We start from the raw sequence: 56446 nt of genomic DNA, 5'->3' as shown, positions 1-56446 counted from the left end.
CACGGATCTCGCCTATCGGCTGCCAACGACAGGTTATGCGTTGCGTTTCGACGCGATCGATTTCGCGGCCTACGATTTGTTTGTGCTGAAGCGCGTCAATGCCGAGGCCGGCTATACCCCCGCCCGCATTGCCGAGGCGGAAGCGCGGCTGAAGGAATTGAGCAGCGAAGCGATCGACAGGATCGAGCGCAACCTGATCGCCGGCCTGCCTGCGACCGAGCGCAGCTATGACAGGGACAGTTTTCGCGAGGCCCTGGCGGACTATGATGCGATCGGACCGAAGGAGCTGCGCGACAACCTTGCCTGGTTCCTGCGCGAGATCATTCCGGTGGCCGAAGAGGAGGGGGTGCGCATGTGCATCCATCCCGACGACCCGCCCTTCTCGCTCTATGGCCTGCCGCGCATCGTTTCGACCGCCGAGGATGCGCGTTTCATCCTCAACGCCGTCGACAGCCCCGCCAACGGCCTGACGTTCTGCACCGGCTCCTATGGCACGCGCGCCGACAACGACATCGTCGCCATGGTCAAGGAGTTCGCCGACCGCATCCATTTCGCCCATCTGCGCAACATCACCATCGAGGATGACGGCTCGTTCCACGAGGCCGAGCATCTCGAGGGCGGCACCGACATGGCGCATGTTATCCTGGCTCTGATGCAGGAAGAGGCGCGCCGCCGTCGGGAAGGCCGCGCCGACTGGCGCATTCCTATGCGGCCCGACCATGGCCATCTGCTCGCCGACGATATCGGCAAGACCAGGCTCAATCCTGGCTATTCGCTGATCGGCCGGCTGAAAGGCCTCGCCGAGCTGCGTGGCATCATGCGCGCCATCGAGCGGTTCGAGCTGGCTTGAATGCGCTCCGGCCGGTCGGCTGGCGGATTTACAGGCGATCACGCGCGGTTGCGCTTCCGCTGTGACTTATACGATGTCGCACTGGAAAGTGCGGCCTGCGAGAGGCATGGCGGGTAAAGCACGTGTCGGGAAATTATTTGCCGGCAGTTCACAATATGCAGCGCTGACGTTCTTCCATTCGGGCCAGATTGGACTTCTTGTTGCTTTGATCGGCACGCCTTGCGTGTCACTTTGAGATGCATTCATTCTCGAAGCTCTTGCCGGTGGTCGCTTCTACTTCTCCTAAGCCAAGGCAGAGAAAAGAAGGAATCTGACCATGCCCAGAATTGTGCCGGTGCTCGATCTGAGCCGTCTCGAACAAGGTGCGTCCGAGTATCGTACCTTTCTCCTGGACCTGCGCACGGCGGCTCGGGACGTCGGCTTCTTCTACCTCAGCGGCCACGGAATTTCGACCTCGGAGATCGACGACGTGCTCGATGCCTCACGCCGGTTCTTCGCGCTGCCTCAGGCCGACAAGCTGGCGATCGAAATGGTCAAATCCCAGCAGTTCCGCGGCTACACCCGCGCTGGTGGCGAACTGACCAAGGGCGCGGCCGATTGGCGTGAGCAACTCGACATCGGCGTCGAGCGCCAGCCCATAGCGCAGGGACCTGGAATTGCACCGTGGACAAGGTTGCAAGGACCCAACCAATGGCCGTCGGCATTGCCGGAGCTCAAGCCGGCACTGCTTGCATGGCAGGCCAAGGCGACCGCGGTGGCGATTCGGCTGTTGAAAGCCTTCGCGCTATCGCTCGATCAGCCCGAGGACGCCTTCGACGCGATCTACCGGGACTCGCCCAACCATCGCATGAAGATCGTCCGTTATCCCGGCCGTGACGCGACCGAAGGCGACCAGGGCGTCGGCGCGCACAAGGATGGCGGCTTCCTGACCCTGCTGCTGCAGGACGACAACAAGGGGCTGCAGGTCGAATATGACGGAAGCTGGGTGAATGTGGATCCGCTGCCTGGAACGCTGGTCGTCAACATCGGCGAACTGCTCGAACTCGCATCGAATGGATATCTGCGGGCCACCGTGCACCGCGTCGTGACGCCGCCTGCCGGCGTCGAGCGGATTTCCGTTCCCTTCTTCTTCAGCGCCCGGCTCGATGCGACCATTCCGCTTCTCGGCCTTTCCGAGGAACTGGCGGCGCAGGCACGGGGACCGGCAAGCGATCCCGACAACCCATTGTTCCGCGATGTCGGCACCAATGTGCTCAAAAGCCGGCTGCGTTCCCATCCCGACGTGGCACGCCGCCACTACGCCGATCTTCTCGAGACCGGAGCCGCGGGCTCGTAAGGATTCTACAATATGGCGCACGAATTTTTGCCGTTTTGGGTGTTTTTTGGAATGCCATTCGTCGCCAAGGCTTCGAAATAAGCCCAAACAGGTAAAATCGTTCGGTGGTTTCCTCCCATTCCGCCGAGCGGTGTTCCCCTCTGAAGGTTTTAACCTTCTTTTGGCCGGGCCGTATTCGAGCCCGGCCATTTTTTATCTCGGGTCTCGGGCACAAAACTGAAATGCTGCAAAAGCCCGGCATTGCGGAACAGAATACCTTCCCGAGTTGGGCGGACCGTCCGATCCTGAGGTAAGGATTCGAGCACTGCTGCTCGACTGTATCGATCGCTCGGAACGACTTTCATGACACGGAAACAATTGCGCCTCGGCGCCTTCATGCGCCCCGTCAGCCTGCACACCGGCGCCTGGCGTTACCCGGGCGCTTATCTCGATGCCAATTTCAATTTCGCGCATCTGAAGCGCTTCGCTCAGACCCTGGAGGCGGCGAAGTTCGACGCCTTCTTCATGGCCGACCATCTGGCCGTCCTCAACATGCCGATCGAGGCGCTGCGGCGCAGTCACACGGTCACCTCGTTCGAGCCGTTCACGCTTTTGTCGGCGCTCGCCGCCGTCACCGACCACATCGGTCTGGTCGCCACCGCATCGACCACCTTCGATGCGCCCTATCATATCGCCCGCCGCTTCGCCTCGCTCGATCATATCAGCGGCGGGCGCGCCGGCTGGAACATCGTCACCACGTCCAATCCGGATGCCGCGCTCAACTTCGGCCTCGACGAGCATGTCGAACATGACGAGCGCTACCGGCGGGCGCGGGAATTCTACGATGTCGTCACCGGCTTGTGGGACAGCTTTGCCGACGATGCCTTCATCCGCGATGCCGAAAGCGGGCTCTATTTCGATCCGGCCAGGCTGCATGTGCTCGATCACAAGGGCGAGCATCTCTCGGTGCGCGGTCCTCTCAACATCGCGCGCCCGGTGCAGGGTTGGCCGGTCATCGTCCAGGCCGGCGCCTCGGAGGCAGGCCGCCAGCTGGCGGCCGAAACAGCTGAGGTCATTTTTGCCGCCCATGCCGATCTCGCCTCGGGGCAGCGCTTCTTCGCCGACGTCAAAGGCCGTGCGGAGAGACTTGGCCGGTCACGCGACGACATCAAGATCCTGCCGGGCGCCTTTGTCGTTGTCGGCGACAGCGTCGAGGACGCGCAGGCCAGGCGGGCGAAGCTCGACAGCCTCGTCTATTACGAGAGCGGCATTGCCTCGCTGTCGATCACGATCGGGCATGACGCATCCGGTTTTGACCTGGATGCGCCCTTGCCGGAAATCCCCGAGACCAATGCGAGCAAGAGCAGCCGCGAGCGCGTCATCGAATTGGCGCGCCAAGAAAACCTGACGGTTAGGCAGCTCGCGCAAAGGCTGGGCGGCTATTCCGGCCTTGCCTTTGTCGGCACACCTGAAACAATCGCCGACGAGATGGAGGAATGGCTGGTCGGCGAGGGTTCCGACGGGTTCAACATCATGTTTCCCTATCTGCCCGCCGGGCTCGATGATTTTGCCGAGAAAGTCGTGCCCGAACTGCAGCGGCGAGGGATCTTCCGGCGACAGTATGAGGGATCGACGCTGCGCGAGAATCTCGGCCTGAAGCGGCCGCCCAACCGGTTTTTCGATTAGAGCGTTCTTCGCAGAGAGGTCTCCAATGTCGACCCAGACCAACACCCGCATCGTGCTCGCGGCGCGACCGCAAGGCCGGCCGAAGCCAAGCGATTTCCGCATCGAAACAGTGGACCTTGTCCAGCCGGGAGAGGGCGAACTGCTGTTGCAGATCCTTTATCTGTCGCTCGATCCCTATATGCGCGGTCGTATGAACGCCACCAAATCCTATGCCAAGCCGGTCGATGTCGACGGCGTGATGGAAGGCGGCACCGTCGCGCGTGTGATGATCTCTCGCCATCCGGAATTTGCTGAAGGCGACATCGTCCTGTCCCACTCCGGATGGCAGAGTTTCGCCCTGTCCGACGGTGCCGGGCTGCGCAAGCTCGATCCCGCGGCTGCACCCATAACAACCGCGCTCGGCGTGCTCGGCATGCCGGGCTTCACGGCCTATGCCGGTCTGCTCACCATCGGGCAGCCGAAGCCTGGCGAGACGGTCGTCGTCGCGGCCGCCAGCGGCGCGGTCGGGTCGGCCGTTGGCCAGATCGCGCGCATCAAGGGTGCGCGTGCCGTCGGCATTGCCGGCGGTGCCGAAAAGTGCGCCTTCGTGCGAGAAGAGCCCGGTTTTGACGCGGTCGTCGATCACCGGGCCGACGATTTTGCAGAGCAGTTGAAGGCAGCTTGCCCCGGCGGCATCGACATCTATTTCGAAAATGTCGGCGGTCCTGTCTGGGACGCGGTGTTTCCGCTGCTGAACGAATTTGCGCGTGTGCCGGTCTGCGGGCTGATCGCGCAGTACAACGTCATCGCGGATGCCGGCACCGACCGGTTGCCGACATTGATGCAGCAAGTGCTGCACCGCAGCCTGACGATCAGGGGTTTTATCCAGCGCGAATTTGTCGACCAGCGCCCGGCCTTCTATCGTGAGATGGCCGAATGGATAGCGTCCGGCCGCGTCCGCTACAGGGAAGATATCGTGGATGGCATCGAAAATGCGCCTCAGGCCTTTCTCGGCCTTCTCGAAGGCAGGAATTTCGGCAAGCTGATCGTGCGTATCGCGGAATAATTGTTGCACAACGATGAGCCGGGGCTGCCGAGACAATCGCTGTCGCAGCCCGGCGCGGCGCCTTTTTTGTTCACCACATCATGAAGGAGGCGACGTCCGCATCCGAGACCTTGCCGGCATTCACGTCAGCGATTGCCTGGTCGACGATCGCGACGCCCTCGGTCATCTCGTCTTCCGTCAGCGTCAGCGATGGCATGAACTCCAGCACATTGGCCTTCAACCCGACATAGGTGAAGGCTGCACCCAACTCATAGCCGCGATAGATGATCTTGGCCGTGGTCGCCGCCGCAACCGGCTCACGTGTCGTGCGGTCCTTGACCAGGTCGACGCCGATGGCAAGGCCGCGCCCGCGCACGTCGCCGATGATCTCGTGTCTGGCGGCAAGGGCTCGCAGCGCGTCGGAAAACAGCATGCCGATTCGCGCCGAGCGCTCGACCAGGCCGTCCGTCTCGATCGTCTTCAGCACCGCGTTGCCGGCCGATGTCGCCACCGGATTGCCCGCGGTTGTCTGCAGCGCGAAGGCCGGCGCATGGTCCATGATCTCCTTAGGGCCGATCACGGCCGACAACGGCAAGCCACCGCCGATGCCTTTGCCAAAGACGACGAGGTCGGGCGTCAGTCCTTCATGCTGGAAGCAGTGCATCATGCCGCTGCGGGCGAGCCCGACCTTGACCTCGTCAACGACAATCTTGATGCCGTGCTTGCGGCAACGCTGCTGCAATGCCTTGAGAAAGCCGGGCGGCGGCACGATCAGCCCGCCATCCGACATCAACGGCTCGATGAACACCGCCGCGACCTGATGGGGCGGGCAGGTGGTCTCGAACTGGTAGTCGAGCAGGGCCAGCACGTCCTCGCTGCTGAAATTCGGTCGGAACGGATCGGGATAGGGCAGCAGAAGCACGCCCGGCCGGGGCAGCGTGTGGGTCATGGCGGTATGGCCGCTGATGCCCATCGAGCCGGAGAGATTGCCGTGATAGGAACCGATGAACGAGATGAAGCGCGAGCGGCCAGTGGCTGCCTGCAGCACGCGCACCGCGCAGTCGTTGGCATCCGACCCGGAATGGCCGAACCAGACGCGCCGTTCGCCTTCTCCGGGCGTAATCGCCAGCAGCCGCTCCGCCAGCGATACAGCCGGCTCGTTCGGGTAGAGCAGCAGGCTGGCGCCCGCCATGTCGCGGATCGACGTCTCGACCGCTTCGACGATTGCCGGATGGCCGTAGCCGAGCACCGCCGGACCGGCCGATCCCGACAGGTGGAGCAAGGAGCGGCCGCCTTCCTCGATCAGCCGGTTGCCCCGGCCGCCGATGACGCTGAGCGGGGAGAAACGCAGCTTGCCGATCTGGGCGATGGTCGCGGCATCACGTTCGCGCAGGCTGAGATTGCTCACGACACGGGTTCCGTTTCGAGCGCCGGCAGTGCCGCCGCCAGCCGGTCCGCCCATTCTTCGATGCCGGACCGCGTCGACAGCAAATCCTGCCGGATCTCGACGAGGACGGCGGGGATGCCGCGATCGTCGCCATGAATGGGCACGGCGTAATCGGCGTCGCGGCTGATCACATAGGGCACGTTGGCCGCGACATTGAGCCCGGCGTCGGTGCGCAGGCCCGAAAGGATCGTTTCGGCGAGATCTCTCGCTTGGTCGTGCAACACGCCGGCATGCCAGGGTCTGCTGACACCGAGGAAGACCGGCGTGAAGGAATGGATCGTCACGATCCGCGTCTGCCGGCCTGCTTGCGCCCGGTGGTCAAGATACGCGGTCACCCGGTCATGAAACGGCGAAAAGATGATCTCGGCGCGTCGGGTCCGCTCCGTCGCATCGATGCCGACATTGCCGGGAATGTCGGTATCTTCCGACAGCACCGGAATGCTGCCTGACGTGCCCAGTGGCCGGTTGAGGTCGATCAGCAGCCGCGAGTAACCGCTGAGGAAGGCCGGTGCATCGAGCTTCGACGACAGCAGGCGGGTCACTTCGGCGGCGCCGATATCCCAGGCGATGTGGCGCTGCAGATGGCTGGCATCGAGGCCGAGCTGTCGATACTCGGCCGGCATGTGGTTGGACGCATGCTCGCACAACAGCACGATATCGGAGCGGCCGTGCTCGTTGAGGACCTCGACGGCCTCGGGCCAATCTTTTCCGGCCTGCGCGGTCATCAATAGAGCGTCCGGTAGAGATCGCAGATGGAGGCCGGATCGAGACCGGCAAGACGCTCGGCTTCATGTCGCTTGAGGCCGACGAAGGTTTCGATGAAGACAGGCGCGAACCATCCCGTCACGATGCCGTCGGCCAGCAACGCGTCCAGTGCCGCCGGCAGGGTTTCGGGCAGGCGCACCAGACCGAGACTCGCCCGCTCAGCCTCGCTCATCAGTGTCGGGTCGCCGGTGACCAAAGGCGGCGACGGCAGGCCCGCCTTCAGCCCTTCCAGCCCGGCGCGGATGATCGCCGCCAGCGACAGATAGGGATTGCCGGTGGCGTCAGCGGCCCGGTATTCGATGTTGTATTGCCGCGCCGGATCGCGTCCGCCGATCGTCACAGTCGGGCAGATGCGCAGCGACGCCTCGCGGTCGCGGTCGGCAAGCCAGGTATAGGACGAACTCCAGCTGTGCGGCTTCAGCCGGTAGAAGGACGACACGCTCGACGCCGTCATCGCGGTCATTCCAGGCAGATGGCGCAGCACGCCGGCACAGAAGGCGCCGGCTTTGGCGGAAAGACCTCCGGGCTGCGTTGGATCGTATGTCACCGGCTTGCCGGCCTCGTCGACGAAGCTGAAATGGATGTGGACGCCGTTGCCGACGGCAGTTGGCGCGGTTTTGGGCGCGAAGCTCGCACGCCAGCCGGCATTGCGCGCCAATTCGCGCGTGATTTCGCGGATGGCGACGGCGCGGTCCGCCGCCCTCAGCGCGTCCGCCGGCTCGTGTGTCACCTCGAACTGCTCGTCGCCGAATTCGGCGATGATCACTTCGGGTGCAACGCCGGCCTCCTCCAGCGCCGCCATCAGGTTGGGCGCGAAGGGGTCCGTGCGGCGCAATGCGGCGAAAGACATCGAATGCGCCGGCGCGAAGCCGCCGTCGGCGACATTGAATTCATGCTCGAAGGCGGCGATGACCGACAGGCCGGTTGCGGCTTTCAAATCGGCCAACGCCTCTTTCAGCATCGTGCGGGTGCAGCCGAGCCATGGGCTGCCATCGAGCTCGACGATGTCGCCGGCGACCATGTCGAACGGCGTCGCCGATCCGGTACGTGTCGTGCGAAAGCGCGCCTTGAGATCGGGGATCAGCCGCAGGTCGCCCGACGAGCCCCAGGGGTTGGGATCGACGATCGAGTTGAACGGCGTCAGCGACAGATTGGCCTGCAGCCAACCGACGCCGGTCGTGGCGGTCTTCTGCAACTTGCTTTCGGCAACGAAGCGGCCCCGCGTGACGGCGGAGAGATCCGTGGTGACGACGGCAACCAGAGGCTCGACAGTCGATGTCATGCCGGTTTTCCCAAAGCGTTGAAGCGGCCGACGACCGTGTCGGTATCGGCCACCCAGCAGTAGCCGCCGAAGGCCTTGAGCGCGATGTCGTGGCGTTCCTGCGTAATGGTGGCGCAGGCATCCGATACGCAGGTGACAAGATAGCCGCGGTCGGCGCCGTCGCGCACCGTCATGTCGACGCATTGATCGGTCAGCACGCCGACCACGACGAGATAGCGGATGCCGAGGTTCTTGAGGAGATAGTCGACATTGGTCGAGTTGAAGATGCCCGACGACGTCTTCGGCAGCATGATCTCGTCGCCGACCGGCGCCAGCGCCGGCACCGGCAGACCCTCCGGGAGGCTGGGTGCGACATGGATCGGCGTCAGCTTGTGGTCGAGCGAGCGGTCACGGCCGTCTTCGGTCAGGCTCTGGATGATGGTGTGCAGCACCTCGACGCCATTGGCCCGCGCAGCGGCCAGCAGGCGCTCCTGGTTGGGGATCGTCTGTGACGTTGTCTGCCGGTAGAAATAGTGATCGGGCCCACGCTCCGGATGCGACGGATCTGCGCCCGGCTCCAGCCAGATGCGCTGCATGTCGACGAGCAGCAGGGCCGTTTCGCCGGCACGGAAGGCGTCGTCTCGTTTGGGTAGGGCCTGGGTCATGCTTTGTCGTCCTGCTTTGCTGATTTGGGTCCCGGCGTCTTGCGGGGTCCGGGTATCTTGCGCGCGCCGTTCTCTTGCGGGTCGCTGTCGAGTGTCACGGCATTGGCATGTCGCACCCTTTCGAGCCGCTCGATGCGGGCGCGCGCGTCGTCGCCCAGCGTCGAAACGATATGGGCGACCAGCGCCTCCATCTGGGCGATCGCCGGCGCCAGCGTGTCGTAGGGCGAGGCGACTTCGAGCGGGCTGACGATGGTGACTTCGGCGAGATCTGATATCGGCGACAGCCATTGGTCGGTGAACAGCACGATGCGCACATCGAGCGCTGCCGCTTGGCTCGCATAGGCCATCACATCGAGCTGATAGCGGCGATAGTCGAACACGACGAGCACGTCGCGGCGGTCGAGGTCGGCGAGCGTGTCGAAGGTCTGCGGAGAAAGCACGCCGAGATCGCGAACCCCGGAGCGAAACTGTACGAGATAGCCGGCCAGCATGCCGGCGATGTGACGGCTGAAACGGCCGCCTACCATGACAATCTCGCCCTTGACCTCCATCAGCAGGCGGGCCGCCCGCTCGTATGTCTGGACAGGTGTCGCGGCGGTGGCTTTCTGCAAGGCCGTGGTGACGCTGTCGAGATAGGCCAGCACGGCGCTGTCGTTGGAGCCGCTCTGCCGCTTGGCCTCCATCATCAGCAGCGGCGAGTGCAGTCTTGCCTCGACTTCGGCCAGAAGCTTCGCCTGGAAATCCGGAAACCCTTCATAGCCGAGCTTGACGACCAGTCTCACCACGGTCGGATCGCTGACGCCAGCGCGCCGGGCGAGCGATGAGGCGGTGCCGAGGCCGGAGGTCGGATAGTCCGTCAACAGCAGTCGGACGATCTTCTCTTCCGACGGCGTCAGCGCAAGATCCCCGCGCATCAGAACATCGCGTATCGCCATGGGCCTCCCCGAAATCCGTGTTCTCTTGTTTTGTCGAGTTTATTACAGAGATTTAAATCTTGGTCAACAATGAAGAGATGTTGACATTGCGTGATCGCTGGCCCTACCTTGTCGGAAAGCAGCCAAGAGACTGTGGGGAACAGCCATGCGAAACGGAAGCGACGTCATCGTCGTCGGTGCCGGCATTGTCGGATCGAGCGCCGCCTATCATCTGGCCAAGGCCGGTGTGAAGGTCACATTGGTCGAGCAGACCCATCCCGCCGGCGGCCCGTCGGGAAAATCGTCGGCGCTGCTGCACGCCTTCTACCTGATGCCGGAATTGTCGCAGCTTTCCATACGTGGCCGCGAGATCCTGGTGTCGCTGCCGGAAATCGCGGGCGAAGGCTCTTTCGTCACCGAAATCGGCATGATGTGGGTCTGCGGCAACGACAACAAGGTGAGTTGGACGGCGGCAGCCGAACGCATCCGCGGCGAGGGCGCGCGCATCGAGACATTGTCACCGCAGGCCTTTGCCGACGCGGCACCCGGCTTTGCCTTGGACAATGTCGCAATGGCGCTGTGGGAGCCGGAATATGGCTACGCCGATGCCTTCGGCGCCACCAACGCTATCGCCCGTGCCGCCCGCGCCAACGGTGCCAGGATCATGCAGAACACGTTGGTCGAGAGCCTCCAGCGGCAGGGCGACCGCATCACCGGCGTCACTCTGATTGATGGAACGGTGCTGGAAGCCGGTACCGTCGTCCTGGCCGCCGGGCCGTGGACGCGCCGCCTGCTGGCGACGGTCGGCCTCGATCTGCCGCTGCATGTCGAGCGCCATCCGATGGCCGTGCTCGACGCTGCCGGCAAGGCAAGGCAGGTCATGCCGTTCGCCTGGTGCGACGACATTTACTGCAACTATGCTCGGCCCGACAATGACGGTGTCATCCTGGCCGGCACGTGGGCCGGCGGTGGCACCGGCCTGCGCCACGAACATGCGGGCCGCCCGCGTTTTGTCGAAAATCCCGACAACTACATGGAAGGTGTCGAGGAGCAGGAATCGGTCGAGATTCTGGAGACCTTCGTTGACAGAGTCCCTGCCATGGCCGAGCTTGGCATCCGGCCCGGCTATGCCGGACTCTACGACATGAGCCCCGACGATCTGCCGGTCATCGGCGCCATGCCTGACGTCGAAGGGCTGGTCGTTTCGGCGGGATCCTCCGGCCACGGCTTCAAGACCGGGCCGGCAGTCGGCGAGGCGGTGGCCAGGCTGGTCACCGAAGGCGCGCAACCGATCCTGGCGCCGTTTTCACCCGATCGCTTCAGGGCCGCGTAATGGCGTCGGTGACGATGAGCGAGAGCAAGCCCAGTGGCTTCATGCCGGCCGCGTTTCGCAACGCCACTGCCGATGCCCTGTGCATGGTCGCGGTGCTGCTGCTGGTGGCGCTTGCCGCCTTCATCTTTGGCAGCGCCGCCATGCAACGTGTGGTCACCTATGCCGCGATCATGCTGACGGCGGTGCTCGGCCTGCAGATATTCTCTGGCAACAGCGGCATCGTCTCGTTCGGTCAGGCCGCCTTTGTCGGCCTTGGCGCCTACGCCACCGGCATCCTCACCATGCCGACCGCATTGCAGCGAACGGCGCTGCGCGACCTGCCGCAATTCCTCGCCGGGTATCAACTCTCCTTCTTCGCGGCGCTGGCCGTCGTCCTTGCTCTCGCGGTCATCGTCGGCCTGTTGACCGGCACGCCGCTGCTCAGGCTTTCCGGATCGAGCGCTTCGATCGCAACGCTTGCCATGCTGATCATCGTCTACACGCTGCTGGTGGCCGGGCGCGAGATCACGCGCGGCAGTCAGCCATTCTATGGCGTGCCGCGCGAGGTAGGGCTGTGGACGGCTGCCGCTGTCGCTTCGATGGCGCTGGTGGCGGCGAGGCTGTTTCGCGAAACCTCCTTCGGCCTTGCCGCCCGCGCCGCCGCCAATGACGAGCGCGGTGCCGCCGCCGTCGGCGTCGACCAGCGCACGGCGCGTTTGGCCGCTTGGGTGGCGGGTGTCGTCGCCGCCATGGCCGCCGGCGCCATGATGGCGCAGTTTCTGGGTGCGTTCTCGCCACGCGATTTCTATTTCGACCTCGGCTTCACCATGCTCGCCATGCTGATCGTCGGCGGCATGACCTCGTCGCTCGGCGCTTTCGCCGGCGTCATCGTCACCATCGTTTTGGTCGAAGTGGTGCGCCGCTTCGAAGGCGGCGGCGAGGTGCTCGGCCTGCATCTGCCCGTCCTGTTCGGCCTGACCCAGGGCGTGCTTGCCATCGCCATGATCCTGGTTATCTGGCGGCGGCCGACCGGTCTGTTCGGCGAGCGTGAACTGAACCTGCTGCGCCGACCCGGACGCCAGGCCGTGATGGCTTCAACGGCGCCACCGCGGCATGTCGAGAGTGACCGGCTCACCGCCGTCCATCTGTCGCGCCGCTATGCCGGCGTCGTCGCCGTCGACGACGTCAGCCTGGATTTCGAGACCGACAGCATCACCGGCATCATCGGCCCCAATGGCGCCGGCAAGACGACGCTGCTCAACATGCTGGCTGGTGATATCAAGCCGAGTGCCGGCACCGTGTCGGTGGGTGGCGTGGTCCGGCAGGCTTCGGCCTTCCGCTTCGCCCGCTCCGGCGTTGCCCGCACCTTCCAGAACATCCGCGTCTTCCCGCACATGACCGTGCTCGAAAATGTCGTCGTCGCCGCCCGCCAGGTGGAGCCGGATCTTGGCCATGCCGAGGCGGCGGCAATGGGTGAACTTGCGCGCATGGGGCTGGAGAGATTTGCCGATCAACCGGCCGCCAGGCTTGCCTACGGCCAGCGCCGTCGGCTCGAAGTGGCACGTGCACTGGCGTTGAAGCCGCGCTTCCTGCTGCTCGACGAGCCGGCCGCCGGCATGAACGCCGTCGAGACCGCCGAACTGGTTTCGATCCTCTCGACAGTCCGCACCGAGCGCCGCATCGGCGTCGTCCTGATCGAACACGACATGCGGCTGGTGATGAACCTGTGCGAGCGCATCGTCGTCATCGATCATGGCCGCGTCATCGCCGACGGCACGCCGGGCGATGTCCAGAAGAACCCCGCCGTGATCGCAGCCTATCTCGGCAGCCGCACGTCGCGCGCCAAGACCGCAACGCCTGAAAACCAGACCGCATGACCCGCAACGACAGCCAACCATAAGAAATCCAGAAGGAGAACCGACATGCCAAGCCTCTATCGCCTCCATCGCGCCGCCCTGTGCGCGGCCGTGTTCGGCATCGCCGCCATTTCGACGGCCAGCGCCGAGGAGATCATCATCGGTGCCGCGACCGCGCAGACCGGTGGCCTCGCTCCCTACGACCAGCCGGCACTTGCCGGCTTGCGCATGTCGCTCGACGAGCTCAACGCCAAGGGTGGCCTCGCTGGCAAATACACCGTCAAGCTGCTGATCAAGGACACCCGCTCCGACACCGCGCAGACCGCAACCGTCGCCCAGGAGTTGATCGACGCCGGCGCCAAGATCATGATCACGCCGTGCGATGCCGATCCCTCGATTTCCGCCGGCCAGCTGACCCAGCCGCTTGGTATTCCGACCCTGACGCTGTGCGGCTCCGCCCCCGTGCTCACCGGCGCGGTCGGCGACGTCATGTTCGGCACCTATCCGGCCGACAATGTGCAGGCGACGGCGGTCGCCGACTTCGCCGTCTCGGAAGGCAAGAAGAAGGTGTTCCTGCTGACTTCGCCGGACTCCACCTACACCGCCAATCTGCCGGAATATTTCGGCAAGGTGTTCGAGAAGAAGGGCGGCGCCATTGTCGGCCGCGGCACCTTCAGCATGGGCCAGCCCGACTTTTCCGCCGAGATCACCAACATCAAGGGCCTGGCCGACAAGCCCGACCTGATCATGACGGCGGCCTACGAGCCGGATTTCCCGGCCTTCATCCAGCAATTGCGCGGCGCCGGCGTCACCATCCCGGTCTATGGCGCCGATGCCATCGGCACGCCGACCATCAAGGCGCTCGGCAAATTGGTCGATGGCGTCGTCTACACCGCGGCCGGCTATGCCGAGCCGGGCAGCAAGCTCGAGGCCTTCAACGCAGCCTTCACCAAATATGCCGGCCACGCACCGGAATCGACCTATGAAGTCAATGGCTACGAGATCGGCCTGATCCTCGACCAGGCGGTCAAGACGGCGGGCTCCGACGACCCTAAGGCGATCCGCGACGCCATCGCCGGCCTCAAGGATTTCGAAGGCATCACCGGCAAGATCACCTATGCCGGCACGGACCGCATGCCGCTGCGGCCGGTGGCGCTGATGCGCTACGAGGGCGGCGAGGGCAAGCATGTCCAGACCCTGATCCCCGACGCTGCCGACGTTCCCGCGCCGTGATGTCATGCTGAGCGTCGAAGCCCTGAAAATCCGGTACGGCGAGGTCGAGGCGGTACGCCGCGTTGACCTCACCGTCGGCAGCGGCGAGATCATCGCGCTGGTCGGCGCCAACGGCGCCGGCAAGAGTTCGACGCTCGGCGCCGTCGCCGGGCTGGTGCCGGCGGCATCGGGCAAGGTGGTCTTCGACGGTGTCGACATCACCGGCCTGGCGCCGGAGGCGATTGCCCGCAAGGGCGTCGCGCTGGTTCCCGAAGGCCGCCGTATCTTCGCCAGCCTGACGGTGGCCGATAATCTGCGTCTCGGCGGCGCAGTGCATCAGCCGGCGGCCGAGGCAAGGCTGCGCGAAGAGGAGATGCTGGAGCTGTTCCCGATCCTGCGCCGCTACCACCGCGTCAAGGGCGGCAATCTGTCGGGCGGCGAACAGCAGATGCTGGCCATCGCCCGCGCGCTGATGGGCAAGCCGCGCATGATCCTGCTCGACGAACCTTCGCTCGGCCTTGCCCCGCAACTGATCGACACCGTCTTCGACCTGATCGCCGAACTGCGCCGCAAGGGCCTGACCATCCTGCTGGTCGAACAGAATGTGGCGCTGGCGCTCGAAATCGCCGACCGCGCCGTTGTGCTCGCCAATGGCGAGGTGGTGCTGTCGGGCACGGCAAAAGAACTCGCTTCATCGGACCTCGTCCGCCAAGCCTATCTGGGAGCTTAAGAAGCATGATCGCGCAGCAGATCATCAATGCGGTGAGCCTCGGCGGCGTCTATGCGCTGCTGGCGCTCGGGCTGGCGATCGTCTTTTCCATCGTCGGCCTCATCAACTTCGCCCATGGCGAGCTGATGACGCTGTCGGGCTATGCGCTTCTGGCCTCGCTGGTGCTGGGTTTTCCCTTCCCGGTGGCGGTGCTTGTCGCCGTCTCCTGCGGCGCGCTCGCCGCGGTCATCATGGAGCGTATCGCGTTCAGGCCGATGCGCGGCGCCAGCGTCACCAGCCTGCTGTTGACCAGCTTTGCCGTCTCCAGCCTGTTGAAAGTCGTCTTCCAGAACGGCATTTCGGCGCGGCCGCAAGCTGTCGCAATGCCCGGTTGGATGACCGGCGCCTTCTCCTTCGGCGATTTCACCATAGGCGTCGGTCCCAGCATCTCCATCGTCGTCTCCGCACTGGCGCTGATTGCGCTGGAAGTCTTCCTGCGCCGCTCGGTGACCGGCACGGCGATGCGCGCCGCGGCGGAAGATTTCGACGTCGTGCGCCTGATGGGCATTCCGGCCAGCCGCATCATCGCCACCGCCTTCCTGCTCTCCGGCCTGCTGGCCGGGCTGGCGGCTATGCTGTGGGTGGCGCAGCGCGCCTCGGTCGATCCGCTGATGGGCTTTACGCCGGTGTTGAAGGCGTTCATCGCCGCCGTCGTCGGCGGGCTCGGCAGCTTGCCAGGTGCTGTCGCCGGCGGTTTTCTGCTCGGCATCATCGAGGTGCTGTTGCAGGCGACATTGCCGGGAGCGATCGCCCCCTATCGCGACGCCATCGTGCTGTCGGGCGTCATCGCCGTGCTGCTGGTTCGCCCGCAAGGCCTGATCCCGGCGGTCCGCGCCCAGCGAAGCTGATCTATGTACAGCAAGCCTGAATTTGCGCCGCTGTCGCACGACGAGGTGTTCGGCCTGATCGAGGCCGCGGCCTTCGCCGCGGTGGTGACAGCGGGACCGCAAGGGCTCGTCGTCTCGCATCTTCCCTTCGTGCTCGATCGCGCGCGGGGTGAAAACGGAACTCTGGTCTCGCATCTCGCCAGGGCCAATCCGCACAGCACCTTGATCAGCGAAGGCAGGGAGACCGTCGCCATCTTCCACGGCCCGCATGGCTATATCTCGCCGTCCTGGTATCCGCGCAATCCGGTGCGCGACAGCGCGCCGACCTGGAATTTTGCTGTCGTGCATTGTCATGGGCATCCGGTGCCGCTCGACGAGCACGCCACCGCCCGGCATCTCCTGCAGCTTGTCGAGGTGCTGGAAAAAGATCGCGATGACCGCTGGCGCATGCGCGAGCTGGGACCTGGCGGCATGGAGCGGCGTATACCTGGTATCATGGGGTTTGACCTGCCGATCGGGCGGCTCGAAGCCAAGTTCAAGATGGGGCAGGATGAGCGCCTCTATGACACAGGCGGAGCCATCAGGGCGCTGGAGCAAAACGATCCGGCGCTGGCGGCGATGATGAAGGCGCACAACGCGTATCGCCAGGACTGACCGCCTGCATGCGGCAAGGATAAGAAAAAATGATCCCCAATCTCAACATCGTGCCCTTCGTCAGCGTCGATCATATGATGAAGCTGGTGCTGAAGATCGGCGTCGAGCGCTTCCTCGTCGAACTCGCCAGCTACATCGAGGATGATTTCCGCCGCTGGGAGCTGTTCGACAAGACCCCGCGCGTGGCCTCGCACAGCGCCGAAGGTGTCATCGAACTGATGCCGACCAGCGACGGCGAGGTCTACGGCTTCAAATACGTCAACGGCCATCCCAAGAACATGCGCGAGGGGCGCCAGACGGTGACGGCTTTCGGCATGCTCGCCGATGTCCACAATGGCTATCCTGTCTTGCTATCCGAAATGACCATCCTGACCGCGCTGCGCACGGCGGCGATGTCGGCTCTGGCCGCCAAATACCTGGCGCCGGCCGGCTCCAGCTGCATGGCGCTGATCGGCAACGGCGCCCAGGCCGAATTCCAGGCGGTGGCCTTCAAGGCGCTGCTCGGCGTCGACAGGCTGAGGCTTTACGACATCGACCGCACTGCCACCGAAAAATGCATCCGCAATCTCGCCGGTCTCGGCTTCGACATGATCGCCTGCGGCACCGCGCAGGAGGCTGTCGAGGGAGCCGACATCATCACCACCGTCACCGCCGACAAGCAGTACGCCACCATCCTCACCGACAACATGGTCGGCTCCGGCGTGCACATCAACGCGGTCGGCGGCGACTGCCCCGGTAAGACCGAACTGCACCGCGATATCCTGCTGCGCTCCGACATCTTCGTCGAATATCCGCCGCAGACCCGCATCGAGGGCGAGATCCAGCAGCTTGCACCGGATCATGGGGTGACCGAGCTGTGGCAGGTGATGTCAGGCGCCGTGCAAGGCCGGCGCGATGCCACCCAGATCACGCTGTTCGATTCGGTCGGCTTCGCCATCGAGGACTTTTCGGCACTGCGCTATGTCAGGGACCAGCTGCGCTCGACTGGCCTCTACCAGGAACTCGACATGCTGGCCGACCCCGACGAGCCGCGCGACCTGTTCGGCATGCTGTTGAGGGCGGCCCAGCATGGTTGAGATGAGCGTTGTTCAGCCAGCCGAGCCCCACATGGCATCCGGCACCACCACCAGCTTGCCGACGAAAGCCTTGGCGATGAAATCCGCCTGCGCATGGTGGAAATCGGAGAGCTTGTAGACGCCGCCAACCAGCGGCCGGATTTTCTTCGCCTCGATGTACCCAACGATGCGGCGGAAATCCGCACGCGTGCCCTGGCTCGAGCCGTGCAGCTGCAATTGCTTCAGGTACATGGTCCTGAGATCGAGCTGCACGACCGGGCCGGCAATCGCGCCTGCGGTAGTGTAACGGCCCTCGGGCCTGAGAATACGCAACAGGTCGTTGAAGATGGCGCCGCCGACGAGGTCGGCCACCACGTCGATCGGCTGGCCTCCGGTCGCCTCGTTCACGGCTTGCGGCAGGTCGGCAACACCACGGGTGATGACGGCCTCGGCGCCGATGTCGAGCACCGCCTGTTCCTTGCCCTTGCCGACGACGGCATAGGGAATGGCACCGCGCGCCCGTGCCAACTGCACGATGCCGGAACCGACACCGCCCGAAGCGCCGGTGACCAGCACGCGCTCGCCGGCCTTGAGCGCCGCGCGCTCCAGCATCTGTTCACCGGTCAGGTAGGCGCAGCAGAAGGTGGCGAGTTCGATATCGCTCATGTCGGTGTCGATGACATGAGCGTTCTCGGCCGGCACGGCCTGGTATTCGGCGTAACCGCCATCGCGGCCATGGCCCATATAATCGATGTCGGCGAGTGAATCGTCGTCGCGGTTGTAGATCGAGAAATCGACCATCACCCGTTCGCCGATACGGTCCGGCGATACGCCTTCGCCGACGGCGGCGACGATACCGACGGTGTCCCTGCCCTGGATGCGCGGGAAAACAAGCGTGTTGCCCTGGCGGCGCCATGTCGACACGGCGGCAGCGTCCTCCTCCGTGCCATAGGCGCCCTGGCGCACCCAGACATCGGTGTTGTTCATCCCGCAAGCGCTGACCTTGACCAGCACTTCACCGGGAGCGGGCCCGGGCACTTTCACATCGCTGCGGTAGACGAGTTTTTCCGGTCCGCCGTGCCCGGTGAGCAGCACGGCGGCCATGGTGGCGGGGAGGGTTCTGATCATGGCATTCATAGTCGATCTCAGAGATTGGCAAACACGCTCTTCACGGCATCGGCGGTCTTCGACACGACGATGTCGGCTTCCTCGCGGGTCAGGCAGAGCGGCGGCGCGAAGCCGAGAATATCGCCCTGCGGCATGGCGCGGCCGATGACGCCGCTTGCGGCAAGTGCCGTCGCCACCTGCGGCCCGATCTTGAGCGAGGCGTCGAAGAACACCCGGTCGTCCTTGTCGGCAACGAATTCCGCCGCCGCCAGCATGCCGTCGCCGCGGACGTCCCCGACATTCGTGTGGCCGCCGACTGCCTTGGCCAACTCGGCGCGGAAATAGGCGCCGGTCTCCTTGGCATTTGTCACCAGGTCCATCTCGTCGATCAGTTCGAGATTGGCGACGCCGGCGGCGACGCAGATCGGATGCGCCGAATAGGTCCAGCCATGACCGAGCGAACCGAGCTTGTCGGAACCCTCAACCAGCACCTGCCACATCTTGTCGGCGACGATGACGCCCGACAGCGGGGCATAGGCCGAGGTCAGGCCCTTGGCGATGGTGATCAGGTCGGGCTTGATGCCGTAATGGTCGGAGCCGAACATGGTGCCCAGACGGCCGAAGCCCGTCACCACCTCGTCGGCGACCAGAAGCACGTCGTACTTCTTCAACACCGCCTGGATCTTTTCCCAGTAGAAGGCCGGCGGCGGCACGATGCCGCCGGTGCCGAGGATCGGCTCGCCGATGAAGGCCGCGACGGTTTCCGGACCCTCAGCCAGGATCATCTCCTCGAGCTTGTCGGCGCAATGCTGAGAAAATTGCTCCTCGCTCATCGAGCGGTCGGCACGGCGGAAGTAGTAGGGTGCCTCGGTGTGCAGGATCGGCGCGCGCGGCAGGTCGAAGGCGTTGTGGAACAGGTCGAGCCCGGTCAGCGATCCAGTCATCACGCCCGAGCCGTGATAGCCGCGCCAGCGCGAAATGATCTTCTTCTTCTCCGGCCGGCCGAGCACGTTGTTGTAGTACCAGATCAGCTTGATGTTGGTTTCGTTGGCATCGGAACCGGAGAGGCCGAAATAGACCCGCGACATGCCCTGCGGCGCGCGGTCGATGATCATCTTGGCCAGCGTGATCGAGGCCTCGGTGCCGTGGCCGACATAGGCGTGGTAGTAAGCGAGGTTCTTCGCCTGGTTGGCGATGGCGTCAGCGATCTTCTGGCGGCCGTAGCCGACATTGACGCAATAGAGCCCGGCAAAGGCATCGAGGCTCTTCCTGCCATTGTTGTCCCAGACGGTGACGCCTTCACCGCCGGCCATGATGCGCGTCGGGCTCTCGCCCCGCGCATGCGTGCCCATATGGGTCGAGGGGTGGAAGAAGTGGTCGCGATCCCAGGCGGCGAGTTCGTTGGACTGGTCGAGCATTCTTTTGACTCCTGACAAAACGGTGATTCCGGCGCAGCTTAAGCTACATCGAGGCAGAGATATTTGAGATCGGTGAAAGCCTCGAGTCCGTGGCGCGAGCCTTCGCGCCCGATGCCCGATTGCTTGACGCCGCCGAACGGAATCGGCGCGCCGGTGATCTTGACGCGGTTGATGGCGACCATACCGTAATCGAGGGCGCGGCCCATACGCTGCTGCCGGCCACCATTCTCGGTCACGACATAGGCAACGAGGCCATATTCGGTAGCGTTGGCGCGGGCGATCACCTCGTCCTCGCTGTCGAAAGCCGTCACGGCGGCGACCGGACCGAAAGTCTCCTCGCGCATGATCAGCGCTTCATCGGTGACATCGGCCAGCAGCGTCGGCTGATAGAACAGGGGGCCAGCCTGGTGCCGCTTGCCGCCGGTGAGGCAGCGCGCGCCATGGGTCAGCGCATCGGTGACCTGCTCTTCGACCTTCTTGATCGCGCGCTCATGCATCAGCGGGCCGATGTCGGTGCCATCTGCAAGGCCATTGCCGGTTCGCAGCGCCTCGATGCGCGCGGTGAACGCGGCGCAGAAGCGATCGTAGATCGGACGCTGAACATAGATACGGTTGGCGGCGAGGCAGTCCTGGCCCGACGTGGCGAATTTGGCGTCGATGGCGATATCAACCGCCTTGTCCAGATCGGCATCCGCAAAGACGATCAGCGGGGCATGGCCGCCAAGCTCCATCACCAGCCGTTTCATGGTCGGCGCGCTTTGCGCGGCGATCAGCCGGCCGATCTCGGTCGAGCCGGTAAAGCTCATGGCGCGAACGCGCGGGTCTTCGCACATCCGCCCGACGATGGTCGAAGCCTTGCCGGTGATGACGTTGAAGACGCCAGCGGGCAAGCCGGCGCGTTCGCCGAGCTCGGCCAGCGCCAGCGCCGACAGCGGCGTTTCCGAGGACGGATGCGCAACGATGGTGCAGCCGGCGGCAAGGGCTGCCGCCGCCTTGCGGGTCAGCATCGCCGACGGAAAATTCCACGGCGTGACGACGCCGACGACACCGAGCGGCTCGCGCCGAACCATCATTTCGGCGTTCGGCAGATGGCTGGTGACGCTCTCGGCATTCAAGCGTTTTGCTTCTTCGGCATACCATTCGACGAAGGAAGCGGCATAGTCGATTTCGCCCAGCGACTCCTGCAGCGGCTTGCCCTGTTCCAGCGTCATCAGCAGAGCGAGGTCTTGCTTTGCAGCGATGATCAACTCGAACCATTTCCGCAGGATTTTCGAGCGCTCCTGCGGCAACAGCGCCCGCCACGCCGGGAAGGCGCGCGCGGCGACATCGATCGCCTTCGTCGTCTGCCGGCCGTCGAGCGCGGCGACGAAAGCGACTGTGGTGCCGGTGGCCGGGTCGGTGACTTCGAAGCTTTCGGCGGCCTCGCTCGCGGTCCAGTGGCCATCGACATAGGCGAGTTCACGCAGCAGCCGGCGGTCGGTCAGGCGGTCGAGCGCTTCATGGCGATGCGAGCGGGCGAAATGCGCGGACATGGTCGAGACCTCCCGGTTCGGACTGATACGGGAAGACTATCCGCCCGATGCAGATAGAGAGGCTGTTTGGATGCCTTGAAGTAGAGAGACTCTCTCTATTGCGTCGCCTCGGCAGACGATCTCTCCGGCCTTAAGCCGACGCCGGCAGCAGGTCGGCTATAGGCAGCGCGATCTCGTCCTTCACCGTCTTGATGACGATGTAGGTGAAGTACCGATCGATGCCGATTTCGCGGTCGAGCAAGCCGTCGACCAGCCGCTGATAGGCGTCGATGTCGCGCGCCATCACCTTCAGCACATAGTCGACGCCGCCGCCCACCGACCAGCAGGCGACGATCTCTGGGATGTCTCGGATGACGCGCTCGAAGCGGTCGAAATCGGCCTGGCGGTGGTTGGCCAGCGTCACCTCCATCAGCACGGTGGCGACGGGTGCGACGACGCGCATGTCGATCCTGGCATGATAGCCCGAGACGATGCCGGCCTTTTCCAGCTTGCGCAGCCGCATCCAGCACGGCGTCGGCGACAGCCCGACCTGATCGGCCAGCGCCAGCTTGGTGATGCGTCCGTCGCGCTGGATGGCGTCGAGGATTTTCAGGTCGATCGGGTCGAGTTTCGCTGATGTCATCAGAGCTCACTTTTCGTCCGAGTACCATGACGGCGCATTATTTCGATTGTCAATTGCACTGATTTCGATCTCTAATAAGTCATGACATTGTGGCAACCCGATCCCGCACTCATCAGGCGGCCGGCATATCAATCGCTGGCCGACCAGTTCGCGCGCGCCATCCATGACGGGCGCCTTGCCAATGGCGCGCGGCTGCCGACCCATCGCAGGCTGGCCGACGATCTGAAACTTTCGGTGCAGACGGTCAGTCGCGCCTATGAAGAGCTAATCCGTCGCGGCCTGATTTCGGGCGAGATCGGCCGCGGCAGCTTCGTCCAGACGCAGCGCCGCGAGCCGGAGCCGCCCTACCTGCCGGAGCGGCTCGGCGAAGTCATCGACCTGTCGATCCTGAAACCGGTTTGTGAGCCGATGCATCTGGAGCGGCTAAAACAGGCACTGGGCTGGCTGGCTGAGAACCTGCCGTCGAGTTCAGCACTTTCGTTCCGGCCCAACATGGTGTTTCCGCGCCACCGCGCGGTGGCGGTCGAATGGCTGAGGCTTTGTGGCCTCGATGCATCGCCGCAGAACGTCAGCCTGACCAACGGCGCCACCGCCGGCATGACCGTGGCGCTGATGAGCGTCGCGCCGCCGGGCTCGACGGTTGCCACCGAGGCGATCGGCCACCACACGCTGGTGCCGCTGGCGCGCTATCTCGGCTTCAATCTGGAAGGCCTGCCGATCGACGATAACGGCCTGATCCCGGAAGCGCTGGACGAGGCCTGCCGGCTTTCCGACATCCGCGCGGTCTTCGTGCAGCCCTCGGTGATCAACCCGACGGCGACCCTGATGGATGCGCGGCGGCGAGAAGAGATCGCCGCGGTCGCGCGCAAGCACGACATCGCCATCATCGAGAACGATGTGCTCGGTCCGCTGGTCGAAGACCGGCCGCCGCCGGTTGCCGCGTTCGCGCCGGAGCGCACGCTCTACGTCACCTCCTTCACCAAGATCACCGTGCCCGGTCTGCGCATCGGCTATCTGGCCGCGCCCGACCGCTACGTCGCCGCCGTCGCCAACCGGCATCTGGTCTCGAACTGGATGGCGACGCCGCTGGTGGCCGAGATCGCCACCAAATGGGTGACCGACGGCACGGCGATGGAGCTTGTCCACTGGCAGCGCGCGGCTTTGCGGCGCCGGCAGGATATTGCAGCGCAAGTGCTGGCGGGGGTGGACTATCGCGCCCGGCGCGACGGGTTGCATGTCTGGCTGCAACTGCCGGCCGACCGGGCCGAGGAAAGCTTTGTCGCCCAGGCTCGCCTGCAGGGCGTGGCGATTGCACCCGGCACGTCCTTCCGTATTTCGGCTGCGCCCTGGCATCCGGCGGTACGTATCTCGCTGGGTTCGACCACCGAGGGGGAACTGCGCGCCGGCCTCGGCGTTGTCACCAAGCTTTTGCTCGGCGATCCCGAGCACCTGCTGCTCGCTATCTAGCGAGTGCGCCGCTATCCGGGTGATGCCGGCCTGCGAAAGGCAGCCTCCTGCGCTTCCGGTACTCACGTACGAAAAGTACGCTCCGTTCCGGTTCTCGGAGGCTCCCATTCTCGGCTCGGCCTGACCCGAATCCCGGCGCACTCTTCGGCACTGGTTGCTCAAGAATTGTGCGGAATGGGAAATATTGTCATGATATTATTTTCCCGATTGACATGATTTGGCGCGTTCCGCATCGTTAAGGGGCACAGGCTTCTCCAGCACGGGGAATTTATTTGTCCGCATCAGCGCCCATCATCAAGATCGACGACATCTCGAAGAGCTTCGGCAGCTTCAAGGTGCTGGACGGCCTGTCGATGCAGGTCATGCCCGGCGAGAAGCTGGCGCTGATCGGCCCGTCGGGCTCGGGCAAGACGACGATCCTGCGCATCCTGATGACGCTTGAGCGCATCGATGGCGGTCATATCCAGATCGACGGCGAGCAGCTCTACCACATGGAGCGCAATGGCCAGCTGCTGGCCGCCGATGAGCGGCATCTGACAAGGATGCGTCAGAAGATCGGCATGGTCTTCCAGCTGTTCAACCTGTTTCCGCACAAATGCGTCATGGACAATGTCACGCTGGCTCCGATGCTGACCAAGGGCACGCCACGTGCGGCCGCCGAAAAGCGGGCGATGGAACTGCTCGAAATGGTCGGCATGGCCGACAAGGCCAAGTCCATGCCGGCGCAGCTGTCCGGTGGTCAGAAGCAGCGCGTGGCGATCGCCCGGGCGCTGGCGCTGTCGCCGAAGATCATGCTGTTCGACGAGGTGACGTCGGCGCTCGATCCGGAGCTGGTCGAGGAGGTGATGAACGTCATGCGCAAACTCGCCGCCGAGACCGACATGACCATGCTGCTGGTCACCCACGAGATGGGTTTCGCCCACGATTTCGCCGACCGGGTGCTGTTCTTCGATCGTGGCAGGATCGTCGAGGAAGGCAAGCCGGACGAGATTTTCCGCAATCCCAAGCAGGAGCGCACGCAAGGCTTCCTGAAGAAGATCATCGCAGCCGGACATCGCGTCTGACCGCAATGCCCAGGGCGACGAAGTCGTCCCGAGGTGGCGAGGGCCGCCTCGCAACAAAGCAAGACAAGAAACAAGGAGTTGGGAACAATGAACAAACTTGGCATTCTGGCCGGCGTTGCCGGTCTAGCACTGACGGCGGTGCTGGCCGCCTCGATCCCCGGTTCGGCCGACGACAGCAAGCTCGAACAGCTCAAGGCGCAAGGTTTCGCCCGCCTCGCCATCGCCAACGAGCCGCCCTATACGGCGGTCGCCGCCGACGGCAAGGTTTCGGGTGCCGCGCCTGATGTGGCCCGCGAGATATTCAAGCGGCTCGGCGTCGCCGACGTCGCCGCTTCGATCTCCGAATATGGCGCCATGATCCCCGGCCTGCAGGCCGGTCGCTTCGATGTCGTCACCGCCGGCCTGTTCATGAAGCCGGAACGCTGCGCCGCCGTCGTCTATTCCGAGCCGGTGCTTTGCGATGCAGAGGCGATGTTGGTGAAGAAGGGCAATCCGAAGGGCTTCAAGAGCTATGAGGATGTCGCCAAGGATACGACTGCGACCATCGGCGCGCCGGGCGGCGGCACCGAAGAGAAGCTCGCGCTCAATGCCGGCGTGCCGCGCGATCGCGTCATCGTCGTGCCGGATGGCCAGAGTGGCGTGAAGATGCTCCAGGATGGCCGCATCGACGCTTATTCGCTGCCCGTCCTGTCGATCAATGATCTGGTCAAGAAGGCCAACGATCCGAACCTCGAAGTCATCGCTCCGGTGCAGGGCGCACCGGTCTATTGCGACGGCGCCGCCTTCAAGAAGGGCGATGAGGCACTGCGCGACGCCTTCGACGTCGAACTGGCCAAGATGAAGAAATCGGGCGAGTTCGCCAAGATTATCGAACCCTACGGCTTCTCGGCGGCGGCGGCGATGTCGACCAGCCGCGACAAGCTCTGCGCGGCGAAGTGATTTTTCCTTCTCCCCGTTCAACGGGGAGAAGGTGTCACGAAGTGACGGATGAGGGGCGGCGCCAAGTTCTGAGACTCTAGTGCCGCCCCTCATCTGCCTGCCGGCATCTTCTCCCCGTAAATGGGGAGAAGGAGCTAAACCCAACGTTGGAACGTAAATGACCCAGTGGTCCGGCTATTTCGGCCTGATATTGCAGGGAGCGATTGTCACCATCGAGCTGACGCTGATGGGGTCGGTGCTTGCGCTGTTCATGGCCTTTCTTGCCGGAATGGGGCGGCTGTCGCGTTTCTTCGTGCTGCGCGCGCTGGCCACCGCCTACATCGAATTCTTCCGCGGCACCTCGATCTTCGTGCAGTTGTTCTGGGCCTATTTCGTGCTGCCCTTCATCGGCATTTCGTTGACCCCGTTGCAGGCCGGCGTGCTGGCGCTCGGCCTCAATGTCGGCGCCTACGCCGCCGAAGTCGTGCGCGGTGCCATCCAGTCGATCGGCCGCGAACAGTATGAGGCCTGCACCGCGCTCAATCTCGGGCGGTGGCAAGGCATGCGCCACATCATCCTGCCGCAGGCGCTGCTGGTGATGCTGCCGACTTTCGGCAACAACGCCATCGAATTGCTCAAGGCGACCGCCGTGGTGTCGCTGATCTCGCTCACCGACCTGACCTTCCAGGCGCAGGTGGTGCGCGCCCAGACCGGCAACACCCTGGTGCCATTCACCACCATCCTGATCATCTATTTCATCCTCGCCCTGCTCATCTCGTGGGGCGTGCGCTCGCTGGAACGACGCATGGCGCGCGGCCTCGATGGGGTGCGTGCCTGATGGCCAATTTCCTTCTGATAAATTGGGCCTGCTGATGGAATGGGATTGGAATTTCGTCTGGGAAATCATGCCGACGCTGATCCAGGGGGTGAAGATCACCATCCTGGCGACGCTGCTCGGCTCGGTGCTGGCGGCGGTCGTCGGGCTGGGCATTGCGCTGGCGCGCCGCTCGCCCAACAAAGCGCTGTCGCGCACGGTCGGCTGGGCGGCTGAATTCATCCGTGGCACGCCGCTGCTGGTGCAGCTCTATTTCATTTTCTACGTGCTGCCCGACATCGGCATCCTGTTGCCGCCGCTGGTCGCCGGTGTCATCGGGCTCGGGCTGCATTACGGCACCTACACGGCCGAGGTTTATCGTGCCGGCATCGACAATGTGCCGCGCGGCCAATGGGAGGCCGCCAAGGCATGCAATTTGAGCGCCAGTCAGACCTGGACCCACATCATCATTCCGCAGGCCATCCCGCCGATGATTCCGGCGCTCGCCAATTATTTCATCGCCATGTTCAAGGAAACGCCGCTGCTGTCGGCAATCACCGTGCTGGAACTGATGAACCAGGCCAAAAGCGTCGCCAACACCTACTATCGCTATATCGAGCCGATCACCTTGGTCGGTGCTTTCTTCCTGGTCATCAGTCTGTTTTCGGTCGTGCTGCTGCGCTGGCTGGAACGCCGCTACGGCAAGATCGAGAGATAGCCGATGAAACCCTTGCCCGAGATCAAGATCTACCCGAAACGGCCGGCGCTGGATGCACGCCCGCTCGACATGCGCATCGGCCTGATCACCCTGGCCACTGACCACACCAGCGAACCGGATTTCCGCCGCATGGTGGCGAGCGAGCGGGTCGGCGTCTATGTCGCGCGCATTCCCTATGCCAACCCGACGACGCCTGAAAACCTGCGCAAGATGCAGCCGGCGCTGACGGCGGGCGCGGCCCTGATCCTGCCGGACGAGAAGCTCGATGCCATCTGCTATTCCTGCACTTCGGCCTCGGTGGTAATCGGCGATGCCGAGATCGAGGCGGCGATCCAGGTCGCAAAGCCCGGCGTGCCGGTGGTCACACCGCCGATGGCGGGCGTGCGCGGGCTGCGTGCGCTGGGCGCAAACAAGCTCAGCATCCTCACTCCCTACACGGTCGAAACATCCAGGCCGATGGCCGCCTATTTCGCGGCGCGCGGCTTCGAGATCGTCAGCTTCACCTGCCTCGGTTTCGAGGATGACCGCGAGATGGCGCGCATCGCACCAGCAACGCTTGTCGATCTTGCGCGGGAAGCGACCGACGCCAGCGCCGATGCGCTGTTCGTGTCCTGCACGGCGCTGCGTAGCGCCCTCGCGGTCACCGGCATGGAAAATTCTATTGGACGTCCCGTGGTGACCAGCAACCAGGCGACCGCCTGGAATTGTCTGAGATTGTGCGGGGATGAGGCGCCGCATCCTGAGTTCGGGCGGCTGATGACGTTGCCGTTGGTTCAGTAAGACGATGTCCCACATTCACGAGCGACCCCCTCTGGCCTGCCGGCCATCTCCCCCTCGAGGGGGGAGATTAGCTGCTGCCCGGCTTTCGCCAATCACCGACGTGACAGGAAGAACGGCAGCGTCGAAGCTGCCAATCTCCCCCCTCGAGGGGGAGATGGCCGGCAGGCCAGAGGGGGTCGCCCCATGACGCGCGCCGTCGCCCTAGCGGACATCCGTATCGCCCGTGACCGTATCGCCGGCAAAGTCGAGCGCACGCCAACCGTCTTGTCCCACAGCCTCTCGGAACAGTTCGGCGTCCCCGTTCACCTCAAGCTCGAACACCGGCAGACCACCGGCAGCTTCAAGCTGCGTGGCGCCTCGAACGCCGTCGCCTCGTTGAACGCCGAACAGAAGGCGCGGGGCGTGGTCGCGGCCTCGACCGGCAATCATGGCCGCGCGCTGGCGCATGCGGCGAAGCTTGAGGGCATGCGCGCCGTAATCTGCATGTCGCGCCTGGTGCCCGGCAACAAGCTCGACGAGATCCGCCGGCTTGGCGCGGAGGTCCGCATTATCGGCGACAGCCAGGACGATGCCCAGCAGGAGGTCGATCGGCTGGTGGCGCAAGAGGGGCTGGTGATGCTGCCGCCCTTCGACCATCCCGACATTATCGCCGGGCAAGGCACGGTCGGGCTTGAGATGATCGAGCAGGTCCCGGATGCCGCCCTCGTTCTGGTCCAGCTCTCCGGCGGTGGGCTCGCCTCAGGGGTTGCTACGGCCATCAAAGGCGTCAGCCCCGGCACAAAAATCATCGGTGTCTCGATGGCGCGTGGCGCGGCGATGAAGGCCAGCCTCGATGCGGGCCAGCCGGTGCTGGTGGAAGAATTGCCGACGCTGGCGGATTCGCTCGGTGGCGGCATCGGCCTCGACAATCGGCTGACCTTCGCCATGTGCCGCGACCTGCTCGATGATGTCATCCTGCTCAGCGAAGACGAGATCGCCGCCGGAATCCGTCACGCCTATGCGCAGGAGCGCGAAATCGTCGAGGGCGCGGGTGCTGTCGGCATCGCCGCACTGCTGGCCGGCAAGGTCAGGTCGGACGGGCCGATGGTTGTTCTGCTGTCCGGTCGCAACATCGATATGGACGCGCACCGCACAATCGTTTGCGGCGTAGCGCCATCGCTCAAGGAGCGTGCCGCATGAGCCGGATGACCATCCTTACAGAGAAAGAGTTGCGGGCGATCGTGACACTCGATCTCGATGCCGTCGCCTGCGTCGAAAACGCCTTCCGTGCGCTTGCCACTCTGCCGGTGGCGATGCCGCCGATCCTGCGGCTAGACATTCCCGAGCATCGCGGCGAGGTCGACGTTAAGACCGCCTATGTGCCCGGCATTGACGGTTTCGCCATCAAGATCAGCCCCGGCTTCTTCGACAATCCGAAGCTCGGCCTGCCCAGCGTCAACGGCATGATGGTGCTGCTGTCAGCCAAGACCGGCCTGGTCGAAGCGCTGCTGCTCGACAACGGCTATCTCACGGATATCCGAACCGCTGCTGCCGGCGCCGTCGCCGCCAAACATCTGTCGCGGCAGGACTCGTCCGTTGCCGCGATCTTCGGTGCTGGCGTCCAGGCCGGGCTGCAATTGGAAGCACTCATGCTGGTGCGGCCGATTGCCGAGGCGCGCATCTGGGCACGCGATGCGGCAAAGGCCGAGGCAACCGCCGGAGCCCTGCGCGAAAAGCTCGGCATTCTCGTGCATGCCGAGCCCGACGCGGCAAACGCGGTCGCCGGCGCCGACATCATCGTCACCACGACGCCTTCGACCGAGCCGCTGATCAAGGCCGGCTTCGTTTCCGCAGGGCAGCACATCACCGCGATGGGATCGGACGCCGAGCACAAGAACGAGATCGCGCCGGCAATCCTGCGCATGGCCGATCTCTATGCCGCTGACAGTGGCCGCCAGACAAAGCGGCTGGGTGAGCTGCATCATGCAATCGCGGCGGGCGTGATGGCCGCCGAGGGAGAGGTGACCGAACTCGGCCAGATCATCGCCGGCGCGAAACACGGACGGCGCTCGGCCAGCGACATCACCATCGCCGATCTCACCGGCACTGGCGTCCAGGACACGGCGATCGCCACGCTCGCTCGAGACCGTGCGCGGGTGGCCGGTTCCGGGGCCATCTTCGAAAGCTGATGCTGGCCGCAGGAGCATGATCCGGAAAAGTGGGAACCGGTTTTCTCGGACAAACGGTTTTCCGTTTGTCCAGAGATCACGCTCAAACAAGAACGACGAGTTGGATTCAAAGCTGATACCGGCCGCAGGGCCCAACAAACGAGGACCAAGAACAATGCAACCGAACCTGAGATTCTCGCGCGGCGAATATGCGGATCGCCTCGCCAAGACACGCAAGGCCATGGAGGCCAAGGGCGTCGATCTTCTTGTTGTCAGCGATCCTTCCAACATGGCCTGGTTGACCGGCTATGACGGCTGGTCGTTCTATGTGCATCAGGCGGTTATCGTGCCGCCTTCGGGCGAGCCGGTCTGGTACGGCCGCGGCCAGGACGCCAACGGCGCCAAGCGCACCGCCTATCTCGCGCACGACAATATCGTCGGCTATGCCGATCACTATGTGCAGTCGACCGAGCGCCACCCGATGGATTTTTTGGCCAGCGTGCTTGCGGAGCGCGGCTGGGGCAAGCTGACAGTCGGCGTCGAAATGGACAATTACTGGTTCTCGGCGGCCGCCTTTGCGTCGCTGCAGAAGCATTTGCCCAATGCCCGCTTTGTCGATGCCACCGCGCTGGTCAACTGGCTGCGTGCGGTGAAGAGCCCGACCGAGATCGATTATATGCGCAAGGCGGCCCGCATCGTCGAGGCCATGCATCAGCGCATCTTCGACAAGATCGAGGTCGGCATGCGCAAATGCGATCTCGTCGCCGAAATCTATGACGCCGGCACGCGCGGCGTCGACGGTATTGGCGGCGACTATCCGGCGATCGTGCCGCTGCTGCCGTCGGGTGCCGATGCCTCGGCGCCGCATCTGACCTGGGATGACAGAGCGATGAAGCGGGGCGAGGGCACCTTCTTCGAGATTGCTGGCTGCTACAACCGCTATCACTGCCCGCTGTCGCGCACCGTCTTCCTAGGCAAGCCGACGCAGGAATTCCTCGATGCCGAGAAGGCGACGCTGGAAGGTATGGAAGCCGGGCTGGCTGCCGCGAAACCCGGCAACGCCTGCGAGGACATCGCCAACGCCTTCTTCGGTGTCCTCAAGCGATACGGCATCGTCAAGGACAACCGCACCGGCTATTCGATCGGGCTGTCCTATCCGCCGGACTGGGGCGAGCGCACGATGAGCCTGCGTCCCGGCGACCGCACCGAGCTCAAGCCCGGCATGACCTTCCATTTCATGACCGGCCTGTGGCTGGAAACGATGGGACTGGAGATCACCGAGTCCATCCTGATCACCGAAACCGGTGTGGAGTGCCTGGCCAATGTGCCGCGCAAGCTGGTGGTGAAGGATTGATGCCGATGTTGAATCTACGTCCATCACCGGTCGCGCCGACCGTCGATTTCGACTGCGACGGCATCCAGCACGGTTTCCTGCGCTTGCCCTACAGCCGCGACGATTCGGCGTGGGGCTCGGTGATGATCCCGATCTGCGTCATCCGCAACGGCAACGGGCCGGCAGCGCTGCTGACCGGGGGCAACCATGGCGACGAGTATGAGGGGCCGCTGGCCCTCTACGATCTCGCCAGGACCCTAGATCCCAAGCAAGTCAGCGGCACGGTGATCATCGTGCCGGCCATGAATTATCCGGCCTTTCGCGCTGGCACGCGCACCTCGCCGATCGACAAGGGCAACATGAACCGCAGCTTTCCCGGCCGGCCGGACGGAACGGTGACCGAGAAGATCGCTGATTATTTCCAGCGTGAGCTGCTCCCCCGCGCCGACATCGTGTTCGACTTCCATTCCGGCGGCAAGACGCTGGACTTCGTGCCGTTCTGCGCCGCGCATACTTTGCCCGACAAGGCGCTGGAACAGAAAGCCTTCGACGCGGTCGCGGCCTTTGCCGCCCCGTTTTCGATGCGCATGATCGAAATCGACGCCGTCGGCATGTATGACACGGCAGCCGAGGAGATGGGCAAGGTCTTCGTCAGCACCGAGCTTGGCGGCGGCGGCACGTCGCGCGCGCAAACCGTGCGGATCGCGCGGCACGGCATCCTCAATGTGTTGCGCCATACGGGCATTGTAGATGGTGCGGTCGAGAAGACCTCGACCCAGTGGCTCGACATGCCGTCGGGCGATTGTTTCTCCTTCGCCGAAGATGACGGCATGATCGAAACCATGGTCGATCTCGGTGAACCCGTCGAAAAGGGCGCGGTGCTGGCGCGCATCCATTCCACCGGCCGCACCGGCATCGCCCCGCAGGAAATCCGGGCAAAAATGTCGGGCATGCTGGCGGCGCGGCATTTCCCCGGGCTGGTCAAGGCCGGCGACTGCGCGGCGGTGGTGGCTGTGCACGTCTGAGCGATTCCGCCGAGGCTTGCTCCACCCGGTTCGCGTCCATCGTCACTTGCTCTTGATCCGTTGCGGAGCCTTCGGCGCGGCGGAAAGAAGCAGCATGGCGAGCGGAGTCGACATTGCAGGAGGATGTCACTATATAGCGGCGGCTTCGACCTGCGTGCCCGAGGGCAGCACCTCGAAGCAACTGTGAATGTGTAGTGTGTTGCGCCATCTATTGTGACGGAAATCGGCTCGGAAACCGGAAAAAAGCAAATAGAAACAGTGGCGCAGCGCTGGGCGTGACCCAGCCAACGGTACCGACCCCTCCAGAATCAGAAAATGCTCTTGACCCCTCGATTTCCTATGGCTCTGTGGACCTTGGACAGCATTGGCTTGCCGGACGACCGCGACTCGGCTGGAATGGGGACATGCATCCTTTGCGGGATGTCGACGTTTATGGTTACCAACCGGCTTTGCCGCCAGGGAACAGCAGTATGAGTGAACACGCCATCGAATTCTTGCGGGGATGGATCGGCGAAAAGGTCCATTGCCAGTCCTCCCAGGCAAGGATCGACAAGCAGGCCGAAACCCTGGCCAAGGAGTGCGCCGCCGAGGCGGCCGAGGTCGGCATCCCGCTGGAGGACATCCAGGAAGAAGTCGGCGATATCCAGGAACTTATCGCATCCCGGCTTGAGGAAGCGGCCGAGGCCGAGGAAAGCCAGCAGGCCCCCGGAAAAGCCGCGGAATGATCAAAGCCGCGGAATGATCGCATAGCGGCGACGTTGTTTCAGCGCGGGCTTCTGGCCCGCGTTTTTGTCTTCAGCCAAACTTCTCCTTGAGCCACGCCTTCGGCAGCGCCGGCACGAAATTTCCGTCGCGTCCGGTCATATCGTCATTGGCAACCAGCGCGTTGAGGATTGCTTCCTCCACGGTCTGGATCACCGCTTCGAAAAACGGATCGATATCGGTGTCCGGAATAAAATCGGCGCTGGCGGTGCGGCCGGAGGGCGCCAGCGCCGCGCTCGCATTGGCGGTCGAGAAGGCGATAAAAATGTCGCCTGAACTGTGATAGCCGAAGCCGCCGGTCATGGCGACGCCGAGCGGTACCCGGCGGGCCAGCCGCTTCATCTGATGCGGCAGGAACGGTGCGTCGGTGGCGACGACGGCAATGATCGAGCCCTTTTCAGCACGCGGTGTGCCTTCGCGGACCGCCGGTTCGAGAAGCTCCGGCCCGGCGCACAGGCCGCGAATGGTGATATTGCGCCGTTTTCCAAAATTAGACTGCACGAAGGCGCCGACGGTGTAGGCACGGCCTTGCCATTCGACGATGCGCGACGCCGTGCCGGAGCCGGCCTTGAAGCCGAAGGTGATCATGCCGGTGCCGCCGCCGACGCTGCCTTCCTCGATAGGCCCGCCGCCGGCACCGTCGAGAGCCTGCGCAACATGCTCTGACGTCAAATGGTGGCCGTTGATGTCGTTGAGGAAGCCGTCATAGGTCTCCGCCGCCACCGGCAGCCCCCAGCCGCTGTCGAGCGCTGCCGGCAGCACGCTTTGCATCCAGCGCAGCGTGCCGTCGCGTGAGACACCGCAGGAATGGGTGTTGGTGATGGTGATCGGGAAGTTGAAAGCGCCGGTTTCCTCGACGATGTGCGAGCCGGTCAGTTCGCCGTTTCCGTTCTGGCTGAAAATGCCGGCGAAGACCGGCGTGGCGAGGTCGGCGAGCGGCCTGGGCAGGATCGCGGTCACGCCGGTGCGCACCGGCCCCTGGCCGACGACGAGCGCGCCATCGCCCGAAATCAGCGTCGCGTAGCCGACCGTCACGCCGTGCACATCGGTGATCGCGTTAAACGGTCCGGGCCGCCCATCGAAGCCGATGCCGAAATTTCGCGCGCGCGGTTTGCCTGAGGGCGTTGTCAGATGATGCGGATTGTCGGTCATGGTCTCAGAACAGGGATCCCTGATTGCCGGGCTCTTTGGCCTTGGCCGCCGGCTTGGCCACGGCTTTCGGTTTTGCCGTGCCGGTGATCGCCACCGCATCGGCGATGCCGTCGGCGAACTCGAGCGAAAGCGCCATTCCCGACGCCACCTCGGCAGCCTGCTTGATCACCACGCCATCCGCATCCCTCACCAGCGCAAAGCCGCGCGCCAGGACGGCCTTGTGCGACAGCGACGCCATCAACCTGTCGGCCTGGACGACACGGCCGCGCAGGCGCTCCAGCCTGAGCACCACTGCTTGCGTGCCGCGTCTTGTCAAAGCTGTCAGCAAATCCCTCTGCACGCGTTGCCGCCGTGCCGTCGGCTCGATCGTGATGCGGCCTTGCAGCAGAGCCAGTTGCTGCTTGTGCCGCTGCAGCGATGCCCTGGCACATTTTGGCAATTGATCCGCCGCTCGGTTAAGCTCCGCACGCCGGGCTCTTGCCAACGCGCGTAGCGCGCCTTGTGCTCGCATAAGATTGCGCTCGTTGGTTCGCCGCGCCTCGGCAATGCGCTGTGACAGCATTGCCGGTGTCAGCTTTACGGCAAAAAACCTTGCACGCTTGCGTTCGGTGGAGACCAACAGGCCCCGGCCGAGCCTGGACGTCGCCTCATCGAGGCGTCGCCGCGGCAGCGCCAGCAATTGATCGGGCGAGGGCAGAGCCCGGGCGGCGGCACGGGCGGCCTGCCGCTTGCGTTCGAAATTGCGCAGGACCGCCGCTTTCAGCCGCGCACCGAGACTGGCAAGCGTTGCTTCGAGGTCGGCCTTCACCGGCACGGCGATTTCGGCCGCACCTGTCGGCGTTGGCGCCCGCACATCCGCCACGAGATCGATCAGCGTCCAGTCCGTTTCGTGGCCGACAGCCGAGATCACCGGAATGCCGGAGGCAGCGACGGCGCGGGCGAGCGCCTCGTCGTTGAACCCCCAGAGGTCTTCGAGGCTGCCGCCGCCACGCGCCACGATCAGCAGATCGGGGCGCTGGATGGCGCCGTCCCATGCCAGCGCGTTGAAGCCGTTGACCGCGGCGGCCACCTCCGCGCCTGACGTCTCGCCCTGAACACGCACCGGCCAGACCAGGATGTGCAGCGGAAAGCGGTCCTTGATGCGGTGGATGATGTCGCGGATGACGGATCCCGTCGGCGAGGTGACGACGCCGATGACGCGCGGCATGAAGGGCAGCAACCGCTTGCGGCCGGTATCGAACAGCCCCTCGGCCTGCAGCCGCCGCTTGCGCTCCTCCAGCAGCGCCATCAGGGCGCCGGCGCCGGCAGGCTCCAGATTGTCGATGACGATCTGGTAGTTGGACTTGCCGGGATAGGTGGTGAGCTTGCCGGTGGCGATCACCTCCATGCCCTCTTCGGGACGGAATTTCAGCCGGCTCATCGTGCCTTTCCAGACCACGGCGTCGAGACGGGCACGGTCGTCCTTCAACGCGAAATAAGCATGACCGGACGAATGCGGTCCTCGGTAGCCTGATATTTCGCCACGCACCCGCACATTGCCGAAAACGTCCTCGACCGTGCGCTTCAGCGCGCCGGAAATCTCGCTCACCGTGTATTCGGCGGCGTTGGTGCGTGATTCGGATGCTGCTTCGCTCATCGGTCGATTGGGGAACGGTTGGGCGCCCGCGTCAAGGCGGTTGCGTCGGGCCAGCCGTTCATAACCCGCATACCTGACCCTGCCTACCAGCCGGGCAGAATCTGGTTCGGCTTGGTTCGCCGCAGCTTGGTGAAGGCGAGTGCCGCGAAATCGAATGTCCCGGGATCTTCACCGACCGGCACGGAGATGTTGTCCAGGCTTTCCGAAATATGGCGGGCGAGCGCATCGACGATCTCCGGCCGCGACGTCTGGCCGCGCATGATGCCGATGCGGCAATCGGGCAGGGCGCCGAAGCCGTCGGCTTCGCTCAGCACCCGCATGCCGGGCCGCAGCGCGCATTCCGGCAGCACCGAGATCGCGAGGCCCGAAAGCACCGCGGCTGTGATGACGGTGGCAGAGAAACTGGTGAACAGGATGCGATAGTCGCGATTCTGCTGGTCGAGCACATCGACGGCGGCGCGCCGCCAGATGCAGTTCGGCCGGCCGAAGGCCATCGGCAGCGTTTCCTGCTCATGCGTCGCATGGTTGGCCGAGGTGACCCACAGCAGCGGTTCGCGCCGCACCACCTCCGACTGGCCGCGTACGTCGTTGTGAGTCACCAGAGCGAGGTCGAGATTGCCGCGCTTGATATGCTCGACCAGCCCCGGTGTCGGCTCGCAGATGACGGTCAGTTCGACGCGCGGATTGGAGCGCGTGAACCGCGCCATGATCTCGGGCAGGAAACGGTCGGCATAGTCGTCGGGCGTGCCGATGCGGATCGTGCCTTCGAGCCGCCGGTCGTCGAAGGCAGCCAGCGTCTCACGGTTGAGATAGAGCAGCCGCCGCGCATAGGAAAGCAGCTTGTCGCCTTCCTCGGTCAGCCTGTTGGTGCGCCCGTCTTTTTCGAACAGCGGCTTGCCGAGCCGCTCCTCCAGCCGACGCATCTGCATCGAAACCGCCGACTGGGTCCGGTGCACCTCTTCGGCCGCCCTGGTGAAGCTGCCGGTGTCGGCAATCGAGATGAAGGTCTGCAACTGATCGAGATCGAGCGGCGATTTCATCGACATGATCCATCACTGGTGTTGATGGTAAAGATTAGAAACATTCGTTGGATTAATCAATCGGCCGATGGCAAATTGGCATTGTCCACATGAAGGCATGTGAATCGAAGCCGGAACGGCCGCTGTCGCCAGCGCCGATCGCCTGGTTTTGCCCGTTCGAGTCTGAAGGAGACCGACATGACCACGTTCGATTTCGCCACCGAGACCTCGCGCATCACCTCGCGTCCGGCCGTTGCGACGCGCGTGGCCAACACCGTCTCCAACGTCTACCGCGCTTGGAAAAACCGCCGCGCCTTCTACCGTCTTGGCGAGATGTCGGACGCCGAACTCGCCGATATCGGCCTGACGCGCGGCGACCTGCACGTCGCCATCGACGTGCCGTTTGGCCGCGACCCGACGGCGATGCTGCGCGAAATCGCCAGCGATCGCGTCGAGGCGATCGAGGACATCGCCCGCAAGGTGGCCTGATCTGATGCTTGTTGTTTAGGTTGCCGCGAACCTTTTCGGGGTTCGACGCGACTGACGAGTATGCAGGCTCCCACTCCCTGCCGGATCCCCCCGGCCCGCCTGCACTCTGCCCGGTCCTCCCAGGACCGGGCTTTTCCTTTGGCTGTCAGGCGAATGCCAGCTTTCGCGATGGCCTTGGTATCGATCTGCCGAGCTCATGCGCGGCCTCTATCCAAGATGCTATGGCGTCTTGGACATTAGCGATGGCCTCTTCAGGAGTGTCGCCATCACTCACGCAACCTGGCAGATCAGGCACCAAAGCCGAAAAACCGCCTCCATCCTCTGCAGAAAGTGGCGCAATGACGACCGGATATTCAAGTCTGTCCATCATGTCTCTTTGCCTCGTCGATAAATGCCACGAGCTTTCGGATATATACGGGTTTGATCGGGCGTTTGAAAGGCACAGTCAAAATATCGGTCATTGCCGAATGATAGACCTTGTAGTGTGAACCGCCTGACCTTGGCGGCACGCATTGGACACCAGCTTCGTCACAAACCGCCTTCACATCGGCTATCGACCAGTCGCCGCGCGGATTGCGGCGCATCTGCTCCAGTCTCTTACCCACGTATGTCGCCTACCGTCGGTCCATATCCCGCTTGAACTGGTCGAAGATCGTCTCGACTCCCTTCTGGTAGTCGTCACGCTGCTGGGCGCCGGTCTCGAACATCTTGCCGAACAGGTCGTCGAACGGGTTTTTCGGCCTGCCGCTCGGATTGGCCTGTGGCTGCGGTGCCTGACGCTGCTGTGGGGGCGCTTGAGGCTGTTGCGGCGCCGGCTGTCCGCCAGGGATGCCGCCTAAGCCACCGCCACCTTGCCGCAGCATCTCCTCGAAGATTTTCCCCAGCGGATTGTCTCCGTAGGGGCTTTGTGTCTGCTGAGGCTGCGGCTGCGCCCGCCCTTGCGGCTGCGGCTGAGGCGCGCCACCGCCGAACATGTCCTGCAGCACCTTGCCGAGTGGATTGTCGCCGTAGGGATTGGGCTGCGGCTGCGGCTGGCTTTGCGGCTGTGGCTGAGCCGCACCGCCGCCGAACATGTCCTGCAACACCTTGCCGAGCGGGTTGTCCATCGGGTTCTGGGGTGGCGGCGCTTGGCGCGGCTGCGGCGCCGGGGCCTGCATGCCGCCGCCTTGCCGCATCATCTGCTCGATGATCTCGCCCAGCGGATTGTTGCCGCCGCCAAAACCGCCGGCGGCCTGCATCTGATTTGTCGTCTGCTTGAACAGCCCGCCCATGACCATCGAGGCGATCGCCGGCAGCATCTGCTGCAGGATCTGCTGATTGACGCCGCTGGCTTGCGCCGCCTGGCTGGCCACGGCGCGCGACAGGTCTTTCGAGCCGAACAGGTGCCCGAGAATGCCGTTGCCCTCCTCGACGCCTTGCGGTGAGAAGGCCCGGGTTGCGTCCTCGAAATACTTGGCGTGCTGGCCGCTGGCCATCGCCGTCATGAAGGCGCCGAGCCCGTAAGGGTCGGCTGTGTTGCGCTGCAGCCCCTGCGAAAAGGCCGGCAGCAATGCGGCAACCGCGGCTTGCGTCTGCTGCATCGAAAGCCCGTATTGCTGGGCAAGCGCCTGCATGCCGTTGCCGTTCTGGGCCTGTGTCAGCATGTCGAACAAGGAAGGCATTGGTCTCTCCTCCGGAAATCCTCGCCGAAGAAGCCTAGTTTGTTTCCACTTCCGATTGAAGCGACTTTTGCCGGCCGGTCAGCTTTGCCAGATCCGAGGGTTAATAGGCGTATTCCATGAAAACCGGCTCGATCGAGCCGCCCCAGCGCGTGTGGTAGGCCGACAGCATCTCCTCGGCGCTGGTTGTGCCGCGCGCCACGACCTCGTCAAGCGTGTTGAGGAACGAGGTCTCGTCATAACCGTCGCGGTTCTTCTTGCCACGGTTCTTCAGGCCCATGCGGGAAATGACCATCACGTCTCGCGCGATCTCGCGCAGCGTGGTGTTGCGGAACGGTGCGGAAATGCCTTGTTCCGGCACGGCGTTGCGCATCGCCAGCGTTTCTTCATACGTCCAGCTCGACGTCAACGCCTCGGCGGCATCGAGTGCGGCTTCATCATAGAGCAGCCCGACCCAGAACGCAGGCAGCGCGCAGATGCGCCGCCATGGCCCGCCATCGGCGCCGCGCATCTCAAGGAAGCGCTTCAGCCGCACGTCCGGGAACAGCGTCGACAGATGGTTCGCCCAGTCGCCCATTGTCGGCAGCCCGTCCGGCACCTGATTGCGCGCGACACCGGCCATGAACTGACGGAAGGTGATGTGCGTCATGTCGTGATAGTGGCCGTCGCGGATGACGAAATACATCGGCACGTCGAGCGCCCATTCGACATAGTCGGCGAAACCGAAATCGGGCGAGAAGCAGAATTCGAGCAGGCCCGAGCGCTGGTTGTCGGTGTCGCGCCAGATATCGCCGCGCCAGCTCTGCAAGCCGTTCGGGTGGCTTTCGGTGAAAGGCGAATTGGCGAACAATGCCGTCGACAGCGGCTGCAGCTTCAACGACACCTGCATCTTGCGGCGCATGTCGGCTTCGCTCTCGAAGTCGAGATTCACCTGGATCGTGCAGGTGCGGTACATCATGTCGAGGCCCTTGGTGCCGACCTTGGGCATGTAGCGCGTCATGATCTCATAGCGCGATTTCGGCATTTTCGGCGTCTCGGCCAGCGACCATTTCGGGCTGCCGCCGAGGCCGAGGAAACGGATGCCCATCGGCTCGGCGATCTCGCGCACCTGCGCCAGATGGGCGTTGCCCTCGCGGCAGGTCTGGTGGATCGTTTCCAGCGGTGCGCCGGAAAGCTCGAACTGGCCGCCGGGTTCCAGCGAAATCGCACCCTGACCGGTCGGCTCGACCAGGCCGATGATGCGGCCGTCATCGACGATCGGATCCCAGCCGAGCTTTGACTGCATGCCTTCGAGAATGGCGCGGATGCCGCGCTCGCCGCCATAGGGGACCGGTGCATTGCCGTCGACATAGAAGGGGAATTTCTCGTGCTCGGTGCCGATGCGCCATTTGTCGCGCGGCTTGTTGCCTTCGGCCAGATGCTCGACGAGTTCGTCGACACCTTCGATCGGGCGGAAATCGGTCGTATCGCGCGCCATGATGGTACCCTCAGAGGCGGCCGGATGACCGCCGGCGGTAAATGGACGAAATGTCAGCAGACGATCAAGCGAAAAATCCTGAGCCACAGGTCAACAGGAATTGAACGTTGCTGGAACTCTGCATCCCTTGCAAGGGATGACGTCTCACCAGTCTCCGACAGTTGCCTGCATCACCGCGAGCGCGGCCACCGCCGCGGTGTCGGCGCGCAGGATACGCGGGCCGAGCGGAATGGCGGTGACGAAGGGCAGGGCGCGCAGCATCTTGCGCTCGTCGTCGGAAAAACCGCCCTCCGGCCCGACCAGCAGCCCAAGCTTCTTTTCCTTGACCGCCTGCAGCGCGGCCAGCGGATTGTTGGTCGAAGCATCCTCATCGCAGAAGATCAGCCGTCGCTCTGTGTCCCAACCGGTCAGCAGGCGGTCGAATTTTTCGGCTTCGCGCACCTGAGGCACCGCCAGGATGCCGCATTGTTCGGCGGCTTCGACGACATTGGCGCGCAGGCGATCGATCGACGGCTTGGCCACTTGCGTGTGCTGGGTGATGACCGGCTGCAGGATGCCGGCGCCCATCTCGACCGCCTTCTGCACGAGATAGTCGAGCCGGCCCTGCTTCAGTGGCGCAAAGCAGTAGACGAGATCAGGCAGCGGCGGCTGCGGCCGCTGCAGCGCTGACACCTTCAGCCGCACCGCCCTTTTCGTCTTCGCTGATATGGCCGCTGACCACTCCCCGTCGCGGCCATTGAACACCAGGATTTCGGCGCCTTCGCCAAGCCGCAGCACATGCAGGAGATAGTGGCTCTGCTGTTGGCCAGCGTCGAACTCGACATCCGGCGCGAGATCGTCGGGCACAAACAGACGTTGCATCTTGTAATTGGCGCGCATCGCCGAGGAATGAGCGAGCCGGCCGCCGGCGTCAAGCCTCGGCGGTAGGATGCCACACCGGCCGAAAGCCATGCCGCAGCACGGCGAGCGTCGTGGCCGGCGTCAGCAGCGACAGCGTCCTGCCTTTGAGCAGGCCGAAATCTGCGGGTGGGCCATATCCCGCAAACGACCAGCGCAGCGTCTTGCCCCTACGCAGGGCATAAACAGTGCGACCATCCGCAACCATGGCGCCGTCCGGCAGGCCGGCAAGGTCTTCAACAGCAATCCCTGGCGGCCTGCCGCCCGAGGCCAGCCGCTCCTTGTGCAGCCGCTTGTCGACCATCGGCGCGCGCGGTTCGGCAATGCCGAACCCGTCGCCGAAGCGGCCGACGAAATCCCTGGCCCGTTCGCGCTGGCAAAAGAAGCAGGGGCGATGCCCGGCCGCCAATGCCGTCACCTCGTCGAGGAAGAACAGTTCTGTCCAGCCCGCTTTGCCGCCCTTCCGGTTGCGGCCCATCGGTTCGCGCCGCACATCGCGGAATTGGCGGACGCAGATGATCCAGGCCGGAAGCGCCCAGCGCTTCTTCTTGAGCGTCTTGGTCTCGGGATCGTGGATGATGCCGCGATTGCCGGTGAACAGGCCGCGATCAGGCACGGCGTGGATGGTACCGAACGGATCGACCCGGTTCTGCAGTGGCATAGTTTTCTCTCCGGACACGCATCTTGGCTGCAATGCGAGCGGCATGATACCGCTCCTCGCATCTTTTCATGTCAGCAGGGTTTTGTGATGCGGGTGCTGGTGGTGCAGAACTACGACAATACCGGCCTCGGCCAGGTCGGCGCAGCACTTGCGGAAGCGGGTGCCGATCTCGACCTGCGTCTCCCTTACAAAGGCGATCCCCTGCCGGATGACGCGGCCGGGCATGATGCCATGATCGTGCTCGGCGGCGGCCAGAACGCGCTGGCCGACGATGAGTACCCCTATTTCCCGGCACTGCTCGAACTGACCCGCGACTTTGCCGACAAGGATCGCGCCGTGCTCGGCATCTGCCTGGGCAGCCAACTCGTCGCCCGTGCCTTCGGCGGCGAAAACCGCATCGGCGGCGCCAATGAGTTCGGCTGGCACGGCGTATCGCTGACGGCGGACGCCAAGGGCGATCCGGTGCTGGGCGCGCTGCCGGAGAAATTCCCGATCTTCCAGTGGCATGACGACACCTTCGTGCTGCCCGAGGCCGCCGTGCGGCTTGCCGGCAACGATGTCGCCGAGAACCAGGCATTTCGCGTCGGACGCGCCGTCTACGGTTTCCAGTTCCATTTCGAGGCCGACCGGCCGATGGTCGAGGACTGGAGCACGTCCTTTGCCCCGACCATCGCCGCTCGCCATCCCGACTGGGCCGGCAAGCTCGATGGTTGAAATGGCCCGCAACGGGCCCGATGCGGATGCCGCTGGCCTCGCCATTGCCCGTGCCTGGGTAGCGACCATCTGAGTGTTGGCCTCTCCGTACCCTCCAGCGTGACATAATTGGCACGCAGCGGTGAAACCGCCTGGGGAAAACCGTTTCATTCTTGGCTTGTGTCCGCCCGCCATCCTAGAAGGCGCGCGCTCTGCATCTTCTGTGCAACGGCTATGAACCTTTGTGTGACCCGCGCGACACACCGTTGATACAGAACATGCCTAGAAGCGCAAAATCGTCGAAACTTTGAAGCGAATTCTCCGTTTCAACGCATTGGTAACCGCCTGGTGCACAGATGCAGAAAGCTCAACAAGAGATGACCTCCGTGAAAGCAGCGCTTCTGTCCTTTGCCATGTTGTCCGCCATCGTGCTGTGCGGTCTCGGCATCTATGCCGCCGACGCAGCCAACAACCACAACGCCGTCGACGGTTACGGCGTCACCGCCTCGCTGCGCTAAAGGCGGAAAGCGCCTTTCGCGTCCTCCGACGCGCGACGCTCAAGCTTCCTTGATCGTCATTGTCAGGATGCGTTTGTCCGCGCCGTCGACGACGAGCGCGCTCAGCATGCCTGATTGCCAGGCAAGCGTGTCGACATTGACGCGGTTGGCCATCACTTCCGCCTCCGGCACCGGCGTGTGGCCGTGCACCACGATCTTCGGATAGAGGTCGGGGTGGTTGTGGAAGACGTCGCGGATCCAGATCAGGTCCTGCGGGCTTTGCTTCTCCAGAGGATTGCCCGGCCTGATGCCGGCATGACAGAAGAAGAAGTCCCCGAAAGTCGCGGAGAACGGCAGCGATCGCAGGAAGTCGATGTGGCTTTGCGGCACGGCCTCGACCAGGGCCTGATGTCCTTTGCGCACGGCCGATTCGGCCTTGCCGAACCACACGCTTGTGCCTTCACTGATCGCCACGCCGTAAGACTGTGCCGTCTGGATGCCGCCGAACCGGATGAAAAGCCCTTCCGGGTCAGGGGTCTTGAGAAAGTCGAGAAAACCGATGTCGTGGTTGCCGGCCAGCATCAGGTGACGAGGGTCGCGCTCTTCCGCTTCGATCAGGAAATCGATGACGCCCTTCGAGTCCGGCCCGCGGTCGACATAGTCGCCAAGATGGATGACGCGCCAGTCGGCAGGCGCCTCCCGCTCGATCTCGGTCCTGATGCGCCGATGCATGGCGGCCAGCAGGTCGAGCCGGCCGTGGACATCGCCGATCGCGTAAAGACGCACACCTTCCGGCCCATGCGCGTCGAGAAAATGGATGCCGGGTTCTGCCAATTTTTCGGTGTCTCCGTGGTCGTGCGGTCACGGGCTTAGCGCCGGAGCTGGTCCTTGCCCATGTCGGTGACAAGACGCTTTCCGCACAGGGCCAGCGTGATGTCCATCTCCTTGCGGATGATTTCCAACGCCTTGGTAACCCCTTCCTTGCCAAGCGCACCCAGGCCGTAAAGAAATGGCCGGCCGATATAGGTTCCCTTGGCACCTAGGCAAAGCGCCTTCAGGACATCCTGGCCGGAGCGGATGCCGCCATCCATATGCACTTCGATCGTGTCACCGACCGCGTCGGCAATCTCTTCCAGAACGCCGATCGACGACGACGCACCATCGAGCTGGCGCCCGCCATGGTTGGAAACGATGATCGCGTCGGCGCCGGTCTTGGCCGCCATCAGCGCGTCCTCCTTGTCGAGAATGCCCTTGAGGATCAGCTTGCCGCCCCAGCGCTCCTTGATCCAGGCGACGTCCTTCCACGACAGATGCGGGTCGAACTGCTCCGTCGTCCACGATGCCAGCGAGGCCATGTTGCCGACGCCCTTGGCGTGGCCGACAATGTTGCGGAAGGTCCGCCGCTTCGTGCCGGCCATGGCGGCGCACCAGCGCGGGCGGATGGCCATGTCGACGATGTTCGTCAGCGTCAGCTTGGGTGGCGCCGAAAGCCCGTTGCGGATGTCCTTGTGGCGCTGACCGAGAATCTGCAGGTCGAGCGTCAGCACGAGCGCCGAGCATTTCGCCGCCTTTGCCCTATCGATCAGGTTGAGCACGAACTCCTTGTCACGCAGCACATAGAGCTGAAACCAGAACGGCTTCGTGGTTACCGAGGCGACATCCTCGATGGAGCAGATGCTCATCGTCGACAAGGTGAACGGCACGCCGAATTCCTCCGCCGCCTGAGCCGCCACCATCTCGCCATTGGCGTGCTGCATGCCGGTCATGCCGGTTGGCGCCAATGCCACCGGCATAGACACTTTTTCGCCGATCATCGTCGATGCCAGCGAACGGTTGTCCATGTCGACGAGCACGCGCTGGCGGAACTTGATCTTCTGAAAGTCCTCTTCGTTGGCCCGATACGTGCTTTCGGTCCACGAACCGGAATCGGCATAGTCGAAGAACATCTTCGGCACGCGCCGGCGGGCGAGGTCCTTGAGGTCGGCGATGGTCAGGATCTGGCTCATGGGCTTCCCGTTTCGATAGCTAGGAGCGTTTGCGTGCAGGTTCGGTATCGGTGGCTTCGACCCGCTGCTTCAGCCTCAGTCGCGAAACGCGCTGCCAGTCGCCGCTGCGCTCGGCTTCCGCCATCGACCGTTCGACATAGGTGATGTGGTCCATCGCCGCTTGCCGGGCAGCATCCGGATCGCCGGCCTTCACCGCCGCATGGATCGCGCGGTGCTGCGCCAGCAGGGCGTCGCGCGCGCCGGGCACGCTGAACACCAGCAGCCGGTTCTGGAACACGCCCTCCGACAACAGCCGGTAACAGGAACGCAACGTGTGCAAAAGGATGATGTTGTGCGCGCATTCGCAGATCGCGTGGTGGAACTCGACATCGATCTCGGCCTCGTCGTCGAAGTCGCCGGTCCGGTGCGCATCGTCCATACGTGCCATGATCTTGTCGAGCAGCGCCATGTCGTCCGCAGTGGCGCGCCGTGCCGCGTATTCAGCCGCGACCCCTTCGATCTCGCGGCGATATTCCAGATAATCGGTCACTGCCTTGCGGTGCATCGAGATCAGGTCCGTCACCGGTTTGGTGAAGAGCTGGCCGATGACATCGGCGACATGCGTGCCGCCGCCGGGCCTTGTCGTCAAAAGGCCGCGTCCTTCCAGTGACTTCAGCGCATCACGCAGGATCGGCCGGGATACGTCGAACTGGCGTGCAAGCTCGCGCTCGCCCGGCAGCCGGTCGCCGGTGCGCAGCACGCCTTCGAGGATGAGGCTCTCGATTTGCTGCACCACCTCGTCGGCGGTGCGCGAATGCTCGATCCTGGAAAAAATGTCGCTCAACAGAATGCCTGGAAGGTGAACCGGTGTCGCAGAATAGAGCCTGCCTCGCCAACTGGTCAAATTATTTATCCAATTGACAAAAGGGGGCCGATTTTCCGCCCGATGCCATCATCTTCGGCTACCTTTGCCGTTTGCGTCATCAGGCCATTGGCACTAGAGGGACGCGGGTGCAAGAGGTTCAAGGAAACTCAGGGAACAAGCCGTGTCAGACGACCCGTCCGATCTCGAATTCCAGCCGCGCGCCAAGGGCAGCGTCATGGGCTTTCCCGCGCATGAGGGCCGGCCCGGCGCACTCGGCGAGGTTCATGCCCGGCCGCACCCGCTGATCGAAAAGCCACGCGTCCTGATGCAACTCGCCTTCATGACGGAGGGTGGCTCGGGCGTCGACCACGCGGTGCTTTCCGAATTGTCGCGGCGCCTCGGCATCGCCGCGCCCGACCGCCAGGCCCGCCATCATGCCATGAAATGGGGCAAGGGCTCGCTGCGCTGGGAGCGTCACACCGAGTTCTCGACCTATTTGTGGGAAGGGCCGCTTTCCGAAAGCGGCAGGACGCAGGAGGACTCCCCCTTCGGCAACGGGTTTTCGCCGCCGGGAACCTGCATCTCCGGCATCAGGCTCGAAATCCGCAAATGGACGCAAGCGAGCGAGCAGCTGATAGCCGGTTTCGATCCGACCAGCTTGTGCTACTCGCTGGTCGAGCGCGGAAACGCGGCCATCATCACCGATTTTCGCCAGGACGGCGATGGTCTGACGCGCATGCTGCTGCTCGATCGCGGCTTGACCCCGGCGCGTACCGGCGCGTTGTCGCAGCGGCTTATCGACATCGAGACCTATCGGACGCTGGCCATGCTCGGCCTGCCGCTGGCGCTGACCTTGTCCGGCCGCGCCCGCCGCATCGAAGACCGGCTGGCGCAGACCACGTTGGAGATGAAGGTCACCGGGACTCGCGACAGCCAGACCTTGCTGGCCGATCTGACCGAACTTGCGGCGGAGCTGGAGGCGGACGCGGCATCGAGCCTTTACCGTTTCGGCGCCAGCCGCGCCTATAACGGCATCGTTGGCGAACGGCTGGAGGCGCTCGAGGAAGAGGCTGTGCCCGGCTATGACACATGGCGCGGGTTCCTGCAGCGCCGGGTGGCGCCCGCAATGCGCACCTGCCGCTCGGTCGAGGAGCGGCAGGAAAATCTGTCGCGAAAACTGACCCGCGCCACGACGCTGCTGCGCACCTGGGTCGATGTCGAGGTCGAGAAGCAGAACCGCGACCTGCTTGCCTCGATGAACAACCGCGCCCGCCTGCAACTGCGCCTGCAGCAGACCGTCGAGGGGCTCTCGGTCGCCGCCGTCTCCTATTATGTGGTCGGCCTTGTCGGCTATGTCGCCAAGGGTGCCTCGATCTTCGGCCATGCCTTCGCACCGGAGATCATTACCGCGGCTTCGGTGCCTGTCGCCATCCTGCTGGTCTGGTGGGGCGTACGCCGCGTGCGCCGGATGCACTCCGAGCCCGGCAAGCCGCCCGGCGAATAGATCTGCTCACCCTCCCCCTTGTGGGGAGGGTCGGCTCATGATCGCAGCGAAGCGAAGATCGTGAGACGGGGTGGGGGTCCTCGTAGAGCGCCGCGCGGGGGAGGGTGAGACAGCGGCAGATTGCCGCTGCGGAAGCTTGCCCCAGCCTTGATGCCGGATCCCCAACCATCACAGGATTTGCACCCAGCGCGCTTCACTGGTAAAAGATTTTGACCAGTCAAGCGAAATGAGGCTACCGATGTCCGGCTTGGCCATGCCGAAACCAGACGACGCCACGATGCGCCGGCGCGACGAGATCGTCGCGGACTTGCGCATCATCGTGCCGGGTGAGGGCGTCGTCGACGCCGCCAATTCCATGCGCGCCTTCGAGAGCGACGGCCTGACCGCCTATCGGCAGCTGCCGCTGGTTGTTGTTCTGCCGCAAACCGTGGCGCAGGTGTCGCGCGTGCTGAAATACTGCAATGATCGCAACATCCGCGTCGTGCCGCGCGGCTCCGGCACCTCGCTGTCGGGCGGCGCGCTGCCGCTCGAGGACGCGGTGCTTTTGGTGATGAGCCGCTTCAACCGTATCCTCGAGATCGATTTCCCCAATCGCGTCGTCGTTGCCCAGCCGGGCGTCACCAATCTCGGCATCACCACCGCCGTCGAGCAGGAGGGCTTTTACTACGCCCCCGATCCATCCTCCCAGATCGCCTGCTCGATCGGCGGCAATGTCGCCGAAAATTCCGGCGGCGTGCACTGCCTGAAATATGGCCTCACCGCCAACAATGTGCTCGGCATCGAGATGGTGCTGATGAATGGCGAAGTGGTACGGCTCGGCGGCAGTCACCTCGATGCGGAAGGTTATGACTTGCTCGGCGTCATGACGGGTTCGGAAGGGCTGCTTGGCGTCGTCACCGAGGTCACCGTGCGCATCCTGAAGAAACCGGAGACGGCTCGCGCACTGCTGATCGGCTTCCCGACCAGTGAGCAGGGCGGCCAGTGCGTCGCCGACATCATCGGCGCCGGCATCATTCCGGGCGGCATGGAGATGATGGACCGGCCGGCGATCCACGCCGCCGAGGATTTCGTCCATGCCGGCTATCCCCTGGATGTCGAAGCGCTGCTGATCGTCGAGCTCGACGGGCCGGGCGTCGAGGTCGATCATCTGATCGGTCTTGTCGAGGCCATCGCCTACAAGAACGGCTCGACCACCTGCCGCATTTCGCAGTCCGAACAGGAACGGCTGAGCTTCTGGGCCGGCCGCAAGGCGGCGTTTCCGGCCGTCGGCCGCATCTCGCCCGACTACTACTGCATGGACGGCACCATCCCGCGCAAGGAGCTGCCGCGCGTGCTCGCCGGCATGCGCGAGCTGTCGGAAAAATACGGTCTCGGCGTCGCCAATGTCTTTCACGCCGGCGACGGCAATCTGCATCCGCTGATCCTCTACGATGCCAACGTACCGGGCGAACTCGACAAGGCCGAAAGCTTCGGCGCCGACATATTGCGGCTCTGCGTCAAGGTCGGCGGCGTGTTGACCGGCGAACACGGTGTGGGCGTGGAAAAACGCGACCTGATGCCGGAAATGTTCACGCAGATCGATCTCGACCAGCAGATGCGCGTCAAATGCGCCTTCGATCCCAACCATCTGCTCAACCCGGGAAAAGTGTTCCCGCAGCTGCGGCGATGCGCCGAACTCGGCCGCATGCACATTTCCGGCGGCAAGCTGCCGTTTCCGGACATTCCGAGGTTTTGAGGGATATGTCGGCGCTTGAACACCCCCCTCTGTCCTGCCGGACATCTCCCCCTCAAGGGGGGAGATTGGCTGGTCGCAATGTTGATGCTTGTTTTTCAACCGATGGGATTGGCGAAAGCCGGCGTAGCGATCTGATCTCCCCCCTTGCGGGGGAGATGTCCGGAAGGACAGAGGGGGGTGCGAAGGATCGCGGCATTTCCGCACCTGCTTCTGGCATAGGTTTCACCGTATGCCCGAGTGAGGTTTGAGTTGCTGTTCAAACAATCCTTGCTGGACAAGATCGCGCGCAATGAAGTGACGCTCGCGTTTCGCCGCTGGAAGCGGCCGACCGTCAAGGCCGGCGGGCGGGTCAGAACGGCGTCAGGTGCGGTTAGGATCGGGGACATCTCGATCGCGAGCGGCTCCGAATTGACGGAGAAAGACGCGACCGCAGCCGGCTTTCCGTCCCGAGGAGCCCTTCAGGAGATGCTTGGCCCCGATGACGGTACCCCGGTCTATCGCATCGAGCTCAAAGGCATCGAGCCCGACGAACGCGTTGCCCTGCGCGGCGACGCCGTGCTTTCCGATGAGGACTGGCATGCCTTGACCCAGCGTTTTGCGCGCTGGGACAAAACGGCACCCGGCTACTTCCTGTGGATCCTGCAGGCGATCGGCGCCCATCCGGAAGTGCCGGCTGCTGTCCTGGCCGACAAGGCCGGTGTCGAAAAGCTGAAGTTCAAGCAGGATGTCCGCAAGCTTGGGGAACTCGGACTCACCGAGAGTCTCCAGATCGGTTATCGGCTGTCGCCACGGGGCGAAGCCGTGCTCGAAAGGCTTCGGGAGCACAGGCTTTGACTACTTTCACCCCAACCACGTCAGACGAAGTTCTCTCCACCGTCGCCTGGGCAGCGGCGGAAGGCTCGCCGCTGGAAATCCTCGGCCACGGCTCCAAGCGTGGCGTCGGCCGGCCGCTGCAAACCGAACACACGCTCGACCTGTCGAAACTCTCTGGCGTCACGCTCTATGAACCGGCTGAACTGGTGCTGTCGGCCAAGGCAGGCACACCGCTGGCCGAGATCGAAAAGCTGCTGGCGGAAAACGGCCAGCAGCTTGGCTTCGAGCCGATGGACTACGGTCCGCTGCTTGGCGGCGAGCCTGGCAGAGGCACCATCGGCGGTGTGCTCGCCGCGAACCTCTCCGGGCCGCGCCGGCTCAAGGCAGGGGCTGCGCGCGATCATGTCCTGGGCATCAATGTCGTGTCCGGTCGCGGCGAGTCCTTCAAGTCGGGCGGCCGCGTGGTCAAGAACGTCACCGGCTATGACATGTCCAAGCTGATGGCCAACAGCTGGGGCACGCTGGCCGTATTCACCGACGTCACCTTCAAGGTGCTGCCGGCAGCCGAGACCGAAGTCACGCTCGCCATCCGTGGCCTGCTCGACGATGCCGCGGCCGCCGCCATGGCCCTGGCGCTCGGTTCCAGCGCGGAAGTGTCGAGTGCGGCCCATCTGCCGGAGCGCATCGCTGCACGGGTCGCCAATGGCAGTCTCGGCAACGATGCCGCGACGCTGCTGCGCGTCGAAGGCTTCGGCCCGTCGGTTGCCTACCGCATCGCCGCGCTGAAAACGCTGCTCGGCAAGGCCGGGCCGCTGCAGGAGATTGCCGGTGACGCTTCACGGCTGATCTGGCGCGATGTACGCGATTGCAGGCCCTTCGCCGACAACAGCGAGAAACCGGTCTGGCGTGTCTCGATGACGCCGGGACAGTGCCACCAGATGGTCCTGACGCTGCGCATGCAGGCCGCCGTCAGCGCCTTCTATGACTGGCAGGGCGGGCTGGTGTGGCTGCGCATGGAACAAGGCGATCCGGAAGCCGCCCTGCTGCGCGGGCTGTTGAGGAAACATGGCGGCGGCCATGCGACGCTGGTGCGTGCCGCACCTTCGCATCGCGCCGCTCTGCCGGTGTTCGAGCCGCAGCCGCCCGCACTTGCCGCACTCAGCCAGCGCCTGAAGCAGGAATTCGACCCCAAAAACATCCTCAATCCCGGCCGAATGGCTTAGGATCCAACGCGATGCAGACCAATTTTTCGCTTGCCCAGCTTGCCGATCCGCATGTCGCGGAATCGGAAAGGATCCTGCGCAAATGCGTGCATTGCGGCTTCTGCACCGCCACCTGCCCGACCTATGTGACGCTTGGCAACGAGCTCGATTCACCGCGCGGGCGCATCTACCTGATCAAGGACATGCTGGAAAATGGCCGTCCCGCCGACAAGCAGATCGTCACCCATATCGATCGATGCCTGTCGTGCCTCGCCTGCATGACCACCTGCCCGTCGGGCGTGAACTACATGCATCTGGTCGACCATGCCCGCGCCCATATCCAGGAGACCTACAAGCGGCCGCTGCTCGATCGACTGACCCGCGCCATGCTGGCCTTCGTGCTGCCTTATCCCCAGCGGTTTCGCGCCGCGCTCAAGCTGGCGAAGCTGGGCAAGCCGTTTATAGGCTTGTTCGACAAGGTTCCGGCGCTGAAGCCGCTCAGTGCGATGCTCAAGCTCGCGCCGGCCTCGATCCCGGCAGCTTCGCCGATGGGCTCGCCAGGCATCCATGCCGGGCAGGGGAGCAAAAGAGGCCGCGTCGCTATCCTCACTGGCTGCGCGCAATCGGTGCTCGATCCCGCCATCAACGACGCCACGATTTCGCTGCTGACGCGGCTCGGCGTCGAGGTCGTGGTGCCGCCGGGCGAGGGCTGCTGCGGCGCGCTGGTGCATCATATGGGGCGCGAGCAGGCCGCGCTTGCCTCGGCGAGGCAGAATGTCGATGCCTGGACGCGCGCCATCGAACAAGGCGGGCTCGATGCCATCGTCATCACTGCATCCGGCTGCGGCACGACGATCAAGGACTACGGTTTCATGCTGCGGCTGGATCCGGCCTATGCCGACAAGGCCGCGCGCGTTTCGGCGCTGGCCAAGGACATCACCGAATATCTCTCGACCTTCGATCTGCCTGAACCGGTGCGCAAGCCGGGCACGGTTGTCGCCTATCACTCGGCCTGTTCGATGCAGCACGGCCAGAAGATCACCCGCCAGCCGAAGGAACTGCTCGCCAAGGCCGGCTTCGTCGTGCGCGAGCCGCGCGAAGGGCATTTGTGCTGCGGTTCGGCCGGCACCTACAACATCCTGCAGCCCGAGATCTCGGCCAAGCTGCGCGACCGCAAGGTGAAAAACATCGAGGCGACGGGGGCTTCGATCGTCGCCACCGGCAACATCGGCTGCATCACCCAGATCGCTTCCGCCGCCAAGCTGCCGGTGGTGCACACGATCAAGCTGCTCGACTGGGCTTATGGTGGACCGATGCCGGAGGGGATCCCCGAGGCAAGGCTGGCTGCGGCTGAGTAGCGTGGCGCGCTGTCAGAGTTACGGCAAATCCCCCTCATCCGGCCGCTTCGCGGCCACCTTCTCCCCGTTGGGGAGAAGAGATTTGCGCCGGCGGTGACAGCCTCCTCTCCCCTCGGGAGAGGTCAGCCGGGCGAAGCGGAGGCTGGGTGAGGGGGCCTTTGGCGTCGCCCTGTCCTTACTCCGCCGCAAGCCTGTCGGCCGTACCGTAGGTCGCCTCATAAAGCGCACGCTGGCGGCTGAGCGCCACCATCGTGTTGCGCAGCAGGATGGCGACCGTGATCGGGCCGACGCCGCCCGGCACCGGGGTGATCCAGGAGGCGACCTCGCGCACGCTTTCGGTGTCGACGTCGCCGACGATGCGGCTGGAGCCGTCAGGCCCGATTTCGGAATTGATGCCGATGTCGATGACGGCGGCGCCCGGCTTGACCATGTCGGCCTTGATCAGCCGCGGCCTGCCGACGGCGACGAACAGCGCGTCGGCGCGCCTTGCATGCGCGGCGACCGATCGCGTCATGTGGTGGCAGACCGTCACCGTCGCGCCTTCGCTCATCAACAGGAAGGCGATCGGCTTGCCGACGATTTCCGAATGGCCGACGATGACGACTTCCAGTCCCTTGAGGTCGAGGCCGGTTTCCTTGAGCAGTTCGACCGAGGCGGCCGCCGTGCAAGGCGCGAGATCGAGCTGGTTGTAGACGATGTTGCCGATCGAGGCCGGATGCATGCCTTCGACGTCCTTCAGCGGATGCACCGCCGCCTGCAGTGTCCTGATCGGGATGTGCGCGGGCACCGGCCGCTGGATGATAATGCCGGTGACGCGCGGATCGGCATTCAGGCCGTGGATCGCAGCTTCCAGTTCGCCTGCCGTGATGGTGGCGGGAAAGCGCCGCTCCTCGAAATCGATGCCGGCGAGCTCAGCCTTGGCGCGCTGGTTGCGCACATAAACATCCACCGCATCGGTGTCGCCGACGGTGATCGAGATCAGCTTGGGCGGAAAACCCTCAGCTTTGGCGATCGCTGCGTCCTCGGCAACGGCGGCGATGATGCGCTGGGCTACCGGGCCGCCCTTGAGATAACGGCTGTCTTCGGACAGGGGCATGGGTGAACTCTTTTGTGGAACTAGCCACCGGGATAGCAAAAGAATGCGGTAAAGGGCAGCACGAAAGCGAACCGCTATGCCCGTTGCGCGACGCGTCGGTGACCTTTTGCCCTCGATTTCTGCTCAAAAACGGAAAGGGCAGCGCGGTTTCCCGTGCTGCCCTTCCTGGCCGGCCGCATCCCCATACGGCCCGTCCCCCGTTATCCCTAAACTGGCCTCGAAAAGCGGACTGCTTTGCTGGCCAGGTGATTCGCAGGACCTATTATATCACCTCGACCGTGGTTCCGACATTGACCCGCTCATAAAGGTCGACGACGTCCTCGTTGCGCATGCGGATGCAGCCCGACGACACCGCGCCGCCGATCGTCCAGGGCTGGTTGGTGCCGTGGATGCGGTATTCGGTCGTGCCGAGGTAGAGCGCGCGGGCGCCAAGCGGGTTCTCCGCGCCGCCGGCAAGATAGGTCGGCAGATAGCGGCCCTTGGCGGCTTCGCGTTTGATCATCTGCGCCGGCGGGCGCCAGTCCGGCCACTCGCGCTTGTTGGTGATGTTGTGCGTACCCGACCATTCGAAGCCCGGCTTGCCGGTGCCGACGCCATAGCGCCTTGCCTTGCCGTTCTTCTCGACGAGGTAGAGGAAGTTCTGGGTGGTGTCGATGACGATCGTGCCCGGCTTCTGGCCTCCGTCATAGTCGACTTCCTGCGGCAGGTAGATCGGGTTGATCTGAGGACGCGCGACCATGCGCTTGGCCGGCGGCTGCACCGCCGCCGTCTGCACGCGGTCGGGCTGCGCCAGGCGCAGGCGCCGCTGTTGCTGGACGACCTGGCGGTTCTGGCGCACGATACCGGGTGCCTGGCCAAGCTGCAGCACCCAGGGTGCGGAAAGGTCGGGGCTCACCATTACCGGCGGCCTGTCGGCATAGCGGTCGCCGGCGGTGGAGGGTGTGACGCCGGCGGCAAACATAGCCACGGCGCCGAGCACGGGAAACAGAACTGTCTTCATCGTAACGCACCTTGATCGTCTGATACAAAACGGGTGGAAACGTCCTCCCGGTTCGGCGATCATTGGTGCGCAAGCAGCAACCGAAACATGAATCGGAATGCGTAAAATGCGGCTTTGTCAGTAAACCTTTCGGTGTGGTTACCGCCGGGTTCAGGAATCTGGTAAAGCCGCAGTAAATGCCGCGCAAAGCGCGTTAACGAACGGATTTTGGCTTATGGACAAGGAAAACACCGGCCTGCTTGCTGGTCCCGATGGTGTCGCGCGCTGCTTCTGGCACGGCAATCTGCCCGACTATCTGCACTACCACGATCATGAATGGGGCCGGCCTGTGGCCGACGACCGCAGGCTGTTCGAAAAGATCTGCCTCGAAGGCTTTCAGTCGGGCCTGTCGTGGCTGACCATCCTGCGCAAGCGGGAGAATTTTCGCGAAGCCTTCGCCAATTTCGAGTTCGACAAGGTCGCCGCCTTCACCGACAAGGATGTCGAACGCCTGCTCGGCAATGCCGGCATCATCCGCCATCGCGGCAAGATCGTCTCGACCATCAACAACGCCAAGCGCGCCCGCGAGATGGCCGATGAATTCGGCTCACTGGCCGCCTGGTTCTGGAAGTTCGAACCCGGTAAGGACGAGCGGCCGCAAATCGTCGACCTCGCCCATCTGCGCGCCAACCCGACAACGGCCGTCTCGGTGCGGATTTCGAAGGAGCTGAAGAAACGCGGCTGGAGCTTTGTCGGCCCGACCACGGTCTACGCCTTCATGCAGGCCATGGGCCTGGTCAACGACCACCTCGAGGGCTGCGTCTGCCGCAAAGAGGTCGAGAAGCAGCGGAAGGCTTTCAGGCGGCCGAAATAGGCTCAGGTGCCGTTGGCGCTGGCCAGCACCAGGCCGGCGACGATCGCCACCACCGTGGCCACGGTCGGATAGATCACCAGCAGGCCGGTCATCAACGCGTCGCGCATGGATGGTCCCTTGCCGGTCTCGCCGGGCACTTCGAACGGGCCGGCAGCCTGGCTGATCATTTTCGGGGCGTTGATGTCGGCCGGGCGCAGGCGTGCGGGCAATTCGGCATCGCTGTCGATGGCGTGGAATCTTGCTGTGCTGGTCATGGCCGCGAACCCCTCATTTCCCGCGTTTATCTCTTGCGATTGTGTCGGCACGATGCCGGACCCGTGGCGGGATTGTTTCATTTGCGGTGCGGTTTTGTTTCAGAGCTTGGCTCAGGTGGTAGGCCCAAATCTTGGTCGTTCTGCGCCGCCCCTCATCGCCCTGCCGGTGTCCAGCCGATAGATGGGTAACAGTTTGAACCGGATAGATAGGTAACAGTTTTCCCCCTTATGATGGGTTCGCGGCAGCGCCAAGCGGTTGGGTTGGCGCGGCGCTGCGGCGAAC

At 64.0% G+C, this 56446-nt stretch carries 54 protein-coding genes and 1 pseudogene (1 of these 55 cut by a window edge); 31 read left to right on the top strand and 24 right to left on the bottom strand.

From position 1 onward, the window contains the following. The 4 genes from uxuA to AC0L2U_RS16120 form a co-directional block, all read left to right on the top strand. Positions 1-850 carry the 3' portion of a mannonate dehydratase gene (gene uxuA, locus AC0L2U_RS16135; RefSeq protein ID WP_127396133.1) on the top strand. It extends 335 nt beyond the left edge of the window, so 850 of the gene's 1185 nt are visible here — the last part of the coding sequence; its start codon lies beyond the left edge, outside the window; its stop codon occupies positions 848-850. Between the two features lie 316 nt (positions 851-1166). Continuing rightward, positions 1167-2186 (top strand): isopenicillin N synthase family dioxygenase, encoded by a 1020-nt coding sequence (locus tag AC0L2U_RS16130; protein WP_473602184.1) that lies wholly within the window; start codon positions 1167-1169, stop codon positions 2184-2186. Positions 2187-2528: 342 nt separating this feature from the next. Beyond that, the gene (locus tag AC0L2U_RS16125; RefSeq protein ID WP_128362870.1) at positions 2529-3851 is read left to right on the top strand and encodes an LLM class flavin-dependent oxidoreductase; all 1323 of its coding nucleotides are present in this window, start codon (positions 2529-2531) and stop codon (positions 3849-3851) included. Positions 3852-3876: 25 nt separating this feature from the next. Further along, positions 3877-4896 carry an NADP-dependent oxidoreductase gene (locus tag AC0L2U_RS16120; RefSeq protein ID WP_473602183.1) on the top strand — a complete coding sequence of 340 codons (1020 nt, stop codon included), beginning with the start codon at positions 3877-3879 and terminating at the stop codon, positions 4894-4896. 70 nt (positions 4897-4966) lie between these two features. On the opposite strand, the gene AC0L2U_RS16115 is transcribed toward AC0L2U_RS16120, so the two are convergent. The 5 genes from AC0L2U_RS16115 to AC0L2U_RS16095 are packed head-to-tail and all read right to left on the bottom strand — an operon-like array spanning position 4967 to position 9948. Then, positions 4967-6283: an aspartate aminotransferase family protein gene (locus AC0L2U_RS16115; RefSeq protein WP_473602181.1), complete on the bottom strand. Its 1317-nt coding sequence runs from the start codon at positions 6281-6283 to the stop codon at positions 4967-4969. After that, complete coding sequence (locus tag AC0L2U_RS16110) at positions 6280-7047, bottom strand: N-formylglutamate amidohydrolase (RefSeq protein WP_127807786.1); 768 nt, start codon at positions 7045-7047, stop codon at positions 6280-6282. Before AC0L2U_RS16110 ends, AC0L2U_RS16115 begins: the two co-directional genes overlap by 4 nt. After that, a complete protein-coding gene (locus AC0L2U_RS16105) occupies positions 7047-8369 on the bottom strand; it encodes a type I glutamate--ammonia ligase (protein WP_127807785.1) in 1323 nt (440 codons plus the stop codon). The genes AC0L2U_RS16110 and AC0L2U_RS16105 overlap by 1 nt, the downstream gene beginning before the upstream one ends. Continuing rightward, positions 8366-9013 (bottom strand): cysteine hydrolase family protein, encoded by a 648-nt coding sequence (locus AC0L2U_RS16100; protein WP_127398956.1) that lies wholly within the window; start codon positions 9011-9013, stop codon positions 8366-8368. The genes AC0L2U_RS16105 and AC0L2U_RS16100 overlap by 4 nt, the downstream gene beginning before the upstream one ends. Beyond that, entirely contained in the window at positions 9010-9948 is a 939-nt protein-coding gene (locus AC0L2U_RS16095) for a MurR/RpiR family transcriptional regulator (protein WP_127807784.1), read from the bottom strand. The genes AC0L2U_RS16100 and AC0L2U_RS16095 overlap by 4 nt, the downstream gene beginning before the upstream one ends. 145 nt (positions 9949-10093) lie before the next feature. Between AC0L2U_RS16095 and AC0L2U_RS16090 the strand changes: the two genes are divergently transcribed. Genes AC0L2U_RS16090 through AC0L2U_RS16060 form a run of 7 tightly spaced genes read left to right on the top strand, consistent with a single transcriptional unit; the run spans position 10094 to position 17633 of the window. Next, positions 10094-11260 (top strand): NAD(P)/FAD-dependent oxidoreductase, encoded by a 1167-nt coding sequence (locus AC0L2U_RS16090; RefSeq protein WP_473602180.1) that lies wholly within the window; start codon positions 10094-10096, stop codon positions 11258-11260. A 14-nt stretch (positions 11261-11274) separates the two neighbouring features. Then, the gene (locus tag AC0L2U_RS16085; protein ID WP_245481781.1) at positions 11275-13116 is read left to right on the top strand and encodes a branched-chain amino acid ABC transporter ATP-binding protein/permease; all 1842 of its coding nucleotides are present in this window, start codon (positions 11275-11277) and stop codon (positions 13114-13116) included. 45 nt (positions 13117-13161) lie between these two features. Further along, entirely contained in the window at positions 13162-14328 is a 1167-nt protein-coding gene (locus AC0L2U_RS16080) for an ABC transporter substrate-binding protein (RefSeq protein ID WP_127397965.1), read from the top strand. A gap of 4 nt (positions 14329-14332) precedes the next feature. After that, positions 14333-15037 (top strand): ABC transporter ATP-binding protein, encoded by a 705-nt coding sequence (locus tag AC0L2U_RS16075; protein ID WP_027035601.1) that lies wholly within the window; start codon positions 14333-14335, stop codon positions 15035-15037. 5 nt (positions 15038-15042) lie between these two features. Then, a complete protein-coding gene (locus AC0L2U_RS16070) occupies positions 15043-15924 on the top strand; it encodes a branched-chain amino acid ABC transporter permease (protein ID WP_127807781.1) in 882 nt (293 codons plus the stop codon). A 3-nt stretch (positions 15925-15927) separates the two neighbouring features. Further along, on the top strand, positions 15928-16557 hold the full coding sequence (locus tag AC0L2U_RS16065) for an FMN-binding negative transcriptional regulator (protein ID WP_127807780.1): 630 nt from the start codon (positions 15928-15930) through the stop codon (positions 16555-16557). Positions 16558-16586: 29 nt separating this feature from the next. Further along, positions 16587-17633, top strand: coding sequence for an ornithine cyclodeaminase (locus AC0L2U_RS16060; protein WP_127398933.1), 1047 nt, complete (start codon positions 16587-16589; stop codon positions 17631-17633). A gap of 12 nt (positions 17634-17645) precedes the next feature. Here AC0L2U_RS16060 and AC0L2U_RS16055 read toward each other — a convergent pair whose 3' ends face one another. The 4 genes from AC0L2U_RS16055 to AC0L2U_RS16040 all read right to left on the bottom strand — a co-directional run bounded on the left by AC0L2U_RS16055 (position 17646) and on the right by AC0L2U_RS16040 (position 22291). Beyond that, positions 17646-18749 (bottom strand): alcohol dehydrogenase family protein, encoded by a 1104-nt coding sequence (locus AC0L2U_RS16055; RefSeq protein WP_473602179.1) that lies wholly within the window; start codon positions 18747-18749, stop codon positions 17646-17648. A gap of 8 nt (positions 18750-18757) precedes the next feature. Continuing rightward, entirely contained in the window at positions 18758-20137 is a 1380-nt protein-coding gene (locus AC0L2U_RS16050) for an aminotransferase (protein WP_473602178.1), read from the bottom strand. A 38-nt stretch (positions 20138-20175) separates the two neighbouring features. Then, positions 20176-21669 carry an NAD-dependent succinate-semialdehyde dehydrogenase gene (locus AC0L2U_RS16045; protein ID WP_127807777.1) on the bottom strand — a complete coding sequence of 498 codons (1494 nt, stop codon included), beginning with the start codon at positions 21667-21669 and terminating at the stop codon, positions 20176-20178. A 130-nt stretch (positions 21670-21799) separates the two neighbouring features. Then, on the bottom strand, positions 21800-22291 hold the full coding sequence (locus AC0L2U_RS16040; protein ID WP_473602177.1) for an Lrp/AsnC family transcriptional regulator: 492 nt from the start codon (positions 22289-22291) through the stop codon (positions 21800-21802). 81 nt (positions 22292-22372) lie between these two features. Here AC0L2U_RS16040 and ehuR point away from each other — a divergent pair, with 81 nt between their 5' ends. The 11 genes from ehuR (at position 22373) to AC0L2U_RS15985 (ending at position 33282) form a co-directional block, all read left to right on the top strand. Beyond that, positions 22373-23758 carry a MocR-like ectoine utilization transcription factor EhuR gene (gene ehuR / locus AC0L2U_RS16035; protein WP_127272428.1) on the top strand — a complete coding sequence of 462 codons (1386 nt, stop codon included), beginning with the start codon at positions 22373-22375 and terminating at the stop codon, positions 23756-23758. A gap of 272 nt (positions 23759-24030) precedes the next feature. Then, a complete protein-coding gene (gene ehuA, locus AC0L2U_RS16030) occupies positions 24031-24822 on the top strand; it encodes an ectoine/hydroxyectoine ABC transporter ATP-binding protein EhuA (RefSeq protein WP_027035592.1) in 792 nt (263 codons plus the stop codon). An 87-nt stretch (positions 24823-24909) separates the two neighbouring features. Next, positions 24910-25761 carry an ectoine/hydroxyectoine ABC transporter substrate-binding protein EhuB gene (gene ehuB / locus AC0L2U_RS16025; RefSeq protein WP_127272429.1) on the top strand — a complete coding sequence of 284 codons (852 nt, stop codon included), beginning with the start codon at positions 24910-24912 and terminating at the stop codon, positions 25759-25761. Positions 25762-25918: 157 nt separating this feature from the next. Beyond that, positions 25919-26578, top strand: coding sequence for an ectoine/hydroxyectoine ABC transporter permease subunit EhuC (gene ehuC / locus AC0L2U_RS16020; protein WP_127807774.1), 660 nt, complete (start codon positions 25919-25921; stop codon positions 26576-26578). 34 nt (positions 26579-26612) lie between these two features. Further along, on the top strand, positions 26613-27272 hold the full coding sequence (gene ehuD, locus AC0L2U_RS16015) for an ectoine/hydroxyectoine ABC transporter permease subunit EhuD (RefSeq protein WP_127270574.1): 660 nt from the start codon (positions 26613-26615) through the stop codon (positions 27270-27272). A 3-nt stretch (positions 27273-27275) separates the two neighbouring features. After that, positions 27276-28052 carry an ectoine utilization protein EutA gene (gene eutA / locus AC0L2U_RS16010; RefSeq protein WP_473602175.1) on the top strand — a complete coding sequence of 259 codons (777 nt, stop codon included), beginning with the start codon at positions 27276-27278 and terminating at the stop codon, positions 28050-28052. A gap of 183 nt (positions 28053-28235) precedes the next feature. Next, entirely contained in the window at positions 28236-29231 is a 996-nt protein-coding gene (eutB, locus tag AC0L2U_RS16005) for a hydroxyectoine utilization dehydratase EutB (RefSeq protein WP_127807772.1), read from the top strand. After that, positions 29228-30220, top strand: coding sequence for an ectoine utilization protein EutC (gene eutC, locus AC0L2U_RS16000; protein ID WP_127396497.1), 993 nt, complete (start codon positions 29228-29230; stop codon positions 30218-30220). The genes eutB and eutC overlap by 4 nt, the downstream gene beginning before the upstream one ends. Positions 30221-30374: 154 nt before the next feature. After that, on the top strand, positions 30375-31553 hold the full coding sequence (gene doeA, locus AC0L2U_RS15995; RefSeq protein WP_292138180.1) for an ectoine hydrolase DoeA: 1179 nt from the start codon (positions 30375-30377) through the stop codon (positions 31551-31553). Then, positions 31553-32557: a N(2)-acetyl-L-2,4-diaminobutanoate deacetylase DoeB gene (gene doeB, locus AC0L2U_RS15990; RefSeq protein ID WP_473602174.1), complete on the top strand. Its 1005-nt coding sequence runs from the start codon at positions 31553-31555 to the stop codon at positions 32555-32557. The genes doeA and doeB overlap by 1 nt, the downstream gene beginning before the upstream one ends. A 470-nt stretch (positions 32558-33027) precedes the next feature. Next, the gene (locus tag AC0L2U_RS15985; RefSeq protein ID WP_127271474.1) at positions 33028-33282 is read left to right on the top strand and encodes a DUF768 domain-containing protein; all 255 of its coding nucleotides are present in this window, start codon (positions 33028-33030) and stop codon (positions 33280-33282) included. Positions 33283-33352: 70 nt separating this feature from the next. Here AC0L2U_RS15985 and AC0L2U_RS15980 read toward each other — a convergent pair whose 3' ends face one another. From AC0L2U_RS15980 to AC0L2U_RS15970, 3 genes are all read right to left on the bottom strand, one after another. Further along, a complete protein-coding gene (locus AC0L2U_RS15980) occupies positions 33353-34471 on the bottom strand; it encodes a DmpA family aminopeptidase (protein ID WP_127396494.1) in 1119 nt (372 codons plus the stop codon). 4 nt (positions 34472-34475) lie between these two features. Then, positions 34476-36107, bottom strand: a complete 1632-nt coding sequence (gene xseA / locus AC0L2U_RS15975; RefSeq protein WP_292659875.1) for an exodeoxyribonuclease VII large subunit — start codon at positions 36105-36107, stop codon at positions 34476-34478. A gap of 83 nt (positions 36108-36190) precedes the next feature. Continuing rightward, on the bottom strand, positions 36191-37147 hold the full coding sequence (locus AC0L2U_RS15970; RefSeq protein WP_027035580.1) for a LysR substrate-binding domain-containing protein: 957 nt from the start codon (positions 37145-37147) through the stop codon (positions 36191-36193). Positions 37148-37324: 177 nt separating this feature from the next. Between AC0L2U_RS15970 and AC0L2U_RS15965 the strand changes: the two genes are divergently transcribed. Next, a complete protein-coding gene (locus AC0L2U_RS15965; RefSeq protein ID WP_292679340.1) occupies positions 37325-37615 on the top strand; it encodes a DUF1127 domain-containing protein in 291 nt (96 codons plus the stop codon). 145 nt (positions 37616-37760) lie between these two features. Here AC0L2U_RS15965 and AC0L2U_RS15960 read toward each other — a convergent pair whose 3' ends face one another. The 6 genes from AC0L2U_RS15960 to AC0L2U_RS15935 form a co-directional block, all read right to left on the bottom strand. Continuing rightward, entirely contained in the window at positions 37761-37982 is a 222-nt protein-coding gene (locus tag AC0L2U_RS15960; protein ID WP_050589468.1) for a type II toxin-antitoxin system HicB family antitoxin, read from the bottom strand. Continuing rightward, a complete protein-coding gene (locus tag AC0L2U_RS15955) occupies positions 37969-38220 on the bottom strand; it encodes a type II toxin-antitoxin system HicA family toxin (RefSeq protein ID WP_127382519.1) in 252 nt (83 codons plus the stop codon). Before AC0L2U_RS15955 ends, AC0L2U_RS15960 begins: the two co-directional genes overlap by 14 nt. Positions 38221-38229: 9 nt before the next feature. Beyond that, complete coding sequence (locus tag AC0L2U_RS15950; RefSeq protein WP_473602173.1) at positions 38230-39276, bottom strand: DUF937 domain-containing protein; 1047 nt, start codon at positions 39274-39276, stop codon at positions 38230-38232. A 100-nt stretch (positions 39277-39376) separates the two neighbouring features. Continuing rightward, on the bottom strand, positions 39377-40750 hold the full coding sequence (locus tag AC0L2U_RS15945) for a glutamate--cysteine ligase (RefSeq protein ID WP_128363625.1): 1374 nt from the start codon (positions 40748-40750) through the stop codon (positions 39377-39379). Positions 40751-40894: 144 nt separating this feature from the next. Then, positions 40895-41629, bottom strand: a complete 735-nt coding sequence (locus AC0L2U_RS15940) for a 16S rRNA (uracil(1498)-N(3))-methyltransferase (RefSeq protein ID WP_127382521.1) — start codon at positions 41627-41629, stop codon at positions 40895-40897. Between the two features lie 31 nt (positions 41630-41660). After that, positions 41661-42308 carry a hypothetical protein gene (locus tag AC0L2U_RS15935; protein ID WP_128363624.1) on the bottom strand — a complete coding sequence of 216 codons (648 nt, stop codon included), beginning with the start codon at positions 42306-42308 and terminating at the stop codon, positions 41661-41663. Positions 42309-42395: 87 nt separating this feature from the next. Between AC0L2U_RS15935 and AC0L2U_RS15930 the strand changes: the two are divergent. Together AC0L2U_RS15930 and AC0L2U_RS15925 are read left to right on the top strand one after the other, a co-directional pair. Then, positions 42396-43095: pseudogene (locus AC0L2U_RS15930) on the top strand (type 1 glutamine amidotransferase). Positions 43096-43387: 292 nt separating this feature from the next. Beyond that, on the top strand, positions 43388-43519 hold the full coding sequence (locus AC0L2U_RS15925; RefSeq protein ID WP_013893872.1) for a hypothetical protein: 132 nt from the start codon (positions 43388-43390) through the stop codon (positions 43517-43519). Between the two features lie 39 nt (positions 43520-43558). Here AC0L2U_RS15925 and AC0L2U_RS15920 read toward each other — a convergent pair whose 3' ends face one another. From AC0L2U_RS15920 to AC0L2U_RS15910, 3 genes are read right to left on the bottom strand one after another with little or no spacing between them, the layout of a single operon-like run. Beyond that, positions 43559-44332 carry a metallophosphoesterase gene (locus AC0L2U_RS15920; RefSeq protein WP_473602172.1) on the bottom strand — a complete coding sequence of 258 codons (774 nt, stop codon included), beginning with the start codon at positions 44330-44332 and terminating at the stop codon, positions 43559-43561. Between the two features lie 35 nt (positions 44333-44367). After that, positions 44368-45504 carry an alpha-hydroxy acid oxidase gene (locus AC0L2U_RS15915; RefSeq protein WP_127397228.1) on the bottom strand — a complete coding sequence of 379 codons (1137 nt, stop codon included), beginning with the start codon at positions 45502-45504 and terminating at the stop codon, positions 44368-44370. Between the two features lie 19 nt (positions 45505-45523). Continuing rightward, positions 45524-46327: a FadR/GntR family transcriptional regulator gene (locus tag AC0L2U_RS15910; RefSeq protein WP_127397229.1), complete on the bottom strand. Its 804-nt coding sequence runs from the start codon at positions 46325-46327 to the stop codon at positions 45524-45526. Positions 46328-46529: 202 nt separating this feature from the next. On the opposite strand from AC0L2U_RS15910, the gene AC0L2U_RS15905 reads away from it, so the two are divergent. The 5 genes from AC0L2U_RS15905 (at position 46530) to glcF (ending at position 52960) form a co-directional block, all read left to right on the top strand. After that, entirely contained in the window at positions 46530-47852 is a 1323-nt protein-coding gene (locus AC0L2U_RS15905; RefSeq protein WP_128289704.1) for a DUF3422 family protein, read from the top strand. Positions 47853-48090: 238 nt separating this feature from the next. Next, on the top strand, positions 48091-49587 hold the full coding sequence (locus AC0L2U_RS15900; RefSeq protein ID WP_128289542.1) for an FAD-linked oxidase C-terminal domain-containing protein: 1497 nt from the start codon (positions 48091-48093) through the stop codon (positions 49585-49587). A 249-nt stretch (positions 49588-49836) separates the two neighbouring features. Then, positions 49837-50421, top strand: a complete 585-nt coding sequence (locus AC0L2U_RS15895) for an ASCH domain-containing protein (protein ID WP_127318616.1) — start codon at positions 49837-49839, stop codon at positions 50419-50421. Then, positions 50418-51623 carry a glycolate oxidase subunit GlcE gene (gene glcE, locus AC0L2U_RS15890; RefSeq protein WP_292140504.1) on the top strand — a complete coding sequence of 402 codons (1206 nt, stop codon included), beginning with the start codon at positions 50418-50420 and terminating at the stop codon, positions 51621-51623. Before AC0L2U_RS15895 ends, glcE begins: the two co-directional genes overlap by 4 nt. An 11-nt stretch (positions 51624-51634) precedes the next feature. Next, entirely contained in the window at positions 51635-52960 is a 1326-nt protein-coding gene (gene glcF / locus AC0L2U_RS15885; RefSeq protein ID WP_127396367.1) for a glycolate oxidase subunit GlcF, read from the top strand. A gap of 175 nt (positions 52961-53135) precedes the next feature. On the opposite strand, the gene AC0L2U_RS15880 is transcribed toward glcF, so the two are convergent. Both AC0L2U_RS15880 and AC0L2U_RS15875 read right to left on the bottom strand, forming a co-directional pair. Then, positions 53136-54056, bottom strand: coding sequence for a bifunctional 5,10-methylenetetrahydrofolate dehydrogenase/5,10-methenyltetrahydrofolate cyclohydrolase (locus AC0L2U_RS15880; protein WP_128289544.1), 921 nt, complete (start codon positions 54054-54056; stop codon positions 53136-53138). A gap of 262 nt (positions 54057-54318) precedes the next feature. Beyond that, positions 54319-55056, bottom strand: coding sequence for a L,D-transpeptidase (locus tag AC0L2U_RS15875; RefSeq protein WP_473602171.1), 738 nt, complete (start codon positions 55054-55056; stop codon positions 54319-54321). Positions 55057-55270: 214 nt separating this feature from the next. Here AC0L2U_RS15875 and AC0L2U_RS15870 point away from each other — a divergent pair, with 214 nt between their 5' ends. Next, positions 55271-55909, top strand: a complete 639-nt coding sequence (locus AC0L2U_RS15870) for a DNA-3-methyladenine glycosylase I (RefSeq protein ID WP_127268832.1) — start codon at positions 55271-55273, stop codon at positions 55907-55909. A 2-nt stretch (positions 55910-55911) separates the two neighbouring features. On the opposite strand, the gene AC0L2U_RS15865 is transcribed toward AC0L2U_RS15870, so the two are convergent. Next, positions 55912-56163, bottom strand: coding sequence for a hypothetical protein (locus AC0L2U_RS15865; RefSeq protein WP_127268833.1), 252 nt, complete (start codon positions 56161-56163; stop codon positions 55912-55914). Positions 56164-56446 lie beyond the last annotated feature (283 nt).

The sequence above is a fragment of the Mesorhizobium sp. WSM4808 genome (assembly GCF_055811675.1).
Note: the sequence above shows the minus strand (reverse complement) of the source record. Positions and strands in the feature narration are given on the sequence as shown.

What these genes read in the sequence shown, in the direction of transcription:
- doeA (WP_292138180.1), top strand. Translation starts at nt 30,375, where the DNA reads ATGCAACCGAACCTGAGATTCTCGCGCGGCGAATATGCGGATCGCCTC.
- AC0L2U_RS15865 (WP_127268833.1), bottom strand. Translation starts at nt 56,163, where the DNA reads ATGACCAGCACAGCAAGATTCCACGCCATCGACAGCGATGCCGAATTG.
- AC0L2U_RS16100 (WP_127398956.1), bottom strand. Translation starts at nt 9,013, where the DNA reads ATGACCCAGGCCCTACCCAAACGAGACGACGCCTTCCGTGCCGGCGAA.
- AC0L2U_RS15980 (WP_127396494.1), bottom strand. Translation starts at nt 34,471, where the DNA reads ATGACCGACAATCCGCATCATCTGACAACGCCCTCAGGCAAACCGCGC.
- AC0L2U_RS15940 (WP_127382521.1), bottom strand. Translation starts at nt 41,629, where the DNA reads ATGCGCGCCAATTACAAGATGCAACGTCTGTTTGTGCCCGACGATCTC.
- AC0L2U_RS15900 (WP_128289542.1), top strand. Translation starts at nt 48,091, where the DNA reads ATGTCCGGCTTGGCCATGCCGAAACCAGACGACGCCACGATGCGCCGG.
- AC0L2U_RS16095 (WP_127807784.1), bottom strand. Translation starts at nt 9,948, where the DNA reads ATGGCGATACGCGATGTTCTGATGCGCGGGGATCTTGCGCTGACGCCG.
- eutB (WP_127807772.1), top strand. Translation starts at nt 28,236, where the DNA reads ATGACGCGCGCCGTCGCCCTAGCGGACATCCGTATCGCCCGTGACCGT.
- ehuC (WP_127807774.1), top strand. Translation starts at nt 25,919, where the DNA reads ATGACCCAGTGGTCCGGCTATTTCGGCCTGATATTGCAGGGAGCGATT.
- glcF (WP_127396367.1), top strand. Translation starts at nt 51,635, where the DNA reads ATGCAGACCAATTTTTCGCTTGCCCAGCTTGCCGATCCGCATGTCGCG.
- AC0L2U_RS15970 (WP_027035580.1), bottom strand. Translation starts at nt 37,147, where the DNA reads ATGAAATCGCCGCTCGATCTCGATCAGTTGCAGACCTTCATCTCGATT.
- AC0L2U_RS15960 (WP_050589468.1), bottom strand. Translation starts at nt 37,982, where the DNA reads ATGGACAGACTTGAATATCCGGTCGTCATTGCGCCACTTTCTGCAGAG.
- AC0L2U_RS16080 (WP_127397965.1), top strand. Translation starts at nt 13,162, where the DNA reads ATGCCAAGCCTCTATCGCCTCCATCGCGCCGCCCTGTGCGCGGCCGTG.
- AC0L2U_RS16090 (WP_473602180.1), top strand. Translation starts at nt 10,094, where the DNA reads ATGCGAAACGGAAGCGACGTCATCGTCGTCGGTGCCGGCATTGTCGGA.
- AC0L2U_RS16050 (WP_473602178.1), bottom strand. Translation starts at nt 20,137, where the DNA reads ATGCTCGACCAGTCCAACGAACTCGCCGCCTGGGATCGCGACCACTTC.
- ehuD (WP_127270574.1), top strand. Translation starts at nt 26,613, where the DNA reads ATGGAATGGGATTGGAATTTCGTCTGGGAAATCATGCCGACGCTGATC.
- AC0L2U_RS15945 (WP_128363625.1), bottom strand. Translation starts at nt 40,750, where the DNA reads ATGGCGCGCGATACGACCGATTTCCGCCCGATCGAAGGTGTCGACGAA.
- ehuR (WP_127272428.1), top strand. Translation starts at nt 22,373, where the DNA reads ATGACATTGTGGCAACCCGATCCCGCACTCATCAGGCGGCCGGCATAT.
- AC0L2U_RS16040 (WP_473602177.1), bottom strand. Translation starts at nt 22,291, where the DNA reads ATGACATCAGCGAAACTCGACCCGATCGACCTGAAAATCCTCGACGCC.
- AC0L2U_RS15950 (WP_473602173.1), bottom strand. Translation starts at nt 39,276, where the DNA reads ATGCCTTCCTTGTTCGACATGCTGACACAGGCCCAGAACGGCAACGGC.
- AC0L2U_RS16060 (WP_127398933.1), top strand. Translation starts at nt 16,587, where the DNA reads ATGATCCCCAATCTCAACATCGTGCCCTTCGTCAGCGTCGATCATATG.
- eutA (WP_473602175.1), top strand. Translation starts at nt 27,276, where the DNA reads ATGAAACCCTTGCCCGAGATCAAGATCTACCCGAAACGGCCGGCGCTG.
- AC0L2U_RS15985 (WP_127271474.1), top strand. Translation starts at nt 33,028, where the DNA reads ATGAGTGAACACGCCATCGAATTCTTGCGGGGATGGATCGGCGAAAAG.
- AC0L2U_RS16125 (WP_128362870.1), top strand. Translation starts at nt 2,529, where the DNA reads ATGACACGGAAACAATTGCGCCTCGGCGCCTTCATGCGCCCCGTCAGC.
- AC0L2U_RS16105 (WP_127807785.1), bottom strand. Translation starts at nt 8,369, where the DNA reads ATGACATCGACTGTCGAGCCTCTGGTTGCCGTCGTCACCACGGATCTC.
- AC0L2U_RS16070 (WP_127807781.1), top strand. Translation starts at nt 15,043, where the DNA reads ATGATCGCGCAGCAGATCATCAATGCGGTGAGCCTCGGCGGCGTCTAT.
- AC0L2U_RS16130 (WP_473602184.1), top strand. Translation starts at nt 1,167, where the DNA reads ATGCCCAGAATTGTGCCGGTGCTCGATCTGAGCCGTCTCGAACAAGGT.
- AC0L2U_RS15965 (WP_292679340.1), top strand. Translation starts at nt 37,325, where the DNA reads ATGACCACGTTCGATTTCGCCACCGAGACCTCGCGCATCACCTCGCGT.
- AC0L2U_RS16045 (WP_127807777.1), bottom strand. Translation starts at nt 21,669, where the DNA reads ATGTCCGCGCATTTCGCCCGCTCGCATCGCCATGAAGCGCTCGACCGC.
- AC0L2U_RS16110 (WP_127807786.1), bottom strand. Translation starts at nt 7,047, where the DNA reads ATGACCGCGCAGGCCGGAAAAGATTGGCCCGAGGCCGTCGAGGTCCTC.
- xseA (WP_292659875.1), bottom strand. Translation starts at nt 36,107, where the DNA reads ATGAGCGAAGCAGCATCCGAATCACGCACCAACGCCGCCGAATACACG.
- AC0L2U_RS15935 (WP_128363624.1), bottom strand. Translation starts at nt 42,308, where the DNA reads ATGCCACTGCAGAACCGGGTCGATCCGTTCGGTACCATCCACGCCGTG.
- AC0L2U_RS16055 (WP_473602179.1), bottom strand. Translation starts at nt 18,749, where the DNA reads ATGAATGCCATGATCAGAACCCTCCCCGCCACCATGGCCGCCGTGCTG.
- doeB (WP_473602174.1), top strand. Translation starts at nt 31,553, where the DNA reads ATGCCGATGTTGAATCTACGTCCATCACCGGTCGCGCCGACCGTCGAT.
- ehuB (WP_127272429.1), top strand. Translation starts at nt 24,910, where the DNA reads ATGAACAAACTTGGCATTCTGGCCGGCGTTGCCGGTCTAGCACTGACG.
- AC0L2U_RS16075 (WP_027035601.1), top strand. Translation starts at nt 14,333, where the DNA reads ATGCTGAGCGTCGAAGCCCTGAAAATCCGGTACGGCGAGGTCGAGGCG.
- AC0L2U_RS16120 (WP_473602183.1), top strand. Translation starts at nt 3,877, where the DNA reads ATGTCGACCCAGACCAACACCCGCATCGTGCTCGCGGCGCGACCGCAA.
- AC0L2U_RS15880 (WP_128289544.1), bottom strand. Translation starts at nt 54,056, where the DNA reads ATGCCCCTGTCCGAAGACAGCCGTTATCTCAAGGGCGGCCCGGTAGCC.
- AC0L2U_RS15915 (WP_127397228.1), bottom strand. Translation starts at nt 45,504, where the DNA reads ATGAGCCAGATCCTGACCATCGCCGACCTCAAGGACCTCGCCCGCCGG.
- eutC (WP_127396497.1), top strand. Translation starts at nt 29,228, where the DNA reads ATGAGCCGGATGACCATCCTTACAGAGAAAGAGTTGCGGGCGATCGTG.
- AC0L2U_RS16085 (WP_245481781.1), top strand. Translation starts at nt 11,275, where the DNA reads ATGAGCGAGAGCAAGCCCAGTGGCTTCATGCCGGCCGCGTTTCGCAAC.
- AC0L2U_RS16065 (WP_127807780.1), top strand. Translation starts at nt 15,928, where the DNA reads ATGTACAGCAAGCCTGAATTTGCGCCGCTGTCGCACGACGAGGTGTTC.
- AC0L2U_RS15875 (WP_473602171.1), bottom strand. Translation starts at nt 55,056, where the DNA reads ATGAAGACAGTTCTGTTTCCCGTGCTCGGCGCCGTGGCTATGTTTGCC.
- AC0L2U_RS15870 (WP_127268832.1), top strand. Translation starts at nt 55,271, where the DNA reads ATGGACAAGGAAAACACCGGCCTGCTTGCTGGTCCCGATGGTGTCGCG.